32 protein-coding genes and 1 pseudogene (1 of these 33 running past the window's edge) are annotated in these 57,671 nt (G+C 43.9%); 20 read left to right on the plus strand and 13 right to left on the minus strand.

Going from position 1 to position 57,671, the window contains the following annotated elements; translation table 11 throughout:
• The 12 genes from D7D25_RS00005 to D7D25_RS00060 form a co-directional block, all read right to left on the minus strand.
• On the minus strand, nt 1-1,272 hold a 1,272-nt coding region (locus tag D7D25_RS00005; protein ID WP_122967323.1), incomplete at its 3' end, for a trypsin-like peptidase domain-containing protein.
• Nucleotides 1,273-1,454: 182 nt separating this feature from the next.
• A protein-coding gene (gene prfB / locus D7D25_RS00010) for a peptide chain release factor 2 (RefSeq protein ID WP_122966964.1) occupies nt 1,455-2,568 on the minus strand; the annotation gives its coding sequence in 2 pieces (ribosomal slippage) (nt 1,455-2,504 and nt 2,506-2,568; 1,113 coding nt in all).
• Between the two features lie 156 nt (nt 2,569-2,724).
• Entirely contained in the window at nt 2,725-3,705 is a 981-nt protein-coding gene (locus D7D25_RS00015; protein WP_158602495.1) for an NlpC/P60 family protein, read from the minus strand.
• Nucleotides 3,706-3,838: 133 nt separating this feature from the next.
• Nucleotides 3,839-4,444: an HAD family phosphatase gene (locus D7D25_RS00020; protein WP_122966966.1), complete on the minus strand. Its 606-nt coding sequence runs from the start codon at nt 4,442-4,444 to the stop codon at nt 3,839-3,841.
• Nucleotides 4,445-4,574: 130 nt separating this feature from the next.
• A complete protein-coding gene (locus D7D25_RS00025) occupies nt 4,575-5,630 on the minus strand; it encodes a glycoside hydrolase family 5 protein (protein ID WP_122966967.1) in 1,056 nt (351 codons plus the stop codon).
• A gap of 114 nt (nt 5,631-5,744) precedes the next feature.
• Nucleotides 5,745-6,122 carry a hypothetical protein gene (locus D7D25_RS00030; RefSeq protein ID WP_122966968.1) on the minus strand — a complete coding sequence of 126 codons (378 nt, stop codon included), beginning with the start codon at nt 6,120-6,122 and terminating at the stop codon, nt 5,745-5,747.
• 127 nt (nt 6,123-6,249) lie between these two features.
• Nucleotides 6,250-8,460, minus strand: a complete 2,211-nt coding sequence (locus D7D25_RS00035; protein ID WP_122966969.1) for an alpha-galactosidase — start codon at nt 8,458-8,460, stop codon at nt 6,250-6,252.
• 98 nt (nt 8,461-8,558) lie between these two features.
• Nucleotides 8,559-9,545 (minus strand): glycoside hydrolase family 43 protein, encoded by a 987-nt coding sequence (locus tag D7D25_RS00040; protein WP_122966970.1) that lies wholly within the window; start codon nt 9,543-9,545, stop codon nt 8,559-8,561.
• 213 nt (nt 9,546-9,758) lie between these two features.
• Nucleotides 9,759-11,720 (minus strand): RagB/SusD family nutrient uptake outer membrane protein, encoded by a 1,962-nt coding sequence (locus D7D25_RS00045; protein WP_122966971.1) that lies wholly within the window; start codon nt 11,718-11,720, stop codon nt 9,759-9,761.
• A gap of 11 nt (nt 11,721-11,731) precedes the next feature.
• Complete coding sequence (locus D7D25_RS00050; RefSeq protein WP_122966972.1) at nt 11,732-15,136, minus strand: TonB-dependent receptor; 3,405 nt, start codon at nt 15,134-15,136, stop codon at nt 11,732-11,734.
• Between the two features lie 156 nt (nt 15,137-15,292).
• Complete coding sequence (locus D7D25_RS00055) at nt 15,293-16,270, minus strand: FecR family protein (RefSeq protein WP_122966973.1); 978 nt, start codon at nt 16,268-16,270, stop codon at nt 15,293-15,295.
• Nucleotides 16,271-16,368: 98 nt separating this feature from the next.
• Entirely contained in the window at nt 16,369-16,902 is a 534-nt protein-coding gene (locus D7D25_RS00060) for an RNA polymerase sigma-70 factor (protein ID WP_255417106.1), read from the minus strand.
• A gap of 143 nt (nt 16,903-17,045) precedes the next feature.
• Here D7D25_RS00060 and D7D25_RS18205 point away from each other — a divergent pair, with 143 nt between their 5' ends.
• The 17 genes and pseudogenes from D7D25_RS18205 (at nt 17,046) to D7D25_RS00150 (ending at nt 50,507) form a co-directional block, all read left to right on the plus strand.
• Nucleotides 17,046-17,555: a DUF4372 domain-containing protein gene (locus tag D7D25_RS18205; RefSeq protein WP_221407934.1), complete on the plus strand. Its 510-nt coding sequence runs from the start codon at nt 17,046-17,048 to the stop codon at nt 17,553-17,555.
• Nucleotides 17,503-18,105, plus strand: a complete 603-nt coding sequence (locus D7D25_RS18210) for a transposase (RefSeq protein WP_221407935.1) — start codon at nt 17,503-17,505, stop codon at nt 18,103-18,105. The genes D7D25_RS18205 and D7D25_RS18210 overlap by 53 nt, the downstream gene beginning before the upstream one ends.
• Nucleotides 18,106-18,785: 680 nt before the next feature.
• The gene (locus D7D25_RS00070) at nt 18,786-19,646 is read left to right on the plus strand and encodes a sugar phosphate isomerase/epimerase (protein WP_122966975.1); all 861 of its coding nucleotides are present in this window, start codon (nt 18,786-18,788) and stop codon (nt 19,644-19,646) included.
• 123 nt (nt 19,647-19,769) lie between these two features.
• Entirely contained in the window at nt 19,770-21,248 is a 1,479-nt protein-coding gene (locus D7D25_RS00075; protein ID WP_122966976.1) for a DUF4992 family lipoprotein, read from the plus strand.
• Between the two features lie 29 nt (nt 21,249-21,277).
• Entirely contained in the window at nt 21,278-24,607 is a 3,330-nt protein-coding gene (locus D7D25_RS00080) for a TonB-dependent receptor (protein ID WP_122966977.1), read from the plus strand.
• Nucleotides 24,608-24,618: 11 nt separating this feature from the next.
• Nucleotides 24,619-26,754, plus strand: a complete 2,136-nt coding sequence (locus D7D25_RS00085; RefSeq protein WP_122967324.1) for a RagB/SusD family nutrient uptake outer membrane protein — start codon at nt 24,619-24,621, stop codon at nt 26,752-26,754.
• Between the two features lie 249 nt (nt 26,755-27,003).
• Complete coding sequence (locus D7D25_RS00090; RefSeq protein ID WP_122966978.1) at nt 27,004-28,695, plus strand: polysaccharide lyase; 1,692 nt, start codon at nt 27,004-27,006, stop codon at nt 28,693-28,695.
• Nucleotides 28,696-28,785: 90 nt separating this feature from the next.
• Nucleotides 28,786-29,457, plus strand: a complete 672-nt coding sequence (locus D7D25_RS00095) for a DUF3826 domain-containing protein (RefSeq protein WP_122966979.1) — start codon at nt 28,786-28,788, stop codon at nt 29,455-29,457.
• Nucleotides 29,457-30,371: a glycoside hydrolase family 43 protein gene (locus D7D25_RS00100; protein ID WP_122966980.1), complete on the plus strand. Its 915-nt coding sequence runs from the start codon at nt 29,457-29,459 to the stop codon at nt 30,369-30,371. The genes D7D25_RS00095 and D7D25_RS00100 overlap by 1 nt, the downstream gene beginning before the upstream one ends.
• Nucleotides 30,372-30,513: 142 nt before the next feature.
• Nucleotides 30,514-33,840 (plus strand): glycosyl hydrolase family 65 protein, encoded by a 3,327-nt coding sequence (locus tag D7D25_RS00105; RefSeq protein WP_076931336.1) that lies wholly within the window; start codon nt 30,514-30,516, stop codon nt 33,838-33,840.
• A 1-nt stretch (nt 33,841) separates the two neighbouring features.
• Nucleotides 33,842-36,547 carry a glycoside hydrolase family 78 protein gene (locus D7D25_RS00110; protein ID WP_076931335.1) on the plus strand — a complete coding sequence of 902 codons (2,706 nt, stop codon included), beginning with the start codon at nt 33,842-33,844 and terminating at the stop codon, nt 36,545-36,547.
• Between the two features lie 99 nt (nt 36,548-36,646).
• Nucleotides 36,647-39,523: pseudogene (locus D7D25_RS18355) on the plus strand (glycosyl hydrolase family 28 protein); the annotation flags it as partial.
• An 81-nt stretch (nt 39,524-39,604) separates the two neighbouring features.
• Entirely contained in the window at nt 39,605-42,058 is a 2,454-nt protein-coding gene (locus D7D25_RS00125; protein WP_076932270.1) for a glycoside hydrolase N-terminal domain-containing protein, read from the plus strand.
• 248 nt (nt 42,059-42,306) lie between these two features.
• Nucleotides 42,307-43,509: a glycoside hydrolase family 105 protein gene (locus D7D25_RS00135; RefSeq protein ID WP_076931334.1), complete on the plus strand. Its 1,203-nt coding sequence runs from the start codon at nt 42,307-42,309 to the stop codon at nt 43,507-43,509.
• Nucleotides 43,510-43,587: 78 nt separating this feature from the next.
• Complete coding sequence (locus D7D25_RS00140; RefSeq protein ID WP_122966981.1) at nt 43,588-45,042, plus strand: glycoside hydrolase family 140 protein; 1,455 nt, start codon at nt 43,588-43,590, stop codon at nt 45,040-45,042.
• A gap of 13 nt (nt 45,043-45,055) precedes the next feature.
• Nucleotides 45,056-48,850, plus strand: a complete 3,795-nt coding sequence (locus D7D25_RS00145) for a family 78 glycoside hydrolase catalytic domain (protein WP_122966982.1) — start codon at nt 45,056-45,058, stop codon at nt 48,848-48,850.
• A gap of 91 nt (nt 48,851-48,941) precedes the next feature.
• Nucleotides 48,942-50,507 (plus strand): ATP-binding protein, encoded by a 1,566-nt coding sequence (locus D7D25_RS00150; RefSeq protein ID WP_122966983.1) that lies wholly within the window; start codon nt 48,942-48,944, stop codon nt 50,505-50,507.
• Nucleotides 50,508-50,741: 234 nt separating this feature from the next.
• Here D7D25_RS00150 and D7D25_RS00155 read toward each other — a convergent pair whose 3' ends face one another.
• A complete protein-coding gene (locus D7D25_RS00155) occupies nt 50,742-51,155 on the minus strand; it encodes a helix-turn-helix domain-containing protein (RefSeq protein WP_076931331.1) in 414 nt (137 codons plus the stop codon).
• Nucleotides 51,156-52,008: 853 nt separating this feature from the next.
• Here D7D25_RS00155 and D7D25_RS00160 point away from each other — a divergent pair.
• The 3 genes from D7D25_RS00160 to D7D25_RS00170 all read left to right on the plus strand — a co-directional run.
• Nucleotides 52,009-55,032 (plus strand): TonB-dependent receptor, encoded by a 3,024-nt coding sequence (locus tag D7D25_RS00160; RefSeq protein ID WP_083711062.1) that lies wholly within the window; start codon nt 52,009-52,011, stop codon nt 55,030-55,032.
• A gap of 11 nt (nt 55,033-55,043) precedes the next feature.
• Nucleotides 55,044-56,885: a RagB/SusD family nutrient uptake outer membrane protein gene (locus tag D7D25_RS00165; RefSeq protein WP_076932269.1), complete on the plus strand. Its 1,842-nt coding sequence runs from the start codon at nt 55,044-55,046 to the stop codon at nt 56,883-56,885.
• A 298-nt stretch (nt 56,886-57,183) separates the two neighbouring features.
• Nucleotides 57,184-57,671 carry the 5' portion of a TonB-dependent receptor gene (locus tag D7D25_RS00170; protein ID WP_158602496.1) on the plus strand. It continues 2,641 nt past the right edge of the window, so the window shows 488 of its 3,129 coding nt (coding positions 1-488); its start codon is at nt 57,184-57,186; its stop codon lies off the right edge, out of view.

A 57,671-nucleotide genomic window follows, 5' to 3' on the forward strand; every position in this document is an offset into this window, starting at 1 on the left:
CGCCCCTCCGGTAAGGGTGCCCAATACCCTTTTTTCCCTGTCGATGAGTGGCGAACCCGAGGATCCCCCTTCGGTGGATCCGGTATCCCATGCCCCTACTTCCCAAAAGGAGTTGGGTTCAGCCTGGTAATTATTGGGAAGAGCAAACGAACCGAGGTGTAACCGGTCTTCGTCTATGGCCACTTTCTTGACCCCTCCGTTGGGGTGGTGCAGGCCGTGGAACGGTGCTGAAGGAGAAGAGCGGGCATTCCATCCCAGATAATAGGGTTGGTATTCTGCCGGAGGGATCTCTTTCAACCTGAGCAGGGAGATATCATGTCTTTCGCTGATCAGTACCGAATCGGCCGAAGCCATGGTCATCTGTAACGGGCCGCGGATATCAGTATCGCACAACGGTGAATGGTAATTGAAAAAGGCGACGATGCTGCCGGCAACCATGTCATATCTTCTGTTGGCCAGGAAGCTGGGGTTGTAATTGTTATTCAGGCAGTGGGTGGCAGTCAGCAGGTAGGGTGTGCCATCTTCTGCCGTATTGTTTACAAGAGTGCCGGTGCAATAGGTTATCCCGTTGATGATCAGTCCCACCACCCCGCTTCCGGGTTGGATGTCCTCCGGGTAGCAAATCAGGTTGGGATGGCAATCCTGCTGCGGGTCTCCCATCTCAGTGGCCCTGAAGAAGATCCCCAGAAAATCGTGATTTACTTCACCTACCTCGACCTCACCCTTGAATACCGCTTCCAGCGGTTCCTGATATTCCACGATTAATTCATCGCCCCCGACAGGCTGTACGGGAAGCATGTTTAGTTCCGTGTTGTTTTTTTCGGTATATGAACCTAAGATCTCCGACTGGTCAGAGTTATACACGAACAATTGGGCCCCCGGGGGTAACCTGAACTTTGAAAAAAGAATATTCAATGAGTAAGCACCTTTCGAACGAATCCCCACACGCCATACCTTCATATTGCCGGTAACAAAGCAAATACCTGAATTGTCAGGACGGAGGAACGGATGAAATTTGTGGGCAAACTCTAAGCTTTTGAGGTTTGCCCGATCCTGCCGCGACTGCCGTAATGCTGCCGTCACGTTGAATGAGGGCATATCCACGAAAAGATCTGTGGCCGGTTCTATATATCTTGCCCCCATGCCGGCGTGAAGCGGAAGGGGTTTGCCCCCGTAACTGATCTGCCCCGAAACCGTATGGAAGAGGAAACAGAAAACAAATAGAAGACTGCTCTTCAGTATAGGCTGGAAAGAGTAAGGTATACTTCTCATGAATAGGAATTAATTTCAATTTTTTATTTCTTCTTTTGTAATTGAAGAAATAACTGCAAATGTAAGGTTTTTTAAGGAATAGCCGTCATTTCGCGCTAAATTATTTATCTAAGAAAGCGGAGTAAGTGACAGGAATGATATTTAACCGCATGAAGATTTTTTGGGGTTCTTTTCGTCTGGCACTATGCTTCGCCTCCAAATTCCATTAGATAGGCTTTGATAAACTCATCCAGATCACCGTCCATCACACCTGTCACATCTGATGTCTGGTAGTTGGTACGGTGGTCCTTTACACGGCGGTCATCGAATACATAACTGCGGATCTGGGATCCCCATTCGATCTTTTTTTTACCTGCTTCAATGGCTGCCTGCGCCGCACGGCGTTTCTCCAGTTCTATCTCGTAAAGCTGCGACTTAAGCAAACGCAGGGCGTTTTCGCGATTACCCATTTGTGAACGGCTCTCGGTATTCTCAATCACTATTTCCTGTTCTTCGCCCGTGTCAGGATCTTTATACTGGTAGTGCAGGCGCACGCCTGTCTCCACCTTGTTTACATTCTGTCCTCCCGCTCCTGACGAACGGAAAGTGTCCCAACTCAGGTTGGCCGGATTCACTTCTATCTCAATGGAGTCGTCAACCAACGGGACGACAAACACCGAAGCAAACGAAGTCATCCGTTTGCCCTGCGCGTTGAAGGGGGACACGCGTACCAGCCTGTGCACGCCGTTCTCGCTTTTCAGGAATCCGTAAGCCAGATCGCCCTCCACCTGCAGGGTGGCGGTTTTGATGCCGGCATCATCGCCATCCTGCCAGTGGGTGACGAGGGTTTTATAGTTCTTGCTCTCGCACCAGCGCTGATACATGCGGAAGAGCATCGAAGCCCAGTCCTGGCTCTCCGTCCCGCCTGCACCGGCGTTGATCTTTAGTACCGCGCCTAATTGATCCTCCTCACGACGGAGCATGTTTTTCAACTCCAGTTCTTCGATCAGTTGAAGCGCGCGCGTGTAATTGGCGTCCACCTCCTCTTCCGACACAATTCCTTCCTTGGCGAAGTCGAATGCTAACTGTAATTCTTCAGTTGCGGACTTTACCTCCTGGTATGCATTGATCCAGTATTTTAACTCACGCACCACCTTCATCTGTTGTTCAGCCGCTTTGGCGTCATTCCAGAAATCGGGCGATTGGGTGCGTAGTTCCTCCTCTTCTAATTGGATACGCTTTGCATCGACGTCAAAGATACCCCCTCAGCGCGTCCTCGCGCTCCAACACATCTTTTAGTTGGTCTGTCGTTATCATATGATATTTTTTATGTGATACTTTTCTTTGATCTTCGTCAACTTTCCGGCATAAGGAAAGAATTGACTTTGTAAGGAGCGACAAAAATACACAAAAGATACCGAAAATCCATTAAGATAAGGAAATTCAAATGCGGATGGATGGCTTTATGGTATGTTATTCAGGTGAATCAGTATAGACGAGTAAGGTTTCTCCCGCTTTTAATACCGTTTTCAGTTGTGGATTCCATGCTTTCAATTGCTCTACGCTGCATCCGTATATCCGGGAGATGGAGTAGAGTGTTTCACCCATTTCTACTGTATGGCTTTTAGCAGGAGAGGAGATTATAGAATTCTCTTCTTCTCTCAACACCATGTCGCTTTTTGCCCGCCGAAGGGTGTCTTTTCCCTGCCCTTTCCCGCGCGTGGTTGATTGGTGACGCGTGAGGGGCGGATTTTTCTGCGGATCGGTCTGCGCCAGAATAATAGATCCGTTCGCCGAATGATCTTCCCCTTGTCGGGTGGTTGCCGTGGATTCCACTGTTTCGCGGAGAGTTACTTCCGGAATATTGGGTTGTGCCGGTTCTTTATTTGTCGCGACACGTTGTTTTTTACTGGCGGGAGGATTACGTCGTGTCACATAAGATGCATTTTCCTCCAAAACTCTCCCCCCGCGTAAATAGCGGGACGCGTAATATATTTCAGTGGAGGAAGATATGATCACTCCACTGGTGGTGGAAGAATGTATAAATTTAAATTGTCCGTTGGAAAATGCTTCCGTCACTATTCCCACATGTCCGACTCTTCCGTTTCTTCTGTTTCCCTCAAAAAAGACAAGGTCCCCTTTCCTGAGATCTTCCCTTCTGGCGATAGTGGGGATTTGCCTGTCTTGTCCGGCTGAACTGGGATCCAATCTGTATCCGAATTTTCTGAATACAAAGGAGGTGTAACCTGAACAATCGAAAGAGTGAGGCCCTTTTCCGGCAAACCGGTAAGGTTTGCCCAGGTATTGCCTTCCATATTGGATGATATCGTCCTGTAAAGTGGTGGATGTTTTGCTACTGGAGACAGTGGTTCTTCCCGCACCGCAGGAGGACAGGATAATAGTTATGGTTGCAAGGGAAACGGCTTTTAACCAGCCCTTATTCCTGGATGACATAGTAAACACGCTGTAGAGTAACATATATAGACCGCAAAAATAGGTAAAATCGTTGTTGTATCGAGCATACTTCTTATTTTTTAACAACAAAGACCGTGCGGGTGGGAGGAAAGAACAGATCAGGCAAAATATATTACAGGATAGCTCTTGCTTTCAGCACTTCCTCCAGATTTACCCCATCCACCATATGGATCGTTTGGAATCCCAGTTGTTGCGCGGTCTCGATGTTCGTATGATTGTCATCGATGAATAGAGATTCCCCGGCTTGTATTCCATAACGTTCCAGCAAAATACGATAGAGTCGCGGATCGGGCTTTACTGTCTTTTCCGCCCCTGAAACAACCATCCCGTCCAGATCCTTGAAAAAATTGTAGCGTTCCATGGCAATAGGGATCGTTTCAGCCGACCAATTGGTAAGGCCGTATACTTTGTATTTCTCTTTCAGCGGTTTAATCAGTTTTACATTCTCTTCGATGGTACCTCCCAGCATCTCATCCCATCGACCGTAATACATCGCTATTTCTTCACGATACTCAGGATGTTGCTCCTGTAAGACCCTCGTGCCCTCTGCCAGCGAACGGCCCGCATCTTGCAGCACGTTCCATTCATAGCGACATATGTGTCCCAGGAAATGATTCATATCCTCTTCTTTATCGAAGATTTCCCGGTAGAGATAAATGGGATTCCAATCAATCAGTACCCCACCGAAGTCAAAGACAATATTCTTTAATGGTTTCATATGACTAAAATATTTATTTTCAATGGTGTCATATGCAACTCGCTTTTTGATCGTGTTCTTGTGTGAGAACAATTATCATGCTCGTTTCATACGATTAAAACAATTCTCCCGCGCGTTTCAATATTATTCTTTAAATGGGATTTTTAAGCAGGGCGTCTGCCAATTCGGTACGATATGCGCCTGTTTTCGGATCAAAAATACCGAAACTTCCATTCCATTCCCAGTATGCCCAACTGAACCCCTGCTGTTCGATCCAACGCGCCAGATATTGTGTCCAACGGATTCGGGAATCCATGTCGGCTCGTGAAAACGCCCCGAATTCTCCGATATGAACGGGAATATTTTTCTCTTTGGCTATCTGTTTTGCCAACCTGAAATCTTCCTGTATCGCCTTACGCTCCTCTTCCGTATCCCGCCAGGTAGTTCCCAGCCACGCTTCGGACCCTTCCACCCACTCCGCGGCCTGATGGGTGAAATGGAAAGGATGATAATAATGGATAGTAAGGATAAGGTTCGCATCGTCGGGGATGTCGAGCTTTTGTAATGCATTGACTCCGCCCCATTCGGCCACACCCAATAGCACACAGCGCATGGGATTGCTTTCGCGGATCACCTGCAGGGCATCTTTTGAATAATTGTTCCATAGATCGGCAGTCAGATTATCATGCGGTTCATTCATAATCTCGAAGAGCAGGCTGTCGGGATACTCTTTGAAATGATCGGCAATCTGTTGCCATTGCGTCAGGAAACGTTCTTTCTGTCCTGCCGGATCAGCATAGAGCGCATCGTGATGGTGCATGTTGATAATGACATGCAGCTTGTTTCTGAGTGATTCATCCACGACCGATTGTATGGTTTCCATAAACTCGGGATAAATGGTATATGGGCTGGAAGATATACTCCGGTCTTCCCTTTCCCATCGGATGGGGATTCGCACATGGCTGAAGCCGAGGTCGGCTATGCGTCGCAAATCCTGTGGGTCGAACGGCGACTGCCATGAAGGCATTGCTTCGAAGGTATTGCCGATATTCATTCCCCGGGCCAGCCGTTTGTTTATTTCATGGGCTGTCGCCCATGATGGTTCTTTTTCCGAATCGTGATTCTCCGATCCTTTGGAGTCGGCGTGAATACAATTCAGCAGCGCAAATAAAAGCACCGGAAAGAGAAATGTGTAAATCTTTTTCATTTTAGAATTTTATATTGGTATCTCAAAGATATTTTTTTCTATTTGACCCATCTCCTGCGCACAAAAGAGTAAATAAAGAGAATGTAACCCCATTGAGGCAAATTCCCGTTTCCCTCACTGCTTGGATTCTTTTTTACGGGTAAATTCAATCGGCAACTTACCCATGGAGGTGTCGGCCGTTCCTTTCACCTTGTTTTTCTCTTTCCAGATCACTACTTTCACATTTTCCCCCGCATATACAGTCGTTGTCAGTTTCCCGTCAGCTTCTTTCAACTCCTGATTCTTTACATTCAGTTGTGAACCTGTGATATCCGCCACGCACTTATCTTCCACTTGTTTTATGGTTACCTGATAATCTTGGTACCCATACGGCGCGTCGGCCACTTTCGCGGTCCACGTGCCTTGTACGGATTTTGTCAAATCGCTTGAATACAACGTTGTATGCAGGCTTAATAATAATACTGCTGATAATAAAACACCGATTTTTTTCATTTTGTACCTGTTTTTTGTTTAATTAATTGAAAAGCCACGCAATATGCTGTGGCGTAAAGATACAAAATGTAATTTTATAATTTGCATAACCCCATCTTTTTGTCCTTATAATTGTTGATATATATATTTAAAGAACTTCATCCAACAAGAAGACAGCACTATCGAACTGGGTTGAGATATTAATTTCGATACCTGCATTCATTAAAAACTCTCCTTTGAAGACCTTGTCGTTACCCCAAAATGAAGATCTTCCACGATTATTGATTTCCTTTATTCGATAAGATTTATCGGGATGGAGTCCTTGTAAATGAATACGGGGAACAACTCCACGATTATTGATTTCGGTACAAAATGCGAACATTACAGCATTCTTACTATCTTTGCTTACATACATCTGGGCAGCATAATTGTTACCGGGATCGTAAGGCGAAATAAGGCGGTACAAATCCCCTTTTGTGACAAGAGGTCTTACGTATGCCTTATAATCACGAATTGCCTGTTGGGCAAAATCCCAGTCCTCGCCAACGATGTCTTTGGGTTGCAATTCAAGTCCTAACCGACCGGTCATTGCCACGTCAAAACGGAATTTTAACGGAGTAATACGCCCTGTCTGGTGGTTCGGGTTGGTGGAAACGTGGGCCGCGGTGGCTACCGGAGGGTAGATCAGATTGGTGGAATATTGTATATACAAACGTTTGAGCGGATCTGTATTGTCCGATGTCCAGAATTCATCATGATAGGGTAGTGCCCCGTAGTCAACACGCCCACCACCCGAAGCGCATACCTGAAATATAAGGTCGGGATATTTTTCCCTGATTTTCTCATAAATACTGTATAAACCTTTTGTATATTCTATCCAAAAATGGGTTTGTCTTTCTGCGTTTAAATAGGTCGATCCGACTTGTTCAACATGTCTGTTGGCATCCCATTTAATATAGGAAATTCCCTTATTTTCCGTTAAGAGATTATCTACCATTTCCCAGATAAAATCCTGCACTTCAGGATTGGTCAAATCCAACAGTAACTGATTCCTTAATGTTATTTTATCACGTCCCGGACTCTGCACGATCCAATCGGGATGTTTTTCAGCAAGCTCGCTTTTCGGATTAACCATTTCGGGCTCGATCCATATGCCAAATCTTATTCCCTTCCTTTCCGCATAGTTGATCAGGTATTGCAATCCGTTCGGTAGTTTTTTCTTGTTTACCTGCCAATCGCCCAATCCTGCGTTATCGCCGTTACGGGGATATTTATTCCCGAACCATCCGTCATCCAGTACGAACATTTCTACCCCCATACGGGCAGCATCGTCTATCATATCGATAATGGTCTGTTCCGTGAAATTAAAATAGGCTCCTTCCCAACTATTCAACACTACGGGACGCTCTTCGTAACCTTTGTGCAATGCATACGAACGGCTCCAATTATGGAAATTACGTGATATAAGGCCTTGTCCTTCCCTGCTGTATGTATAGATCATTTTAGGAGTCTCATAAGATTCTCCCGTTTCAAGCGTGTAGTCCGATAAATAAGGATTTATGCCGGCCAGAATATTTAAATGGTCTAATTCGTCCAATTCAAACGACAATTTATAATTTCCCGACCATGCCAATGCACCTCCGTAACAAATTCCTGCATTCTCTTCAACGGGATGGTTTAAAGATAGGATGAAAGACGGATTCTCGGTTTGGGTAGTCCGTACTCCTTTTTTCGATTCAATACTCTTTATACCGTATTCGAGTTTCTCCTCCACGCGGTTTATTTCTCCCGCCCATGCCCCGTTAAAATGCGTCAGGTAATAGCTGCCGGCTTTCAGATTAAGGAATGAGGAATATATATTTTTCAGTTGTATACTGCCTTTTTCGTCGTTTTTTATCCTGACCCATTGGGCGATTACGTCTTCTTTATGGTATGACTCAAAATGGAGATATACGTTCAGGTCATACACCCTGTCTTTGAGGCTGATAATTGTATGCGTAATATTTTCATCCTTTTTTATCACCTCTGTGTTCGTATATACCAATTCCGTGATGAGACTGCCATCGGAATGAATCACGCTCAAAGCCGGTTCATTTACATAACCCAGGCCGTTTGTGGGGTAGGTTTCATAACTCAGATCGCGGTTTGTGTCGGCTTTTCCGTAGCTTTTCACATTTGCAAATACGGATTCGTCATTCAATTTTTTTCCGTAGTAACGAAATGTCAATCTACCGGTTTCACTTACCGTGAAGATCAATGCAGTATTGTCTGTGTTTATCGAACAGACTTTATTCTCCTGAGAAAATATAAGTTGAGATGTCAAAAAGAGTATTATAGTATAGATAATTCTATTTTTCATTATGATTAAAACTATTTATTCCTATATAAAATATATCCTGCAGTGATGAACTACAAAATTAAGATAACTATTAAAATTAATTATACTAGTTTTATATGCTAATCAGGTATCATAACTTTTCCATTATTGATGTAAACCTGCTTAATAAGAGGTCTTTCTGTATTACTGTTAGGTGCATGATATGAAATCATCAAACGCCCCTTAACATCGTTAAACAGCATGGCATGGCCTCCATCATCATCATTCAATGGTTCGGCTTCCTGTGTCCATGGACCCAATAAATCCCCTGATTGTGAGGTTGCTTGCCCGATGGCATATTTTCCGTCCTTGCGGAAACTCGACCACAACATAATCAATAGCCCATTGTCCAATGTATGAATGAAAGGTGCATCCGTAACTTTTCCGGTAGTATTTCCCGAAGAAATATCACCAACCCATGGGGCTTCCGATGCTTTAAACAACACTTTGGGTTCGCCTACGGTTTCCGTGAGGTCTTCTTTGAGCTGTTGGGCAACTACCTCCCCGTCTCCTGCTTCGAGCCATTCATGGCAGTATATTATCCATGGGGTTTTATCTTTATCGACATACAGCGCCCCGTCGAGACTCATCCATTCCGATGGTGTAACCGCCCTGTTTACCACAGGAGTAAAAGGACCTTCTGGTTTGTCGGCAACCAAAACGGATGTCCCTCGTTTGATATTCGGTGCGCTTAAAGTGATAAACATGTAATATTTGTGTTGATAGTGATATACGTCGGGTGCCCAGAAATCAGATTTTCCCCAGAAATCACTGCTTGGGTTAAAAGCGATTCCCATATCTTTCCACATGGTCAGGTCTTTACTTTTGTAAACTCTGACTTTTTTATTCCCATTCACATGCATGTAATATACCTGATTTTCCCTGTCCACCAATATGAATGGATCGCGAACATGCATCTCATTTACCCGGAGGTCATAGATCTCCTCCGGTTCGGGTGTCGGCGTAGGATTGTCAGGATTGGGATCTTTCCCGTTCTCACAACCTTGTATAAAGATAGTGTTTGTAAAAAAGAAGAATAAAAGGAACGAATTAAATGCTTTTTTCATTGTTGTATCTTTTTTGTTGATTTTTTATAAGATAATTATGTGATACTCTTTGTTTTGTTTCTAAATAACCTGTCCTTAGAGTAAATAATTATATTTAATTATTGCGGAATATCTTAAATAAGAAGCAAACAGCTTCTCCATATCAGTAGCTTTTAGTAGAGGGTGTATTAAACAAATTCTCATTTTTAGCACACCCTCTAAAATAACCTTTTGTTAATATCCCGGATTTTGTTTTATCCTCGGATTTTCAATCAATACATGCGATGGAAGAGGGAACAGCAGGTTTTTTTCACCAAAATTGTTTCCTACTTGTTGGCCGACTTCAATATATTTATTCATACGTATGAGATCCGGTCTTCTTTTACCTTCATACCAAAATTCCCAACCTCTCTCTTTCAATATCCAATCTCTTAGGCTTTCTTTATCGGGAAAGTCAGACAGTTTGATAAGAAAATCCCCGACACCGCCTGTTACTTGTTCCTTGGCCTCAAATACAATATCATCGATCCAGATGTCATAATTGTTTCCGGTGTTTCCCAATGCAAAGAATATTACGCAATTTCCGTCTTCTCCTGCGGAAGTTGTGTCAAAAGAAACATTTTTAACCTCACCGGCAGTCAAAGGAATAATCTCTGTGTGAGATAACGGTCCTTCGGAACGGAAATCAAGATTCATGTTTTGACTGGATTTAACGTTGAACCTGACTGAATAAGTCCGGTCTTTCTTTACAGGTTGGTTGTCGGCCCGTACCTGAAGAGCCCAAAATTCATTATTGGATCGTATCACGTTTATATGCAACGAATTTTCACCCGATAGCACACTTGTATTATCAATAGCGTAGGTCCATGCTGCACCGTTATTTTCATCATAATTATTCATTGTGAAAAAACCGGCAGCATTCCCATTGATTTCCGTATCAAACTCCTCTTTCAAAATAATTTCAGAGGGAATGGATACTCCGGCTCCAAAGGCACGTTTTCGGATATCATTGATCAGATTGATACTTTGTTCATTAGGGCCGTTCAGTTCATTCAATGCCTCTGCCTTGAACAATAATACTTCGGCATATCTGTCCATTACTTTGTCGTTTCCGGCCCATATTCCGGATGCCTCAGGGTCTATTCCATATTTCAGGGGTAATGCACCAATGTCTCCTGTTTCTCTCAGGTTGGTTATAGATCCGCTTTTTGTCCTGTATTCAACTACAGCCAATTCGCGTCTTTTATCATTTTCGTCAAACGTATCATAAAAATCCCAGGGCATGCGATGTCCGTTCCATCCGTCGACCACATTGCCGTGAGGCGATGCGAAATCCCCGGGCAGAATATTGGCATAAGTATGATTGCCGTAATCGGCCAATGCCTCGGCACGTATGACAAATATCAACTCGCGGTTACCTTCATTCTGTGCTGAGAATATATCCGCATAATTTTCTTCAAGTCTGTAATAATTCAAGCCGATTATCTCATTTGCTATATTCAATGCCTCCTGCCATTCTTTCTTAAACATGTGGTATTTTAGCAAATAGTGTAGAGCAGCCCCTTTGGTTATTCTGCCGTATTGACTCCATTCGACGGGCAGCATATCGGCAGCGGTTCTTAATTCTGTCCTGATGAATTCTTCCACCGATTCTGCCGAGGGTCTTTCAGGCCTATAATCAGGATCTGGATTGATGGCGCGTTCCGCTTCGATGATCATCGGCATGGGTCCGTAGAACCGGTAAAGGTCGAACATGAAAAAGGCGCGTAAAGCTTTGATTTGAGAGATATATTCGTTTTTCACCTCATCACTTAACGCACATTCTTCTATTCGTGCAATGGTATATGTACAGCGTGTGATATTGGGTGCAGTCCAATCGTAAAATCTTATGGCCATTGCTTCCTGGGTTGTCCATGTTCCGTTAAGAAAATTAGTCCAGGCCCATTTTGTAGTCCATTCGTCTGTTACGGCTACATCCATAACAAAAGAACTTCCGTCGGTGAAAAGATAAGGTCCCCATCCTTTTTGCCTGAGTTCGTAGTACAACGCTGTAGTGGCGGCTTCAAGATCCTGGGGAGTTTTGAATGCATCTTCGTTGGTGATGGTCCCATACAGTTGAGGGTTTAAGTCTCCTTCACATGATAAGAAGTGAAACCCTAATAATAAGATAAATATATATTTAATTTTACCTTTCATGATTCTTGGTTTTAAAATTTGATATCCAGACCAAAAGAGAATGTTTTTTGTTGCGGGTAAGAGGCTCTGTCACGTTCTACTTCAGGATCAAAACCCTTATAACCTGTGATTGTGAGCAAATTCTGTCCTGTGAAGAAAACTCGTGCATTCAGTCTATTTGTATTAAAAAGTCTCGTAATGTCATAGCCTAGTGTCAGGTTTTTAAGACGCAAGTACGACGCTTTTTCGAAATGAGGCGCTCCGAATGCATCGTAACTATTGACTTCGCCGCTCGGCATAGTCGTATCCAGATTGTCCGAACCCCAGCGATTTTGGATCTCCCGTAGATAATTATAATTATCCCTTAGCATCTGTGTTCCGTAACTGCCATAGACGCCATGTTCCACATGAGTGGAAGGCCACCTGTATGCTCCGACCGACGCATAAAGGAAAAGATTCAGATCAAATCCCTTGTATTTGAATTCATTGTTAAATCCCATGGTGAACTTGGGAGCATGGGTGCCGATATACACTACGTCAGCCTGGTCAATTTTGCCATCGGGTTTTCCCGTAAGATTGCCCTCTTCGTCCAAACCGTTCACATCTTTGTACTTTTGTTGTCCGGGTAACAGGCCGGGCATATAAGGTGTTTCTTCACCCGGTTGCTTTATTCCGTCGGGGATAAGTGCATACAAGGCCGTGAGAGGTGCGTCCGCTTTTTCATAAGGCCTTAGTATTACTTTCGGGTCTCTTTCTTTCCATCTATCCCGGTAAGAGGTATAGGTAAGGGTTGATCCCCAGTAAAGAGGCCCTTCCAGATTGATCGTATTCAACGTTACTTCAACACCGGAACTGCGCGTTTTCCCTATATTCCAAGGGATATTGCCTATAATGGATGTATGAGGTAATGCCCGGTAACTGAGCAAGTCTTTTATTTCTTTGTAAAATATGTCTATGCTTCCGTTTATTCTGTTGCGGAAAAATCCGTAATCTACTCCAAAATTGGCTTCTGTTGTCGTTTCCCACTTCAGGTTGGGATTCCCAAATTTACCTAAATTTACTCCGCGCTTTTCCCTGTCGCCAAAGTAATAATTCCTACCCTCAAATTGGTAATATTCGGATGCCGCACCATTGCCTATATTCTCATTACCTACTTGTCCCACACTGATTCTCAGTTTAGCATCGGACAACCCATCAATATTGTGGAGAAAGTCTTCATTGATAGCGCGCCAGGCAAAAGCCCCTGACGGGAAAAAAGCATAACGGTTGTTTTTCCCGAAACGGTCGCTGCCGTCGATACGTCCCGTAAATGTAAATAAATATTTATCGGAAAGGGAGTATTGAACACGCCCGAAGTAAGATGCCAGTACGTGTTTTGATTTGGATGAACTCACCACCGGCCTTCTTTCCCCTGCCTGTAATCTATACCATGAAATGGCATCGGAGGTAAATCCCATAGCCCGTGCGTACGCGTCTTCATAATTCATTACCTGATAGGAGTAACCTCCCATCGCGATGAATTTATGTTTGTCGTTTAGTGTTTGTTGGAAGTTGACAACAGCATCGGCTGAGTAATCTTCCCTATATGCCGAGTTGATGTTGGCATCACCTCCGATCTGACTGCCATAACGCGTTGTCATTGGGTAATAGGCTTGCCGGAGTCCGTCTCGGATATCGGTGCCGCCTGATAATTTTATCCAAAGTATATCTTGTATGATATGAAAATTAGTGTAAGCTGTTGCTAAAAAACGTTTTGTCTTTGTCTTATCCTGCATGTCGAGATAAGAAAGCGGATGATTCAACAATGCCTGATTGGGATCTTCTATCCATGCTCCGGTAGAGGGATTCCTTTCGGCTTTGACAAGAGGACTGTAGTTTAAAGCCGATTCGATTATTCCGGCGGCAGCATCGCGTCCACCACCCAATGCTGCATTATTTTCCATAGCATATGAGCCAAGGGCCGATATCCCATAATCCCACCATTTGACTATCTTATGGTCGAGATTATAACGAAGGCTGTACCTGCTGTAACCTGATGTCTTTATAACCCCTTCCTGATCGAAAACGTTGAACGATACAAGCGATTTAACGTCATCATTTCCGTAGGTAATTGTAAGGTTGTGCTGATTGACTTTGCCTGTACGGGTAATCAGGTCATACCAGTTGGTGCCTACTCCGGCAGCGCGGATCTCTTCTTCCGTATATTTAGGATAATAAGGGCTTACGTTGGAAGGATCGGTGTTGCCATAAGGAAATATTGTATTGGCCATCAGATACAGTTCTTTATTATAGCGTTCCTGCTCTCTCATGAATTCACTTCCGTTCAGCAATTCGGGTCTTTTGATGATCTGCTGTATGGAAGTACTCATATTATACTCAACCTGTGTTTGTTTCGTTCCGCGTTTAGTTGTAATAAGGACAACACCATTGGCACCTCTTGCACCATAGATAGCGGTAGCTGAGGCATCTTTCAGTATTTCTATGGAGGCAATGTCGTTCGGATTGATATCGCTAAGAGGGCTGCGGTTTCCCGCACTCCATTGTGTTCCACTACCGGGAGAAATGCCATCGTTCACGATAGGAAAGCCGTCAATAACATAGAGCGGTTGATTTCCTGCTCCTGTCGATGCTGCCCCACGGATAAGTACTTCTATTCCACCTCCGGGTTGGGCGCTTGTTTGTGAAACGGTAAGCCCGGCTGCGCGTCCCATCAGCATTTCGGAGAAATCAGGAGAAGAGGATTTTACCAGATCATCAGGTTTGACGGATACGATGGAGGCATTTATATCACTTCGTCTCATGGTTCCGTATCCAATGACAACAATTTCATCCAGAAGCCTTTCATCCTCTTCCAGGACTATATTTATTGTGTTCATGTTCCCGGTATTCACACGCTTGGTCTTATAGCCTACATAAGAAACAATAAGAGTGGTTTTTTCAGGTACTTTAATCGTAAATTTCCCGTCTATATCGGTAACAGTTCCTCTGGAAGAGTTTACTTCCATGACGGAAACGCCAATGAGTGGTTCGCCTGCATTGTCGGTTATTTTTCCATTGATTTCTTTTTCTTCAACATCCTGCTGCATAGAATGTGATGCTCTATCCGTTTGGGAGACTGACAAAATTATTATTCGTTTGTCTTGTATCCTAAATGTGGTTTTTGTACCTTTGAGCACTTCGGAGAGCACTTTATCGAGAGATTGATCCTTTACTTGAATGGATCTCTTTTGTGTTACATCGATAGTAGAAGCATTGAATGCGATAGTAAGCCCTGTTTGTTTTTCAATTTCTTCAAAAATGTCGGCTATTGTTGCATTGGTCTTTTGAATGTTTACAGGCTGTGTCTGTGCCGAAATAGTCAGGGGTATGGATAAGCATAATAACAAGACAAGATGATAAATGGAAAAAGTTTTCCGTTTTGATATTATTTTTTTCATTATGAGATTTATTTTTAAAATTTGTCGTTAAATACATTTTTTACAATTGCTTTGACGTATATTGGATGTATTTGCGATTTCAAACCGGAAAGTGACCTGCAAGTACAACTTTCCGGTTCTTTTTTTCATGGGCTTTTGTTTTTTGCCTGTTTTTTATTAATAGATATATATATTATCTCCTTCTATCCTGTAGTTGAATTTGTTAATCAATAATTGTATTGTTTTGAATATCTCGTAAAGAGATTCGTCCGGGGCGAATTTTACAGTAAGTTTTTCACCTTTGATTTCTTTATAATTAGCATATATCCTGACATCATATTTGCGTTGAATTTCCTGCATGATATCCTCTATATCTGCATTCTGAAAAGATAAATATCCCTTTTCCCAGGCCAATTCAAGTTCCAGCTTAGCCTGCCGTATGAATGTCTTTCCGGTTTCCCTGTCAAGTACAATCTGCTGCAAAGGTTCAAGGACAAAGTTTTCTTCGGAGTTTTTCATGTCTATTCTTACCTTTCCGTCCACTAAAGTCGTTATGATCTCGCTGTTCTCGACGTAAGAAGAGACATTGAATATAGTTCCCAAAGCTTCTATATTCATATCGTTGGTTTTTACGATAAAGGGTCTTTTTTTGTCATGGCTGACTGTAAATTTAGCTTCTCCGCTTAAAAAAACCTCTCTTCTTTTCGCCGTAAAATTGCGTGGATACACAATAATCGAACCGTAATTCATTGTGACTGAAGAACCGTCAGGTAAATCTATTTTCCGGAGATTGGCATTGGGGGTAAAATATTCGACAAATTCCACGGATTGGTTTTCCGAGTTTTTCACGTACAAATAAGCTGCCAGGCCCGTTATGATAGGAATTAAGAGAACTGCGGCAATACGTATTAATTTAGGAGTTGCTCTCAACCTCTGTTTTCTTTTGTCAACACCAAAACGGACAATCACTTCATTGAATGAGTTCTTTGTTGAAGAATCGGCTATTGACTCGATACCGTTCCACTGTTCAACCAAGGCTTTCTCTTTCTCTGACTCGGATGACGGTGATAATAACCATCGATAGAATTTCTTTTTTGTTTCTGCCGGATGATCACCTTCAAAAAATAATTGTACTATTTGCCTGATTTTTGACATGGATTCTCCCTTCTTTATAAATGATAACTGGAAAAATTTGATTCACACCTAATGAAATAAGATTTTTTTGTTTTTTTAACTAAGGGCTAGGGATAATATTATTGTAGATGAGAGGCAATGATGACAAATAAAAACGGGAAAGCTGTAATTATCTTTTTTATTCTTTTTAAAGCCAAGTTTAAATGATTCTCTACGGTTTTTTTTGAAATATTCAGGTTCTTTGCGATTTCATCGTTAGTAAGACCATCTATTCGACTCATTTCATACACTTTCTTCCTTTGTGGAGGCATTCCGTTAACGGTTAATTCGATAAGTAATTCCAGTTCTTTGGCATCCATCTCTTCTTCAATTGAATAACCTTCCCTTAGTTTAACGTTATCAATAAGGCTTTCTTCTTTATATTTTTGGGTGATATAATCTAAAGCAGCATTACGGGCAATCCTATAAATATATGCATCCCTGTATTCGATATACATGATCTTATCGAAGTTTTCCCATATTTTCACAAATACATCTTGAGTTAATTCCTCAGCTATTGCAGAGGATTTGATAAAGCGGGTTATGAAACATTTTACTTTCGGAAAATATTTGATAAATATATCTTCGTATAGTTTCAGTTTGTTTTCGTTCAAAATTCTTTATAGGTTGATTTATCGTAAACAAAGATATCACTGTTGTCCGATAAAAAAAAATTGAAAGAAGTACGAGGGCAAATTTAAGTTTGCCCGTCGTACTAATAATTGTAGTTTTGTATTCATCACAAAACAAGACTACAATGAACAAAAGTACACATTTCTTCGAACAATCGGTTTTCGGACAGCTCATCTCTATGATCGATACAAGAATAATTTCCCGGAACAGCAAGAAGTATAAAGCGGACCACTACATGAAGCGTTTTACAGCCAAGGATCACTTGGTCAGCATGTTGTTTTGCGTGTTTGCCAAATGCTCCTTGCTACGCGAAGTGGCCGGTTCAATGCTCGGGTTATCAGGCAAGACCGGGCATTTCCAACTAGCGCACATTCCTTACCGGAGCACTTGGTCGGACGCGAACAAGAGCAGGAGCGTGGATTTCTTTGCCGGTGTATACCACGATTTGCTCCAGGATTACCAGCGCGTGATCTCGGACACCCGGTTTAAACAGGTGATGAACAAACAAATCGAGATCTTTGACAGCACGGTTATCAGCCTGTTCCAGGATGTTTTAAAGTGCGTGGGTAGAACTCCTTCCAGTGGCAAGCGCAAGGGGGGGCATCAAAGTACACACCGTGATCAATGTCGATGAAGCCGCACCCAAAATGGTTTGGTTTTCATCCGCCACCACCCATGACCACGTGCTGCTGGGCAAACTCTCTACCAACGACAATGCCATTTACGTCTTTGACAAGGGATACAAAGATTATAAAGGATTCAAACTCTTTTGCGAAAAAGGTGCCGGCTTCGTTACCCGCATCAAGGATAATGCCGTATATAAACTGCGGGAAGGACTCTATTTTGACGAGTGCATTCACAGCGGGGTGCTGGATGACACTATCATTGAAGTGACCGTCAAGGAGGGGAATGGAGTTGAAAGCAAGCTCAGGCTGCGCAAGGTTGTCTTTTATGACAGGAAGTTGAAGTGCGAGTTCGAGTTTCTTTCCAACCTGTTCGAGATGCGTGCCGACTTGGTGGCAGATCGAACTGCTTTACAAGCAGCTGAAAGGCAATTTTCCGCTCAAGTACTTCTTGGGAGACAACGAGAACGCGATAAAAATACAGATATATTGCGTATTGATCGTGAACTTGATACTCACGATTCTCCAAAAGCGACTGGATCGACCTTGGGCGTTCTCTAACCTGGTCTCTTTTTGCAGGATACACCTGTTCAACTACCTGCATCTGATGAAATTCCTGGAAAACCCGGAGAGAGATTGGCGACGGGATGACCAAAAATTGGAGATGCTAACCCTTTTCAACGGGGCTCCCTTTTGAAAATGGATGAAATATAGAAAATAAAGCCTGGTAATAAACCCGCTACAAAAAAATAAAATCAAAATGGGTTTTTATCGGACAGTAATGAAAAGATATCAGATAAACAGACTGTTTTTTGTATGAAAGAGCAAAGAATCCATGATATTTACCGGGCCGATTTCTTGTAATCTTCCATAAACGCCTGTGTTATCCAGTTGGCCAACTTTTACTCGTAAAACAATTTTATAAATGCGTAGATGAATCTTGGTACATAAGGACATAATTGGTTTTAATAGTAAATTCATAACATATTTATTATCATATTAGAAAAATAGATACACGATTGTATGCTGATTGATTGTGATATCAGATGACATGCCTGTATGATTTTTAACTTCATTTTTTTAATTTAAGAATATATATGTGATTACAAAAAAGAGGCTCTGTCGTCATAAGAAAAGCAAGAGAAATATAATATGTTAAAACATTGTAGGTGAAAGTGATAAAAAAGTATGTAAGCAGAGGTGGAAAAATCTCCTACGGATCCTTGTTTATAATATTTGTTATGTTCTTACTGAGTCTGATCTATGTGAATTGTCAATGGGGAGCAAGACCTAATGAGGAGCCGGATCATCCGCGATATAAGATTGGCGTATGCGATTGGATGATATTAAAGCGTCAGAAGATTGGATCGTTAGAATTGACCAGTGAACTCAATGCCGATGGAGTGGAAATAGATATGGGAGGTCTGGGAAATAGGAAACTGTTCGATAATAAATTACGAGATCCTATCTTTGTTGAACAGTTCAAAAATGAGGCAGATAAATATAATCTGGAAATTGCTTCGATTGCCATGTCGGCTTTTTATGCACAATCTTTCGTAGAGAGGGAAAATTACAGGGAACTGTTAGATGACTGTATCCGGACGATGAAAAATATGGATGTGAGAATAGCCTTTTTACCGTTGGGGGTTCAAGGCGATTTAAATAAAAGACCCGATATCAGGCCTGAATTGATTAGGAGATTAAAAGTGGCCGGCGATATGGCGGAACAGGCAGGTGTGGTGATAGGCATTGAGACTTCGTTGGACGCTGCATCGGAAATTAATTTATTAGATGAGATCGGCTCTCCGGCCATTAAGACCTATTATAATTTTCAAAATCCGTTGGAAGCAGGTAGGGATATCTATGAAGAACTGAAATTACTGGGAACAGAAAGAATTTGCCAGATCCATTGTACGGACACCGATGATGTTACGTTGCCTTACAACAAGAGACTGGATATGAAGAAAATTAAATCAGTACTCGATGAAATGGAATGGAGCGGTTGGCTTATTGTAGAGAGGTCCAGAGATAAAAACGAACCGACCAATGTGGTGAAAAATTTTGGGACCAATATCGATTATTTGAAGATGATTTTTCAATAATAAATAGACAAAATTAAATCTTAAGATTAATGAGTGATTACATGTAATAGTGAAATTCGTCATGCTATATAAAACCAATCATGCCGAAAAAGAAAACTTAATATTTTATTTAATAATTTACCAATGAACAAATGTACTTTATTTAAAAGAGAAACATATACGCTAACAGGCGTAGCGATGTTGTTTCTATTCGTCTCTTGTATTGACGGATATCAGGATGATGATGTTTGGTCGGCTGGAGTTGAAAACGTCACTTTAGGATCGCCTGCGGTAGAAGACGTCATTATTACTCCCAGCGCAGATGGTTCTAAACTAACAATTGAATGGCCTGTTGTGATGGGGGCAGGCGGTTATGAATTTTCACTTTATATAGTAGATGATCCGGATAATCCTGTAGTTGTCGGCGAAGAAAAGCAGATTCTGGATGGATGTACCGTGGAACGCGAAATGAGGGAGGATACTTACTATAAAATAGTAATAAGAACACTGGGTAATGAAAAATACAACAACAAAGAAGCCGAAACAGCGACGGAAATTGCTTACAATAATCTACTTCCCGTTACGGCTATTATACCGAACGGGACGAATCTGACGGAATATTTCGCGGCTGATCCTATTCCTGAAAGCTCAACAGAGTTGTGTTATGAACTGGAAGCCGGAGGGAAGTATACCATGGACGGCAACATACCTATCGGAATGACCTCCGTTACTTTTCGTGGCAATAAAGTGAACCATGCAAATTTGACCATAACCAACGGTTCTTTCCTGAACAGCGGTGCAGGATTGGTACTAAAATTCATGGATATCGATTGCTCTTCTTTTGATGGCGATGTTACCAGCAATGCGATTATGCTGATGGATTCGAATTTTGATGAAACAGCAGCAGCCTCATTGTCTTCCAACGGGTACATCGTTATACCTACCACTTCTCCTGTTGCTATTCAGTCGTGTGAAATAAAAGGGTTAAAACAGTATCTGTTTTACGACAACGGAAAGAAATATGCTATTGGAACTTTCCTTATCAAAGATTGTATCATCGGTCAGAATACAAGTACTTTTAATCAGGCAACAATTCGTTTCCGATCTGGTATGGTAAAAGATCTGACTATGATTGGTAGCACATTCTATAACGAAGTCGTTGGGCACAGCAGTAACCGTATTTGTCAGATATCTTCAGGGCATGTGGGCAGCGTGAGACCAACCATGGAAGTTTGGGCAAACGGAAGCATGACCATTACCCATTCAACATTTTACCAGTTCCCTAAAGGAGCACAGTCATTTAATTCAAATGGTGCCATGGGACAAAGTACCGATAAAGTCACCCTCCAGAATTGCATCATTGTTGATTCCGGGGAAGAGGGTGGTTTTGTTAGACGCCTGCGAAGAGGAAATAAGACGGCAATTTTTACCGCTGGAAATAATTCATATTGGTATAATGGCGCATTTCCTTCCGGTGAAATCAGCAGTGGAAGGGACGAAAGCGGTACACACATAGAAACGGATCCGCAGTTAACATATAATGGCAATGGTCAATTCACATTGAATGGAGCGGAACAGATATCCAAACGAGTCGGAGATCCGCGTTGGCTGCCTGTTGAATAAAAAAATCAAAGTTATTAAAAATAAGAAACATGAAAAGATATCTAATCTTCTGTCTATTTTTAGGCATATCACTCGTATTTGCAGTTCCTGTAAATGCACAGCAAATGCGCACAATCAAAGGTACCGTCGTTGATGAGATGGGTGAACCCATTATCGGAGCCACAGTTAGAGTTGAAGAAACAGACAGAGGCACAATAACGGATATTGAGGGACATTTTTTGATTTCTGTTCCGGACAATGGAAAACTGACAATTTCCTACATTGGATACATTCCTCAAACTATTTCTGACTTTGACAATACACATATTGTGTTGCAAGAAGACCGCATGCAACTCGAAGAAGTGGTTGTCGTGGGATATGCTTCCCAAAAGAAAGCACACCTGACCGGATCCATAGCGACCGTAGCTCCGGAGGAAATTTCCGACTTATCTGTCACTAATCTTTCGTCAGCATTAAGAGGTATGATTAGCGGTGTAAGTGTGAGTGAAACAAGCAATAGACCGGGTGAAAGTGCAAGAATTGTCATTCGCAATAGTGACTTGGCAGTGAGTGCTCCGACCAGTAGTGCGGGATTACTTGTACCATTGTACGTCATTGATGACTATATTGCCGACGAAACGGCTTTCAACAATCTCGATGCAAGTATGATCGAGAGTATATCCGTTCTAAAAGATGCCGCGGCGGCTGTATATGGCGCTCGATCCGCTCAAGGTGTTGTTCTTGTGAAAACGAAACGCGGACAAATAGGTAAACCGAAAATTTCGTACGGAGGACAATTTGGTTATACCGATGAATTTTATCGTTCCAAAATGATGGATTCTTATAATTTTGGTCTTACTTGGAACGCCATCCGTGCTGCTGATCCGACAAGTACCTATGATAAGAAAAACGATTTATTCCAGGTCGATGAGTTGGCAGCTATGAGGTCGCTTAACTATGATTTACTTGATCAATATTGGAGTTCGGCCTTAATGCAGCGACATAGTATTAACGTAAGTGGAGGTAGCGAAAATGCCACTTATTTCGGCGGTATATCCTATGTTACACAAGACGGAAATCTTGGTCGTATAGATTATGATCGTTGGAATTACCGTGCCGGTATAGATGTCAAAATCAGCGATTGGATAAAGACTTCGCTGCAGGTGTCCGGGGATTATGGTTCCACTACAAAGGCCTATAGCGTCGTCGGTGGATCGAATGATGAAAAGGATTATGTTAGTCTGTTGACCCGCCCGCGTTATATTCCGGAATATGTAAACGGATTGCCGATCGCTTCTTATGGTATTACGAATGGTCAAATCGAACAGACACAGAGCTATCATTACGATATGGTAGAGAATATTGGTAATTTTACAAAGAATATGCCACAAAACATGACAATCAATTCTTCATTGGAATACGATTTTGGATGGAGTCAGATTTTGAAAGGATTAAAGTTTAAAGTGACATATTCAAAAAGTATCAGCACTACAAAAGACAACCAGTTTGGATCCGATTATACGCTTTACAAATTTGCAGACGGCGGACGTGGAGGAAGCGGTAGTCACCTGTATGTCGACACCCCGGGGTATCCGGTGAGTTTCGAAAACATGACGACAATTCCCGTATCCAACGGGAATCGTATCCGTAGAAACATGAGTCGTGGCGATAATTATCAGATGAACTTCATCGCATCATATGCCCGTATGTTTGGGTTACATAATATAAGTGGTTTATTTACCATCGAAAAAGCTGAAAGTGAGAGAGAATATGTATGGGGGCAAGTAACAGAGCCCTATTCATTTACCAATCTCCAATCAAACGGGGCAAACGGAGATCAGACAACAGGGTTTAGTCGTTCGGAATCAGGTGTGTTATCTTATGTGGGTCGTTTGAATTATGCTTACATCGACCGCTACCTTGCAGAGTTTCTTATTCGTTCCGATGCTTCCACCAAATTCGCTCCTGAAAATTATTGGGGTGTATTCCCGTCCTTGTCTTTAGGTTGGATACTTTCGGAAGAACAATGGTTCAAGGATAATGTGAAATTTACGGATTTTTTTAAAATTCGGGGTTCTTATGGTATTTTAGGTAGGGATAATGTGACGGCTTGGGCATGGTTGCAATACTACGGATCGGAAGCAGTGAAAGGCCCTATCTTCGGTTCTGATCCCGATTTAAACGCAGGAGCTCATTTTCAGCTACCAAATTCGGTGCCGAATCGCAACTCTCACTGGGATAAGAGTTATAAAAGTAATCTCGGGCTGGATATGGCTTTTCTGAAAAGCCGTTTAACAGTTACGTTAGATGGTTACTACGACAGGAATCGCAATGTATTCATGGCAATAACCGATGCGCCTGACTATCCGTCGACGGTGGGTGCTTTAGCATCAGCCTCCAACTATGGCTCAATCGATAATTACGGTATAGAGCTTTCACTGGGTTGGAGAGATCGGATTGGAAAAGATTTTAAATACTATATTAAACTCAACACGGGTTATTCGGACAATAAAATACTCAAAGCGCCGTGGAAGGATGAGGCTACTCGCGAATTGGATGATTTAGTTCCGAATCAACGGGCCGATCGAGGCCTGTGGGGATATTCCAGTATCGGGATGTTCCGGAGTTATCAGGAAATAGCCGAGTATTTTGCAGTAAATAACATCCAGACCTATCTGGGGAAAACCCAGGCCGATATTCATCCGGGTATGTTGATCTACCGGAATGTACGCGGTTCTCAAAAAGCAGACGGAACATATTATGAACCGGGTGACCCTTCTGATCCGGTAGCCAATGTGATCGATAAAAACGACATGGTGAAAATATCGACATACAGCAGCAATCCGTATGGATTTACACTAAATATGGGAGGTGAATGGAAAAATCTTTCGTTCAGCGCACAAATAGGCGCATCTTGGGGAAGCTACACGATGATGCCTTTTGAAGCTATCACAAATAAAAGTATCGTTTCCACTGCTTCCGGTTATAATGTGATGCAATATACCAATTTGCCTTCTTTCTGGTCCGGTAACATGTTTGTTTATCAAGATGTTTACGACGATCAGGGAAATATTGTCGCTTCGCAGAATTTGGATGCAAAATATCCAAACTTGCGCTTTTCAGACGTTAACGGAGTGAATTCAACATTTTGGAAGGTAAACAATGCCACGGTACAATTGCGTAATATCACACTGGCATATACTATCCCTAAAGTATGGGCGAACAGAGTGGGAGTAGAAAGTTGCCGGATCAATATTACTGGACAAAATATGTTGAACTTTTACAACCCTTATCCAGATAAATTCATGAGCCCGATGTCCAGTTACAGTAGGTATCCCACTCTACGGAAAATCACAATGGGAATAAATGTTTCATTCTAAACAATACAATGATGAAAAATATATATTCAATAACTTTTAGTACTTTTTCCTTACTGTGCATTTTAGTCTTGACTGGATGCAGCGACGAATTCCTGAAAGAAAAGACCAATTATAGCAATCTCTCTCCGGAGATATATAACGATTATACGGGTGCAAAATTAAGGGTTGATGATATTTACCTGCGTCTGCTTCCGAGTGTGAACAACGATCCGTCGTACAGATATCCAAGTACTGGCAGGAGTGACCTACACTCTCAATCAACGGAGGAATTCAGTGGGCTATCTAATTTTGTGCATCCTGATGTTGTGATTACGTCTTCGAGCAATCTGATAGACTGGTTCCATGTAAACAAGGCAACCAATGCGGGACCTTGGGGCGAGATTCGTAATTGCAACGATGTGATCGAGGGCATTTCCGGCAGTAAGCTCTCAGATGAACAAAAAGAGGAATTGCTGGGGCAGGTTTACTTTTTTCGTGCATGGCAGTATTACTTACTGGTTAAAACATATGGAGGAGTTCCGATTATAAAGACCGTGCAGATCGCCGACGTGAGTGAAGCAGAAAATTTAGCAGTTCCCCGTTCTACCACCAAAGAGTGTATTGATTTTATTTGTGGAGATTTGGAGTTGGCGGCCAATATGTTGCCTGCACGTTGGGGGAATGATGATTTCGCCCGTATTACCAAGGGTGCGGCTCTGGCTTTGGCCGGACGTGCGCGTTTGCTCTATGCCAGCCCGTTATTTAATCGTACTGATCATGTTGACCGCTGGCAGGAAGCTTATGATGCCAACAAAGCTGCTATAGCCGCCTTGACCGAAGGTAATTTCGGACTGGCATATAAAGACGCGCCGGGTATCAATGCATCCGGATGGGCAAAAATGCTTTACGAGTTCAACAGTGATGAAGCGGTTTTTGTTACGCTTTACAATAAGGTACATGACGACAATGCTGCCCACGAGATATACAGGAACAATCGCCGTGAACAAAGTATACGTCCGGTCAACGCCAATGGTGGAGGTGGTTTGACCCCGACGGCCATGATGGTGGATCTGTTCCCTATGGCAGACGGTAAGAAACCGGGGGAATCTGAGATATATCTTTACGATAATCTGAAATTTTTCATGAATCGCGATCCCCGTTTTTACAGAACCTTTGGTTTTCCCGGCACATACTGGCGGTTTGAAGGAGATCCTACGTCGCTAGGAACTGCATTTCCGTATAAAGGTGAAGAGTATCAGTTATGGAACTATTCTTGGTATGCCCAGGATGAGAAAAAAAATGATATTACACAGAGTGGATATGGGGCAGACGGATTGGGCCTCAGCTACAAAAGTATGTACATACGTAAACGCACTAACGATTTTGACATGACCTCGCCGGAGCCGGTTACACTCTACAGATGGAGTTTGGAGGGGAATAGGCAGGGATCGTTCGGAGAGAGTGCTATACCCTATATGGAGATTCGCTATGCCGAAGTGTTGTTGAATTTAGCTGAAGCAGCTTGTGGAATAGGACAAGGGCAAGAGGCCTTAGAGATACTGAGGGAAATTCGTAGACGTGTAGGATATACGGGCGATTGCGGATTGGACGGATCGTTGGCTGGAGATAGAGGCCGGTTGTTCGGAGCCATTCTTTATGAACGCCAGATTGAATTGGCTTATGAAGGTAAACGCTTCGACGATATGCGCAGATGGCTGTTGTGGGATGGCGGAATAAATATGAATCAAATCAACGGAGCACCAACCACCTGGACGCTTTCGGGATTCGGAGGAAACACCTGCACTTATCTGGGGGTACAACCACTCAATGGGAAACGCCGTGATAATTTTGAACTCACGGCGAAAACAAATGCCAGCGAGAATCAGGGTTCGGATCCGATCGCAAGTTACCGTCCTGCTGCTTTAGATTTAAAGCTGGACTTAAGCAGTCAGACTGACGATTTGGCTCTTTTTTACGAAACGTATCTGACACGTAAAATTCGCCAAGGGGATCAGGAAGGCAGGTATGTTACTTTTAAACCGGAATATTATTTGATCGGTCTCACGGAAAGTGCCCAAAAAGCAAATGTTACTTTATTACAGACTATTGGCTGGACGGACATCAGAAGCGGTGCTACGTATGGAACTTTCGATCCGTTGGCTGAATAATCCGTACCGGATACTTGCTTGTATGTTTTGTGGAACATTTATTGAGTAAAGGAGCGGACTGGAAGGTCACAATGATTGATAGGTGCTATTCGGTAAAACAGGCATTGAAAAAGGTAAAAGAACGTACCAATCCGTAAAAAACAACGCTGTTAAACAGTGATGTCTTTTACGGATTTAGATATTTAATGATTACAAAACTCAGCTATATTTGTCATATTTAAAGTAACAGAAAGATAAAATAATAAGAACATGTACAGTAAAAAATTCTTTCCCGTGTTATCCATATTATTGCTTTGTGGTCCATTTATCAAAGCACAATATCCAAGGATTCCTGAGGAAGTACAGGCAGAAGCAAATCAGATGATGGAGGAGGCACGGCGTCAATCTGATGTAGCGTGGCAAAAGGCCTTACCCGTTATCGAAGAAGAAGCAAGGGCCGGGAGGCCTTATATTCCCTGGGCGGCGCGACCGTCCGATTTGCCGCAGGCCCATATTCCTGCGTTCCCCGGTGCTGAAGGGGGAGGCGCCTATAGTTTTGGAGGCCGGGGTGGAAAGGTGATCACGGTAACGAATCTGAACGACAGTGGTCCTGGTTCGCTCCGGGAAGCGTGCGAACAGGGAGGTGCGCGTATTGTTGTGTTCAATGTATCAGGTATCATCAAACTGAAATCCCCCATCATCGTGAGAGCTCCTTATATTACCATTGCGGGACAAACCGCGCCCGGTGACGGAATCTGCGTGGCAGGTGAGTCTTTCTGGATCAACACCCATGATGTGGTCATACGGCATATGCGTTTCCGCAGAGGAGAAACCTGGATAGGCCGTCGCGACGATGCGATAGGTGGAAATCCGGTCGGCAATATCATGCTGGACCATATTTCCGCCAGTTGGGGATTGGATGAAAACATGTCAATCTACAGGCATATGTGGAATGACAGTACCGGTAAAAGTGATCTAAAGTTGGGTGCCGTGAATATCACTATCCAGAATTCTATCTTCGCAGAAGCTCTTGACACATGGAATCACTCTTTTGGTGCCACGTTGGGAGGTGAAAACTGTTCTTTTATGCGAAACCTGTTTGCCAATAATACAGGACGTAATCCCTCTATCGGATGGAACGGGGTATTTAATTTTGTAAATAATGTGGTCTTTAACTGGATGCACCGCTCTGTAGACGGCGGGGATTATACTGCAAAATACAATATCATCAACAACTATTATAAGCCGGGACCAGTGACACCCACCAGAGGACCTGTCAGCCACAGGATATTGAAACCGGAATCGGGCCGGAGCCAATTATCGCGTAAAGTATATGGAATGGCTTTTGTGAATGGCAATGTAATGGAAGGCAACGAGAGAGTAACCAGGGATAACTGGGACGGAGGAGTGCAGGTCGAAAGCTTTCCGGATGCAGGAGACTATACAAATGAAATAAGAAGGAAGACTCCTTTCGCGATGCCTTCCATGACTATTCTGGATGCCTACGAAGCCTATGACTATGTACTTGAGAATGCCGGCGCCACACTTCCCAAACGGGATGCGGTGGACGAAAGGATCTCAAGGGTGGTAAGAACAGGTGTCATTGAATATGCAGAGAACGTAAGTACCGATGATGTGCCGAAATTTGAACATCGCAGATTGCCGGACGACTCCTATAAACTGGGTATCATCACCGATATAAGTCAGGTGGGTGGTTATCCTGAATATAAGGGTGAGCCTTATCAGGATTCAGACGGTGATGGCATGCCCGACTGGTGGGAAGTAAAGTACGGCTTGAACCCTAACGATCCGTCGGATACCAATGGCGATATCAATGGCGATGGGTATACCAATATCGAGAAATTCATCAATGGTATTAATCCCGAAACAAAAATTGATTGGAGTAACCTTCAGTTCAATTATGATACGCTAAAGGAGAATGGACCCCTCCATCAAGAATAAAATAACACAGAGCAACTGAAGGACTGTAAGCTGCCTTGCATTGTTGCTTGCTGCAGGTACAATAATGTGAAGGATAAACATTTTAAAATTATGACACGATATATTTTCCTGATAGCATTTCTCCTTACCGGATTGATTTCGGTAAATGCGCAAAAAACCAAAACACCTGAGGATATAGAATATCTTGAGGTGTTGAGCAATAGGTCTGATAAAATATTGGATCAGTATGTTCATCTTCCTGAAGGAGAGATCAAAGAAAAAGTACGTGATCTAATGGTGAAACAATATTGGGATCTTAACAAGATACATGATCAGAAAGATCGGAAGATCAAAGAACTGAAACAGTCCGGATTATCGGGTGAAAGGTTGGAAAAAGAGAAAAGCAGGTTAGAAAACAAGGCTGAAAAAAAGCTGCTGAAATTACAGAAGAAGTATCTTAGTAATTTGTCGAAATATTTAAATAACCAGCAGATTGACGGGATCAAAGATGGAATGACCCTTGGTGCTTTCGACCATAACTACCGGGGGTTTACCGAGCTGATACCCACCCTGAAACAGGAAGAAAAAGAGTATATCTATAATCAACTGCTTGAGGCCAGGGATAAGGCTATGAATATGGGGTCGTCGGAAGACAAGCAGGCGGTTTTCAGGCAATATAAGGGCAAGATCAATAACTATCTGTCTCAGCAGGGATACGATCTCGACCAGGAGCGTATTGAATGGAATAAGCGTATCGAAGAAGCCAAAAGAAATAAAATGTAATGAAACATAAACTACTATTGTATTTTGTTGTTGTGATCTTTTCTGCATGCATCGCATCGCAGGATGGGAAAGAGGTTTTTCTGTTTACTTCATTTCATGAACCTGCTGATGAGGGACTCAGGTTTCTTTATAGTGAAGATGGATATAATTGGGAAAGTATAGATGGAGTATGGCTGAAACCATCGTTGGGAAAGCATCAGTTAATGCGTGATCCTTCCATTGTGAAAGGTCCTGACAATTTGTATCATCTGGTTTGGACTACCAGTTGGAAAGGGGATTTAGGATTTGGATATGCACAGTCCGAAGATTTGATCCATTGGTCTGAACCGAAGATGATCTCTGCCATGCAAGATACGACGACCGTCAATGTATGGGCACCTGAAATATTTTATGACGATGTGGATGATCAATATATAATTGTCTGGGCATCTTGTGTTCCCGGTAAATTTGAGAGAGGTATCGAGGATGAGGATAACAACCACAGGCTGTATTATCTGACCACAAAAGATTTTGAAACTTTTTCCGAAACCAAGCTTTTTCTGGATCCGGGATTCAGCGTGATTGATGCGGTGGTCGTTAAAAGGGCTGAAAAGGATTATGTGTTAGTGTTAAAAGACAATACAAGACTTGAAAGAAACCTGAAAATCTCATTTGCGGAATCACCCGTTGGCCCTTATTCCGAGCCGTCTGAGCCGTTCACTGAGAAATTTGTAGAGGGCCCTACCGTGACAAAGGCTGGGGAGGAGTATCTGGTATATTTCGATATGTATCGTAAAAAAAAGTATGGGGCGATGAAAACAACTGATTTTATACATTTTGAGGATGTTACCGATAAAATGCATATCCCGAACGGACATAAACATGGAACGATCATTAAAGTGCCCCTTTCGGTGGTCAATAAGCTAAAAAGTTGATAAAACACACTTCTATATTTGCAGGAAGAAGAGGGCTGTCTCAAATAGTTTTTGAGATAGCTTTTTTATTTCTATTATGAATACAATTTGAGTACAAAACAAACAGTTTTTCGTCTCATGTATGCATTATTTTTTGATTTATATGAAGAATATCCTGCATATTTTAGTTTGTTGCGTGCTGTTTGCATCAGTTTCAATGATATCCGGTGCACAGGACAGAGTATATTATAGCGGGCGGGAGCTTTCGAACCCGGTTTATCATGACGGACAGTTATCACCGGTTGTTGGGGTACACAACATTCAGGTAATGCGGGCAAACAGGGAGTATCCGGATGCTTCCAACGGGTATGGATGGACCTATAACCACCAACCCATGCTGGCTTATTGGAACGGAAAATTTTATTTAGAGTATCTGTCGGATGAAGTAGGTGAGCATATCCCCCCGTCACAGACATTTTTAATGACTTCGGAAGATGGATACAGATGGAGTGATCCGATGGTGTTATTCCCGAGATACAAAGTACCTGACGGATTCACAAAACCCGGCAACCAGATGGTGGCAAAAGGGTTGGAAGCGATCATGCATCAAAGGGTCGGGTTCTATGTATCCAAGTCGGACCGTCTTATCGCCATGGGATACTATGGTATCGCGTTAGATGAAAAAGATGATCCCAACGATGGGAACGGGATCGGCAGAGTGGTCCGTGAAATTAAAAAAGACGGTTCTTTCGGTCCCATCTATTTTATCCGCTATAATCATCAGTTTAACGAAAAAAATACGGACTACCCCTATTTCGAGAGAAGCAAGGACAAAGAATTTGTGAAAGCGTGCAGGGAAATCCTGGAAAATCCGCTCTATATGATGCAATGGGTCGAAGAGTCGGACAGGGATGACCCGTTGATTCCGTTAAAGAAACAATATAAGGCTTTTTCCTATTATCATCTGCCTGACGGCAACGTGGTAGGTTTATGGAAACATGCATTGACTTCCATTAGTAAAGACGGCGGAAAAACCTGGCTGGAACCCGTCGAAAGGGCGAGAGGTTTTATCAACAGTAACGCCAAAATATGGGGGCAGCGGTTGAGTGACGGCACCTATGCCACTGTATATAATCCGGCGGAATTCAGGTGGCCCCTGGCTATTTCTACCAGTACTGACGGGATAGAATACACTACGCTGAACCTTGTACATGGTGAGATCACCCCGATGAGATATGGTGGAAACTATAAGTCCTACGGGCCGCAATATGTCCGGGGGATACAGGAAGGCAACGGTGTCCCGCCCGATGGGGATCTTTGGGTAACCTACAGCATGAACAAAGAGGATATGTGGGTGGCCAGAGTGCCTGTACCTGTAAAAACGGATGCTACCGCCCATGCGAACGATGACCTGGATACCAAAGAAAAGTTATCCGATCTGACAGAGTGGAATATCTATTCTCCGCTATGGGCACCGGTTTCACTGCAGAAAAAAGAGGGGCATACCTGGCTTGCGCTGGAAGATAAAGATCCGTTTGATTATGCGAAGATCGAAAGGAAAATTCCTAAAACCGGGGAATTAAGCGTTTCGTTCAAAGTGATGGCCGCACAAGTGGCCAACGGCACTTTGCAGATTGAATTCATGGATGAGAACGGTATTGCCTGTTCCCGCCTTGAACTGACACCGGAAGGCGTTTTCAGGGTAAAAGGGGGAGCCCGTTTCTCCAACATGATGCAATATGAGTCTGACAGGGAATATACGGTGAGGGCAGATTTATCGGCATCCAATAATGAAATAGTGGTCTATGTGAATGAAAAGAGGGTAGGTGTCAGGAGATTTTTTGCACCGGTTCATTCCATCGAAAGAATCGTGTTCAGGACTGGCGAATTACGCCAGCATCCGACACCTGAGACCCCGGCGGATAACTATGACGACCTGCCCGATGCGGGAGAGCAAGATCCGTTGTCTGCGTTTTATATCAGGAACCTTCGTACGTCCGATATAAGTGGTTATCAGGAAGGCATGATCCTTCGTTACGATCATTTCAGGCACTATGCGGACTACTTCAACCGGATGGAAGAGGAGAATATTGTTCAGGCTATTCCAAACAGTGAATCGAGTGAATGGATGAGAAAAAATATACCGCTGTTTGAATGTCCTCAGGAGAATTTTGAAGAGATGTACTACTATCGCTGGTGGTCCTTGAGAAAACATATCAAAGAGACTCCCATAGGGTACGTCATGACCGAGTTTCTGGTAAACAGGTCGTATGCCGATAAATACAATATGATTGCCTGTGCTTTTGGTCATCACATCTATGAGTCGCGATGGCTTCGCGATCCGCAATATCTTGACCAGTATATCCACGCCTGGTATAGAGGAAATGAAGGAAAGCCGATGGAGAGATTCGGTAATTTCAGTTCGTGGGCGGCAGACGCCCTCTATAACCGTTATCTGGTAGACAAGGATAGCGTATTCCTGCTTGACCTGTTACCCGATCTGGAAAATGAATACCGCAGGTGGGAGACAACTCACCGGTTACCGAATAACCTCTACTGGCAGGGAGATGTACAGGATGGGATGGAGGAGTCGATCAGTGGCGGAAGACGCAAAAAATATGCCCGCCCCACCATCAATAGCTATATGTACGGAAATGCGGATGCTCTCTCGAAGATCACTCTGTTGGCCGGTGAGAAAGAAAAATCCCGGGAATACCAATTGAAAAGGGATACGATAAAAAATCTGGTGGATCAGGTACTCTGGAACGAAGAGCATCAGTTTTTTGAAACACACAGAGGGGATTCTCTGGCCAATGTAAGGGAAGCGATCGGCTATATCCCCTGGTATTTTAATTTGCCGGATGAGGGGAAATATGATGTAGCCTGGGAACAACTTACAGATGAAGAGGGTTTCCTGGCCCCATACGGGTTGACAACAGCCGAACGGCGTCACCCGCTTTTCCGTAAAGCAGGATGCTGTAATTGTGAATGGGACGGAGCAATCTGGCCGTTTGCGACCAGCCAGACCATGACGGCGATGGCCAATTTCATGAATAACTATTCCCAGACCACCGTGAACGACAGTATCTATTATCGTTTGATGGAACTGTACGTGGAATCACAATATCACAGGGGACGACCCTACATAGGTGAATATCAGGATGAAGTGACAGGCTATTGGTTGAAAGGGGATCAGGAGAGGAGCAAATATTACAATCATTCCACCTTTAATGATCTGTTGATTACCGGATTGATCGGGCTTCGTCCCCAGGAAGACAATACCCTTGTTGTAAATCCCCTGTTGCCGGCAGATAAATGGGATTGGTTCTGTCTGGATAATCTGCCATACCACGGTAGGAGTATTACGATCCTATGGGATAAAAACGGAGACCGCTATCATCAGGGAAAAGGTTTCAGGATTTTTGTGGATGGAAAAGAAGCGGGAAGATCGGATCAATTGGAAAAAATAGTTTGTCAGGATGTTTTGTAGTATGAAGGGTAAAATATCATTGCTGTGTATCTGGATTCTCTGTTTGAGTGTAAGACAAGCCGGGGCTTTTGAAGTGGTTCGTCTTACATGCGACAGGATGGAATCACCCGTCACGGTCAGTTCAACCCACCCCCGGTTCGGTTGGCAGATCACTTCCGAAGAGAATGGTACTTATCAGAGCGCTTATGAGATTGAAGTATATGAACTGGTCGATGGTAACGAGAAGCTATTCTGGAGTACCGGAAAAACGATCTCATCAAACAGCCGCTATGTCGCTTATGACGGTAACAGGGTACTGGAACCGATGAAAAAATATCTCTGGCGGGTAAAAGTATGGAATGAGAAAAACCAGCCGTCGGAATGGAGTGAGAAAAATTCTTTTCGCATGGCGCCGGCTTCAGCGTTCCTGAACGCCGAATGGATCGGGTCTGTCTCTCATCAGGATGCCAGACTTCCGAAAGGGAGGAATTTTCACTCAACAGTCATGGGGAGGCCGGAGAACAGATCCCTTTGGGAGCAGGTCAATCCCTTATCCAATAAGAGCATATACCTGCGGCAGACTTTTGAATCCGGCAAAACAGTCGAAGAGGCTATGGCGTATGTCTGCGGACTGGGGTTGTATGAATTTTCATTGAACGGAGAAAAGATAGGTGAAAGCGAATTAGCACCTCTTGTAAGCGATTATGATAAAACAGTGTATTACAACGCCTACGATGTAACCGGATATTTGAAAGAGGGAGCAAATGCGATCGGTATATTATTGGGGAACGGATTTTATAATGTGCAAGGGGGAAGATACCGGAAACTATTGGTGAGCTTCGGACCACCGACGCTTTTTTTCAAGATGATCATCACTTATTCCGATGGAACAACCCGGGAGGTGCAGTCGGACGAAAACTGGAAATACGACTATAGCCCCATCACCTTCAACTGTATTTACGGAGGGGAGGATTATGATGCCACGAGGGAACAGCCGGGATGGAATACGGCTGCATTCAATGATGAAGAATGGAACCCTGTTATTGTCCAGGACGCGCCGAGAGGAAAGTTGAGGGCACAGCAGGCCACTCCTGTAAAGATCATGGAGCGTTTTGGCGTGAAGGAGACCAATAAAATTTCCGACCATCGTTATGTGATGGATATGGGACAGAACCTGTCCGGTTTCCCGGAAATAGTGGTGAACGGACAAAAGGGCGATACCATCCGGCTGACTGTCGGAGAATCGTTGAATGAGGACGGAACAGTAAGCCAGAAACAAACCGGAAGTAAGCATTACTATGAATATGTACTGCGGGGAGAGGGAGATGAATATTGGCGTCCCCGTTTCTCCTATTACGGATTCAGGTATATCCAGGCTGATCTGGCGTCTAAAGAACAACAAACCTCTGCCGGTTTACCGAGACTCAAAGAGATTAACTCCTGCTTTATCTATAATTCGGCAGAAAAAATATCTACATTTGAAAGTTCAAACAGCATCTTCAATAATGCACACAGGATAATCGGCAATGCCGTAAGAAGTAACATGCAGGCTGTGTTTACCGATTGTCCCCACAGGGAGAAATTAGGTTGGCTGGAGCAGGTTCATTTGAACGGACCGGGCCTCTACTATAATTACAACCTGAGAACATTCATCCCCAAGGTGATGCAGGATATCAGGGATGCCCAGCTACCTACGGGGCTGGTTCCCAGTATTGCACCCGAATTTGTGGTGTTTGACGGAGGTTTCAGGGATTCGCCCGAATGGGGAAGTGCGTCGGTCATATTGCCCTGGATGTATTATCTCTATTATGGCGATGATTCTTTGATTGATAATTACTACGATGTAATGAAGAACTATGTGGATTATCTCTCTTCCACCGCTTCCGGACATATTGTATCGCATGGCCTGGGTGATTGGTACGATTATCATGGCGAAAAAGCCGGATTTTCGAAAAATACGCCCGTCCCGTTGGTGGCGACGGCTCACTATTACTGGGATCTTACCCTGCTCAGCAAGGCGGCGGTAATGGTAGGGAAAAATGCGGATGCGACATACTATCATGAATTGTCGGCATCCGTCAAAGAGGGCTTCAACAGGATGTTCTTCGATGAAAAAACAGGCCAGTACGGAACCGGAAGCCAGGCATCGAATGCGATACCCCTTTTCTTTGATATGGTAGACAGGCAAAACAGAGACCGGGTGCTGGCAAACCTGGTAAAAGATATCCGGAAACAGGGAAACCGGTTAACAACCGGTGATGTGGGGAACCGTTACCTGTTCCAGACATTGGCACAGAATGATCTGAATGAGTTGATGTACATCATGAATAATCACGAAGACGTACCGGGTTACGGATTTCAGGTGAAGTTCGGAGCTACCACCCTTACCGAGCAATGGGATCCACGACAGGGTACTTCATGGAATCATTTTATGATGGGACAGATCGATGAATGGTTCTTTGCCTGGCTTGCAGGGATCCAACCCGATACCGATTTTCCCGGATATGAACGGTTCATCGTGCATCCGCAGGTGGTAGGTGACCTGACATCTGTTTCGGCATCTACTGAAACGCTCTATGGAAAGATCAGCGTCGACTGGAAAATAGAAAACAACACATTCCAATTGAACGTAGAGGTGCCTGTGAATACCCGGGCCAGAATAATCCTTCCTGACAAACAATCGCATGATGCGGGAAGCGGAAAATATAGTTATTCTGTAAAACTGTAATCCTAATCTTTATGGTTTCATCTGCAAATCGCTAAATCAATAAATCGGAAAATTGTCTTATGTCCTGGTTCTTGTGTCTTGTGTCTAAATTGTAATCATATGAAGTACTTTCAATTATCTATACTGTTTCTCTTCCTTTTTTCATCACTTTCCTATGCCGACAATGTGAATATGAAATTACTGGGTGCGGACGATAGCGGTGAAAAGTTAAACACTCAATTGATAAATAATACGATAGCTGATTTATCGGCCAAAGGCGGAGGAACGCTCTATTTTCCCGCGGGGAAGTATCTCACAGGCGCCATCAAATTAAAGAGCCACATCACGATAGAGCTGGAGTCAGGCGCTATCCTGCTTTTCTCGGATAATTTCGATGATTACCTGCCTTTTGTCGATATGCGGTACGAGGGAGTAATGATGAAAAGTTTTTCCCCGCTGTTGTATGCCGTAGAAGAGGAGAATATCACGATTAAGGGGAGAGGCACCATCGACGGCCAGGGAAAAAAGTGGTGGGATGAATTCTACCGGGTGATCGTCGATCTTCAGAAAAACGGGATCAAGGACCTGAATAAGTACCAGCCGCTCTGGGATAAAGAAAACAATACGGAAGAGCTCTACAGGCTGACCAATTCAGATTATGTCAATACCCTGAACAGACGGTTTTTCCGTCCGCCGCTTTTCCAGACTATCCGTTGTGAGAATATCCGTATCGAGGGGATCACAATCGTGAATTCCCCCTTCTGGACGATCAACCCGGAGTTTTGTGAAAATATAACCGTTACCGGGATAACGATCAACAATCCCCCTTCACCCAACACGGACGGTATCAATCCTTCTTCCTGTAGAAATGTGCATATCTCCGATTGTCATATCAGCGTCGGGGATGATTGCATCACAATAAAATCGGGACGCGATGAACAGGCGCGTAACCTTGCGATTCCCTGTGAAAATATTACCATCACCAATTGCACGATGCTGTCGGGACATGGTGGAGTGGTGATCGGAAGCGAGGTGAGCGGCGATGTAAGAAAAGTGGTAATATCCAACTGTGTGTTTGACGGAACCGACAGGGGGATCCGCCTGAAATCTACCCGGGGGCGGGGAGGTATCGTGGAGGAGATAAGGGTCAGCAATATTGTGATGAAGAATATTCAGAAAGAAGCCATCATCATGAACCTGATGTATAGCAAAATGGACCCGGAACCGGTTTCGGAAAGAACGCCTGTTTTCAGGAATATCCATATATCCAACCTGACCGGTACGGAAGTGAATAAAGCGATTGAGGTCGTCGGGCTGGAAGAGATGCCGGTTTCCGATATTTCGTTCAGCAATATCAATATCCAATCGAAACAGGGAGCTACTATCGAAAACGCCAAAAATGTCACTTTGAGGGATATCCGAATTGATACTTCCTCGCCGTTCAGGATTGCTCACTCGGAAAATGTGATGATGAATAATGTATGGACAGGAACACCCGATAACGAAAAACCTTTGATCACAGTGCAGGACTCAAAAGATCTCATTATCCAGGGGTGTTTTCCGATGGCCGGAAACAGGTCGTTTCTGCGATTGGATGGTAAAAACGAAGGTGTTGTGTTGATGAATAATTATTTAAAAAGAGTAGGTGAAGTCCTGGATAAAGGAAGTGGAGATAAAAATAATCCGGTTTACCAGACTCAACAGCGGTTTGAAAACAGGTTTGAAAGGCCGTTGAGTGAGGTCCTGGCGGAAATATCCGAACGGTTCAATGTGCGTCTTTCCTACGATATCGATACGATAGGAAAAGTGCTTCCGTATGCCGATTTCAGGATTCGTTCCTATTCAATTGAGGAAACCCTGGAGAATATACTTGCCCCCTTTGATTATAAGTTTGTAAAGCAAAGTGATCGTCATTATAAGTTGAAATCCTACGAATATCACCGCAGGACGCCGGAAGACGGTAAGAAGATGCTTGACTATCTGGCATCGTTGTATCCGGACAGGAAAGCATGGGAAGAACGAAAAAAATGCCTCTATACAGAGGTGAGGGAGAAACTTGGAATAGATGATCTGCTTGTGCAAAGGGTTCATGCAAAACCTATTTTATCGAAAATCAGGAAATATGATGGTTATACGGTGCAGAATTTTGCATTGGAAACACTCCCTGGTCTTTATGTTGCCGGTACAATTTATACCCCTTTATCCAAAGGGAAACATGCATTGATCATTTGTCCCAATGGCCATTTTGCCGATGGCCGTTACCGGAAAGACCAACAGGTGAGGATGGGATCTTTAGCCAGAATGGGGGCTGTCTGTGTCGGATATGACCTCTTTGGATGGGGTGAGTCGGCCCTTCAGGTGGGAAGTGAGGCACATCGTTCCAGTGCGGCGCATGTGATCCAGGCGATGAACGGAATCGCGATTCTTGATTATATGCTCACTCGAAATGATATCGACAGAGAAAGAGTAGGGGTGAATGGCGGTTCCGGTGGCGGATCTCAGGCTGTCCTGCTGTCGGTGCTTGACGATCGCTATACGGCAATGGCGCCGGTAGTAAGTCTGGCTTCCCATTTTGATGGGGGTTGTCCCTGCGAGAGCGGATTGCCGGTTTTCTTAGCGTGTGGAGGTACAAATAATGCCGAGTTGGCTGCTATGTTTGCTCCCCGGCCCCTGCTGATTGTGTCCGATGGGGGAGACTGGACTGCGAGTGTGCCTTCATTGGAGTATCCCTATCTGAAAAATATGTATGCATTGTACGATGATGCTGTGGGGAATGTGGGAAATGTGCATCTGGAGGAGGAAGGGCATGATTTTGGGTTCAATAAACGAAAAGCTGTATATGATTTTTTTGTTTCCCGTTTCTCCCTGGATAGAACGAAGTTGGACGAAGGCCGGATTACTGTGGAACCGCAGGAGGCGTTGAAGAGTTTCGACAAGGATGGTGAGCTGTATCCTGAAAATGCCATTCGCTCTTTTGAGCAATTGCAGAAATATTTTCGATAAAGATGTATATAGGATTCCGGATAAAAGAGATAAAGTCCGGATGACAAATAGAGATAAAAAAAGAGGATGAATAAGATGAAAAAACGGTTTCTTACAGGTTATTTTCTCGGTCTGTTTTTCATGACTTTTTCATTAAGCATGTACGGTCAGGGATATAAGCTATGGTACGACAAACCGGCTGCGGTCTGGACTGAGGCATTGCCGCTCGGTAACGGACGATTGGGGGCAATGGTATATGCCAATCCGGCGATCGACCAGATCCAGTTGAATGAGGAGACGATCTGGGCGGGGCGTCCCAATAGCAATGCGAATCCGGATGCGCTGGAGAATATTCCGAAAATACGTGAACTGATATTTGCCGGTAAATATGTAGAAGCACAGGATTTGGCCAACAAAAAGGTGATGTCCAACACCAATTCGGGAATGCCCTACCAGCCTTTCGGAGACCTGAGGATGTCATTTCCGGGACACGCCAGCTATTCCGATTATTATAGGGAACTGGATCTGGATTCGGCCAAAGCTTCGATGTCCTACAAAGTGGGCGATGTGACTTTTAAAAGGGAATTTATTACCTCTTTCACCGATCAGGTAGTGTTGATCCGGCTGACAGCCGACAGGCCCGGTGCGATCACGTTTAACGCGCACCTTACCTCACCGCACAGAGACGTAAAAATAGCTACCGGTGAGGATTTTGTTTCGTTATCAGGCGTTACGTCTACTCACGAAAGAGTGTCCGGGAGAGTGAGGTTCCACGGCCGGGCATCGGTGGATGCAACTGGCGGCAATGTGCTTTACAGGGATGGGGTGATCTCTGTGGTAGATGCCGATGAAGTGGTACTGTATGTTTCCATAGCTACCAATTTCAACAACTATCAGGATATCACGGCCGATGAAGTACAACGTACGGCGGATTATCTGGAAAAAGCAAAGATTAGGAATTATCAGGAGTCGAAAGAAGCCCATACGGCATATTACCGGAGTTATCTGGACCGTGTAAGCCTCTATTTGGGCGAAGATATATACGCCGACGTTCCTACCGACGAGCGTATCCGGAATTTTAAAGAGACCCACGATGCGCATCTTGTAGCCACCTATTTCCTGTTCGGCCGTTACCTGCTCCTGTCGAGTTCACAGCCGGGCGGACAGCCGGCCAACCTTCAGGGAATATGGAACGATGCGCTTTTCCCTTCGTGGGATAGTAAATATACGACCAATATTAATCTTGAGATGAACTATTGGCCTACGGAAGTCACCAACTTACAGGAATTGAATGAACCGTTGTTCAGGCTCATCAAAGAGGTCTCGGAAACGGGAAAGGAGACAGCTAAAATCATGTATGCCACAGACGGATGGGTCCTTCATCACAACACCGATATCTGGCGCATTACCGGGCCGGTAGACCGGGCTATGTCGGGAATGTGGCCTGCCGGCGGCGCCTGGCTGTGCAGACACTTATGGGAGCATTATCTCTATACCGGTGATGTGGATTTCTTACGTGAAGTATATCCGATCCTGAAAGAGGCAGCTCTTTTCTTCGATCAATTCATGGTGCATGAACCCGAAAATAACTGGTTGGTGGTCGTTCCTTCCAACTCTCCGGAAAATACACATGCCGGCAGCGGGGGAAGAGCTTCCATCGCGGCAGGTTGTACCATGGACAACCAGTTGGTATTCGACTTATGGAATAGTGTGATCACTTCTTCGTCTGTTTTGGATATGGATCATGATTATGCCGCTCATTTAAGACAACGGTTGCCGGAGTTGGCGCCGATGCAGATCGGACGATGGGGACAGCTTCAGGAGTGGATGCATGATTGGGACGACCCGAAAGATACGCACAGGCATGTCTCTCATTTATACGGGTTATTCCCTGGTAATCAGATATCCCCTTATCGTACTCCGGAATTATTCAACGCTGCACGGATATCGCTGATTCACAGGAAAGGGCCTTCCACCGGTTGGTCGATGGGATGGAAAGTGTGCCTGTGGGCACGTTTGCTCGATGGAGAACAGGCCTATCAATTGATTACCGACCAACTGACACTTGTCAGGGAAAATTCCGGGCCGGGCGGTACCTATCCCAATCTCTTCGATGCACACCCGCCCTTCCAGATCGACGGGAATTTTGGTTGTACGGCCGGTATCGCGGAAATGTTGATGCAGAGCTACGATGGGTTTATCTATCTTCTTCCGGCTTTACCGTCGTTGTGGAAAGAGGGACATGTCAAAGGGTTACTCGCCCGTGGCGGATTTGAGATAGATATTATATGGAGAGAAGGAGAGGTGAGTGAGGTTAAGATAATATCAAAGAACGGTGGCAATTGTCGGCTGCGTTCCCGGACAGCCCTGAAAGGAAAAGGATTAAAAAGGGCGAAAGGGATTAATCCGAATGCCTGTTTTGAGACGCCCGATATTCCCGCACCGCTTATTCATTCGGAAACAGAGATTCCCCCCACCGGTATCGCAGATAGCTTTATCTACGACCTGAATACCAAGGCAGGGGAGACTTATTTGGTGTATAAAAAATGAAGAATGAAGAATTAAAAATGAAGAGTGGAAAACTAAGAACTGAAAGTGAAAAATTAAAAACTAAAAACTAAGAGTGAAGAATGAAAAATTTGGGAACAAGTACCTATAATTGTATTATGCCAACTCATTGGTAATTAATAATTAGTAATTGGTAATTGGTAATTAGTAATTGGTAATTAGTAGTTGGTAATTAGTAGTTGGTAATTAGTAGTTGGTAATTAGTAATTTGTAATTAAAAAAAGAGATATATGAAGTTTCTTAAGTGTAATTTATTGATTCTTATTGCTCTGTCCCTGCTATTCGTGTCATGCGAACAACAAAACGAAGAGAAGCCCTGGTCGGAAAAAATGGCCGATTCGGAAATGGTTCGTTTTCCGGAATTATGGATGATTGAAAAAGCGACAAAACCAAGGTGGACTTACACTTTCGGACTGGTCGCCAAATCGATGCTCGAATTGTGGGAAGTATCCGGAGACCAAAAATATTTTGATTATGCCAAACTCTATGCCGACAGTCTGATTACGGATGGGGGACAAATCAAAACATATTCGATGCAATCGTATAATATCGATAATGTCAGTCCCGGAAAGATACTCTTTGACCTGTATGCACAAACCAATGATCCCCGCTATAAACAAGCGATAGACACCCTGTATACCCAGATGCAAACGCATCCCCGTACCTCGGAAGGCGGCTACTGGCATAAACTGAAGTATCCGCACCAGATGTGGCTCGACGGTATCTATATGGCTTCTCCTTTTTTGGTGCAGTATGCGGCTGTTTTCAACGAACCGGCGCTCTATGATGATGTGGTCAACCAGATCACTATGATTGCCCGGCATACCTATGACGAAGAAGCAGGGCTTTTTTATCACGGATGGGATGAATCACGAGAACAATTTTGGGCGGATAAGGAGACAGGTACGTCCCCCGGGTTCTGGTCTCGCAGTATGGGATGGTATGCCGCAGCGTTGGTAGATGTCCTCGATTTCCTTCCCGAAGACCATCAGGGGTGCGATAGCCTGCTTGTTATAGTGAATACCCTTGCATCAGGAATGAAGAAATACCAGGATCCCGCTACGGGTGTGTGGTATCAGGTGACGGACCAGGGAAACAGGGAAGGGAATTATCTGGAATCATCCGGTTCGGCCCTTTTTGTCTATTTCCTGTCCAAAGCGCTGAACAACAACTATATTGACCAAAGCTACAGGGATACCGCAGAAAAAGGATTTGACGGGATCATCCGCAATTTTATCAGGCTGGAAGAAGACGGAACGTACACCATCACTCACTGTTGCGCTGTCGCCGGATTAGGGGGAGATGGAAGGCGCAGGGACGGATCCTTTGAATATTACATCAGTGAACCGGTCATAGAAAACGACCCTAAATCAACCGGCTCCTTTATTTTGGCCGCTATCGAAATGGAGAAATTACAAAAATCAAATAAATAACTCAATTTTCACATGTTTCATATTTAGCTGCCTACATCTTGCTGATAGACTTACGAAACTAAAATAAATAACATCAATATGAACAAATTCAAATCCCTGATAACCATTATTATTGTTGTATGTCTAACGAATAACCTGTCGGCTCAGGAAACCTATATCCCGTGGAAAAACGGGAAGTTGGTGGTGGACGAAGGAAACCGCTATTTGAAACATGAAAACGGTACTCCCTTTTTTTTGTTGGGTGAGACCGGCTGGTATCTACCGGCACGGTTGAACAGGGATGAAGCCGAGTATTATCTGGAGCAGTGCAAACAGAAAGGATACAATGTGGTACAGGTAATGGTCATGAATACCATGCCCGCGATCAATGCATACGGGAAATGGGCGCTGCCGGAAGGATTTAATTTTGAGAATATCGATAAAAAAGGTGAATACGGCTACTGGGACCATATGGATTATATTATAGAGACTGCGGCACGGAAAGGGATCTATATCGGAATGGTCTGTGTGTGGGGTACTCCGGTGCAGCAAGGAAAAATGAGCACGGCAGATGCCAGAAAATATGGGGAATTTTTAGCAAAAAGGTATAAGGATAGTCCTAATATTATTTGGCTTATCGGTGGAGATATCCGGGGAGACGTAAAAACAGAGGTCTGGGATGCACTGGCGAACAGTATCCGGGCTATTGATAAACATCATTTGATGACGTATCATCCTCGTGGCAGGACTATGTCGGGTACCTGGTTCCATAACGAACACTGGCTGGATTTCAATATGTTCCAGTCGGGGCACCGGCGTTACGGCCAGCGCAAAGGTGACGGCGAATATCCTATCGAAGAGAATACCGAAGAAGACAACTGGCGGTTTGTTGAACGCAGCTTTGCTTTGGAACCGCTAAAACCGGTGATCGACGGAGAGCCCATCTATGAAGATATTCCGCATGGATTGCATAATCCCAATGAAGTGAAATGGAACGACGACGATGTGCGTCGTTATGCTTACTGGTCTGTTTTCGCCGGATCGTTCGGACATACCTATGGTCATAATTCCATCATGCAGATGAAGAAAGATGGAATCGGTGGTGCTTACGGAGCCCAGAAGACATGGTATGAAGCATTGAACGACCCTGGAATCAACCAGATGAAATACCTGAAAAACTTAATGCTGACTTTCCCCTATTTTGAAAGGGTGCCCGACCAGACAGTGATCGCAGGTACCAACGGTATCCGTTACGACCGGTTGATAGCCACACGAGGTAATGATTATCTGTTGGTCTATAATTATACCGGACGCCCTATGGAAATAGACCTGACCAAAATATCGGGCAACAGGAAAAAAGTATGGTGGTATAGTCCCAAAGATGGGGCGTTGTCCTATATCGGAGAGTTCGATAATAAGGTCACCGGGTTTAGTGATGACGATGGATACCGTTATGGGAAAGATACGGTATTGATTGCTGTCGATGCCTCTAAAGAGTATATTTCAAGTGATTGGGATAGTCTGCCCGATGCACAGGAGAAACTGAAAAAATAAATCGCACGATATCATGTTGGGAAAGATAAGAATATTTGTGTTGGTTACCCTGCTGGCCTCTTTTACCTATACGGTCTCTGCAGCGGTATCAATAGGTGATATTCAATGCGAATCGCTGCGGAACCCTATAGGAATAGACGCCAGAAATCCACGGTTCAGCTGGCGGATCTTTGCGGAGGGTGAACGGAATGTGATGCAGCGTTCGTACCGGATCTTAGTCGCTTCATCCCAACAAAAACTGGATGAAAACAGCGGTGATATGTGGGATTCGGGGGTCGTCAATTCCGATCAGTCACAATGGATCCGGTACGAAGGAAAACCACTCGAGAGTAACACCTATTATTACTGGAAAGTGCTTGTGACAACCAATACAGGCAATCCGGTGTGGAGCGGTAGTGCCTTCTGGTGTATGGGACTGCTTTCCGAGAATGACTGGAGGGCACGCTGGATCGGTATGGACAGGGGTGCCAAGTGGGATGTTGAATCACAGTTCTCACGCCTTTCGGCACGTTACCTGCGTAAGGAATTCCAGGTGGATAAACCGGTGAAACAGGCTGTTGTCCATATCTCGGGATTAGGGTTATATGAGCTCTTCCTGAATGGCAACAGGGTGGGGAATCAGGTATTGGCGCCGGCTCCTACGGACTACCGGCAGACCCTGTTATACAATAGTTATGATGTGACATCAATGCTTCAGGTGGCAGACAATGCGATCGGGGTAACGCTGGGTAACGGCCGTTATTATACCATGCGGCAAGCATACAAACCCTATAAAATTCCCACTTTCGGATATCCGAAGTTGCGTTTGACGTTTATTATCGATTATACCGACGGGACAAGGGAGGTGATAGGGAGCGATACATCGTGGAAGATGACGGCCGATGGCCCTATCCGAAGTAATAACGAATACGATGGTGAAGAGTATGATGCCCGGAAAGAGTTGACCGGCTGGAATAAGGCAGGATACGACGACTCATACTGGGAGGATGCCGAACGTGTTTCCATACCATACGGGACACTGAGGGCACAAATGATGGAAGGAATGAAAGTGGTCGATACGATCGATCCTCTATCCATTACAGAACTCTCACCGGGAAAGCATATTCTGGATATGGGACAGAATATGGTCGGATGGATCCGCTTTAAGGTACAGGGAAATGCAGGTGATATGGTGAAACTTCGTTTTGCCGAGACTTTGCAGCCCGATGGCAACCTCTATATGGACAACCTGCGTGATGCAAAAGTGACGGATACCTACATCCTGAAGGGAGATGGGATCGAAGAGTGGGCACCGCGGTTTGTCTATCACGGCTTCCGGTATGTCGAGGTGACCGGTTATCCCGGCAAAGTCGACAAAAAGAATTTTACAGGAGAGGTAGTGAATGACGAGATGGTGATCACCGGCTCTTTTGAATCATCCGATCCGGTGATCAATCAGGTCATGAAGAATGCTTTCTGGGGGATACGGGGCAACTATAAAGGGATGCCGGTGGATTGCCCCCAGCGGAATGAACGTCAGCCCTGGCTGGGAGACAGGATCATCGGCGGTCTTGGGGAAAGTTATCTCTTTGAAAACGTCCAGATGTACAGCAAATGGATGGACGACATCCGCGAAGCACAAAGGGAGGATGGATGTATACCGGATGTGGCACCTGCTTTTTGGAATTACTATTCCGACAATGTGACCTGGCCTTCCGCTTTCTTCTTCAATTGCGATATGCTTTATACTCAGTTCGGCAACCAGGAACCGATTGAAAAAAATTATGAGAGCATGCTGAAATGGGTTCGCCATATGAAAGGGGAATACATGACAGAGGACTATCTTATGCCGCGTGATAAGTACGGTGACTGGTGTGTGCCACCTGAATCACCGGAACAGATCCATGCAAGAGATCCGAGGCGCCTTACCGACGGTGCGCTGATCGGTACTGCTTATTATTACCGGATACTCAGATTGATGAAAAAATTCGCCCTCTTACAGGATAAACAGGATGATGCGGCACAATTTGACGCATTGTCCGATAAAGTAAAAGCAGCATTTAACGATAAATTCTTCCGGACTGACAGCCTGTTTTATGGCAACAATACGGCGACAGCCAACCTGTTGCCGCTCGCCTTCGGGATGATCCCCGAAGAGTGGGTCCCTGCCGTAGAGAACCATCTGGTGACAGGCATAATGAAGAATAACAACTATGACTGCCACATTCCTACGGGTGTGATCGGTTCCCAATGGATTTTACGGGAGTTTTCCAAAATGGGAAGGGCCGATATCGCGTTCCGTCTGGCATCCAATGATACTTATCCGAGCTGGGGGTATATGGCAAAACAAGGCGCTACCACCATCTGGGAATTATGGAATGGCGATACGGCACGGCCTGAAATGAATTCTGGTAACCATGTGATGCTGTTGGGTGATTTCATCCCGTTTTGCTACGAAAATATGGCCGGAATAAAATCGGACGATGAGCTGATCGCTTTCAAAAAGATCATCATGAGACCCCATTTTGATATTCAGGACTTATCCTATGTCAATGCTTCTTATAAGACGCCATACGGGGATGTAAAGAGCTACTGGAAAAAAGACCTTGAACGGCTGGAGTGGATCGTTTCCGTTCCGCCCAACAGTACTGCAGTGGTGCATTTCCCGGCAAACAGCTTCAATATCAGGGAAGGAGATGTTGCTTTGAAAACCGGAAACGGGATAAAAGAACTGGGCAGGGACGAAAACGCTATTATATGGGAGATGGGTTCGGGCGATTACAACTTCACTATGGAGCTGGATCCCGGATACGAAAAGTGGAGGAAAGGTATTGTGGAAGAGAAATTCCTCTATGAAACAGCACCCTTTCCCGAGTGCCATGCAGCAACTATCGCCGAGACACCTGAAGGATTGGTGGCCGCTTTCTTCGGAGGGACCAAAGAGCGGAATCCCGATGTCGAAATCTGGGTATCACGGATGGTGAACGGTGAATGGACAGCACCGGAGTCGGTAGCGAACGGCATTATCAGTGATACGTTGAGAAAAGCCTGTTGGAACCCGGTGCTGTTTCAGGTGCCCGGAGAGGAATTATTGCTTTTTTACAAGATAGGTAGTTCCGTGAGCGACTGGACCGGACATCTGATCCGTTCTTTCGATCACGGAAAAACATGGACGGAACCGGAAGAGCTGCCCGAAGGGTTTATCGGGCCGGTCAAAAATAAACCCGTCATGATCGGCAGGAGAATGATCTGTCCTTCCAGTCTGGAAGGCGCTCCCGGTTGGAGGGTCCATTTCGAAATTACCGAAGACAAAGGTAAAACCTGGAGGAAAGTGGGCGCCATCAATGATGGAAAAGCGATCAGGGCAATTCAACCCAGTATCCTGACCTATCAGGATGGCTCTTTGCAAATTCTTGCAAGGACACGTGATGCAGCCTTGGCCGAAGCCTGGTCGAAAGAGGGAGGGGAGACCTGGGGTGAAATGACGCTGTCCGGATTGCCCAATAATAATTCAGGGACCGATGCCGTGACGCTCCGCGACGGACGGCAGTTGCTGGTATATAATCACGTAAAACCTACGGATAGATCAGGGAAAGGGCCCAGAACCCCGTTGAATGTCGCCTTATCGGATGACGGAAAAGCATGGTATGCTTCGCTGATCCTGGAGGATTCCCCGGTCAGCCAATACTCCTATCCTTCTGTTATCCAAGGAGAAGATGGATATGTTCATATTGTCTACACCTGGCGCCGTCAACGCATTAAATATGTGAAAATCGATCCCGCTAAACTGGAACGAACGCCGATTCAAAACGAAGCCTGGCCATATTGAATGTGAGTTTACTCCAAAAAGAAAAAGAATACAAGTCTATTCATGAACTTTAAAGAATAAATTGTAAGTTTGTTCTTTAAATCAATAAAATATGGCAATTCCTGTCAACATAGAAAAACTTGTCTCCGGACGTATTGTTGAAAGTGAACGGATTGAATATAAAAAAGGTTGGAATCCGGCAGCTATATATCGTACGATTTGTGCATTTGCAAATGATTTTGAAAACATAGGGGGCGGATATATTATTGTAGGCGCCGAAGAAGAGAATGGTAGAGCCAAACGCCCGATTACAGGTATACCGACGGAACAATTGGATGCTATCCAAAAAGAAATGATCGGTTACAACAACCTTATACGCCCTTATTATGGTCCTAAAATAGATATTCAGACGCTCGACGAACAAAATCTCCTTGTAATTTGGGTTCCCGCCGGAATGGACCGTCCTTATGAAGTCCCTGAAAATATAAAGGCTAAAGATAAAAAACATCAGTATTATATCCGCAAATATGCAAGTACCGTTCGACCGGGTAAAGTAGAACTGGAAGAATTATTTAACCTGGCAAATCGTATTCCATTCGATGACCGTTCCAATCAACAAGCTACAATAGACGACATTTCCCCTTCCTTGGTCAGGGAGTATCTGGTTACGGTAGAGAGCGAATTACTGGATGAATTCGACAAAGTGCCGTTAGTAGAAATTTATCGTTCAATGGATCTGTTACACGGCTCTGATGAGATGCTTTTTCCCAAGAATATTGCATTGATGATGTTCAATTTCAGGCCGGACAAATTCTTTCCCTATTCCCGTATTGAAATAGTGGAGTTTCCCAAAGGATTAGGCGATCCTACATTTTATGAAAAGCCTGCCATTACGGGCCCCATACACATACAAATCCAAAAGGCATTGGAACAGCTTGAGAATATCGCACTAAAAGAACAGATATATAAACGCCCTGACAAAGCTGAAGCGGAACGTGTATGGAGTTATCCGTTTCGGGCATTGGAGGAGACGGTAGTCAATAGTGTATATCATCGCAGTTATGAGATCAGGGAACCTGTTGAGATCCGTATTCTCCCCGATGCCATTGAAATAATCAACTATGGTGGCCCCGACCGCAGCATAAAGTTGGAAGAAGTTCGGAAAGGTATTATCCGGAACAGGAGATACCGTAATCGTAGAATTGGGGATTTCTTAAAGGAACTGGATATGACCGAGGGAAGAGGAACAGGTATTCCCATTATCCGTAAAGAAATGGCGAAAAACGGTTCTCCCGAACCCTGTTTTGAAACAGACGAGAACTACAACTATTTTATAGTCACTCTTCCAATTCATCCCGCTTTTCGTTCCGATGAGGGTGTAAATGAGGGTGTAAAAATATCGCAACCATCTGATAATAAAATTAATACTATTTATTCCCTCGTTCGTGAGGGTGTAAATGAGGGTGTAAATGAGGGTGTAAGCGAAATAATAGATCTTATTTTGAAGACGACGGGGCTGAACGCTGTGGAAATTGCAGAGAGAACGGGGAAAAGTCTTGCCACAATTGAACGATATCTCCGTATATTAAGAAAAAAAGAGATCATTGAATTCAGGGGAGCCCCGAAAACCGGAGGTTATTTCTTTACTTCAAAAGTAGATGAATTTTTAAATAAATAACGAATACCACTATTATGCCTCGTCCCCGCAAATATACCTTTCATCTGTCCCAACTGGAGGGATTTAAAGAGGCACGTTCGCCAAAATAGAGATGCCGGAATCTTATTTCTTTTCCTGCAACAACTGTTCCAAAAGGGCCATTTTTCTCTCTCCAGTTTGAGCATCCGTTCGTACAGGACAGTTTTTCCCTTACTTAGTTCGAGAATTTGTTCGATTAAATTATACGTTCTGTAATTATTTCTTCTCTCCCAATAACTTTTCCAATAACGCAATCTTTTCCTGCTCTTTTTCCAATAACTTTTCAAAAAGTTCTGCAATCTTATCTATCGGGTTATTGATAATATTATCTCCGGCAATATAATTATAGGCAGAGCCTGAATTATTATCCAGTCTGTTGTTTTCAATAATCACCGTTACCGGATCTTCTTCCAGTTCCTTGATCAATTCGGGGGCTACATTTAATGCTTTGGCTAATTTATCAATCACCTCATCTTCCAACACTTTTTTCTGTTCGAAATTGGAAACGCGTGCCTGGGTGATTCCCATCATATCAGCCAGAACTTCCTGCTTGATTCCTAAAGAGTGACGAATGCGCTTTACTGCGTGCCCGTGATGTGTATTCTTGAAGGTCTGCTCTTTTGTTTCCATTTTTTATCTGTTTTTCCGTGTTATATAGCAAAAATAGTGATTTTCGGTGATATACTTATAATTATATCCGGAAATCGCATAATTATATGTCGATTTTGTTCCGTTATTCACAAAAAATCTTTTTTCCTTTGTCATTGTGTTACTGTTTTTAAGAATAATTATTTGTCATTGACTCTTAAATCAGCTTATGAAGAGCTGATTATATGTTGAAAAAAATTGAATTTGGTAGAGAATGAATTTCTTTATTGTGTAAATATTAAGTAAAAAATCATCATCCTGTTAAAAATTATGCCTATGGGAACATAATAGATTTAAAACGAATTATTATTTTTGTACCGTAAAACCACGGTACGAAGTAATATAGCGCTTTTTTGGCCTTCATAACGAATCCGCTAAATTCTCACACGAGGCTAAAGAATGGAAGCGCCCTTAGCAATAAGGGCGTGGACATTGTCATATTCTCGTGTGAAGGCCCTAGCGGTGCCTGTTATGAGGAATATCGACAATCGTCCGCGCCTCTTTTTTATATCCTCGCATATAAATCGAATAAGATGTCAGAAGCCTGATTACCGGCAGTCTTATTCTTTCATAAACGGAATACCTATTTTTCGCCTGGACGATTGCCCGTTACCGCTCCGGGTTTCAGTTACCTGCAAACTCTCTTCTCTTTCAGCCGACTTTAGCCGGAATACCCGTTTAATTTTTCAATAAACGCCGACAAGGTATTTGCCGTTTGTAGCGGATCAGATTCACCGTCGGCCTGTAAACCCATAATATATTCACCATGATGCTAAAAGACCTTACGGGATACAATATATGATAATTTATTAATCAATCTAAAACAAAATCCAAGATGAAACAAGTAATTTTAAGTTTAGTGAAAAGGATGATGTTTCTCTTCATGTGGTTATTTCCCTTATGTCTGTTTGCCCAAAACATAACCGTTAGGGGTACTGTTACCGATAACAATAACGAACCCCTGATAGGGGTAACCGTTCAGGTACAGGGAACGGCAACCGGAACGATTACCGATATGGATGGGAATTTTGTATTACCGGATGTTCCGTCCAGTGGTATCCTTGAAATCTCCTACGTAGGTATGCAGAGGCAAACTGTTCCGGTTGATGGAAGGACGTTTATAAGTGTGGTGCTGGCGGAAGATACGGAAACGTTGGACGAATTGGTAGTCATTGGTTATGGAACAGTAAGGAAGCGTGACCTCACGGGAGCGGTAACCTCTGTAAGTAATCAGGAAATTGTCATCTCTCCCACCAATAACGTGATGGAAGCCTTAGCGGGTAAGATCCCGGGTATGGATATTATTAAGTCGAGCGGACGGGTTGGAGAAGGAGTAGATATCATATTAAGAGGGTCACGCTCTATCTATGGAGATAATTCGCCTCTGTTTATTATCGACGGGATCCCGGGTAGTTACAGCCAGGTCAATCCTTCCGATATCGAGAGTGTGGACATTCTCAAAGATGCCTCTTCCACGGCAATTTACGGGTCTGCGGGAGCAAACGGGGTGGTCATCATTACCACAAAACGGGGTAAGGAGGGTAAAACCAGGGTGAACCTGGATAGCTACTTCGGTTTTAGCGGTAAACCGGAGTTCTTTCACGGTATGATCGGCGACGAATGGGTGCAGTACCAGAGGGAAGCCTATAGATACCAGAATGGACAGTATCCGGCCGATATGTCTACCTTATTGCCTGATGCAGGCAAACTGGAAGCCTATAATCAGGGGAAATGGATCGACTGGGTGGAGGAAGCTGCCGGTAATACGGCTACAAACCATGTAACCAATCTGTCCATAACAGGTGGAAATGCGAAAACCCGGGTATACTCTTCTATTTCCTATAATCGTGACCAAGGATTACTGAAAAATGAAAACCAGGACCGTTATGTGTTCCGGTTTAATGTCGATCATGAGCTGTTTAATTGGATGAAAACGGGAATCACATCTAACTTGAGTTACTCAGACCGGAACAATGGGGTGAATAATACTTTTACAAGGTCGTTATCGGCATTTCCCCTTGGAGATGCGTACGACGAAAATGGAAATATCATCCATGAATATGCAACGAATGAATTTTCACCCCTTGGAGACTTCATCCCTTATCAATTCGAAAATAATAACAAGAATACGTATATTCATGTAACCGGAAATGTGGAAATAGTGCCGGTTGCCGGTGTAAGCCTGAAAACAGTCTTAAGCGGGACATTGAACAATGGAAGAACCGGCCAGTTCTGGGGAAACCAGGCCAACGCCAATCGGCCTACTTACGCGGGGTCACCGCATGCTTCCATTACAAACAATTATGGCAGAAGTTATACATGGGAAAATATACTCTCCTATAATAATACCTTTGCCGATAAACATACTGTCGGAGCAACTTTGGTTACTTCATGGAGTCACAGTCAGAATGAATTCAATATGGCTGCAAGCAGTGGGCAGCAATTAGAATCCTGGTCATACTGGCGCTTGATGTCAGGAACAGCTCCTCATGTAGAGTCAGGTTTTGACCAAACGCAGAAAATGTCTTATGCTATACGAGTAAATTATTCATTACTGGGTAAATATCTGTTAACCTTTTCAAATCGATGGGATGGTGTCTCCTGGTTATCTGCCGGTCATAAGTGGGATAGTTTTCCGGCAGCGGCGGTCGCGTGGCGTATTTCGGATGAGGAATTCATGGGGTCCATCGATTGGCTGACCAACTTAAAGTTGAGGGTAGGTTATGGAGTTACCGGAAACTCTGGAGGAATAGGCGCCTATGGTTCGACTACGAATGTGTATGCTTATTCCAGTGCCGGTATATCAATAGACGGACAAATAGTACCTTTTACTCAATATACGGGAACATACGGCAATCCCAGTCTCGGATGGGAAAAATCAAAGAACTGGAATCTCGGGTTCGATTTCGGATTTTCTAACAGAGTGAACGGTACCCTGGATCTCTTTCAAACAAAAACAACGGGACTCCTATTTAGACGCACTATGCCTATTACAGATGGAATTACCGGATGGGGAGCGCCTCTTTCCAGTTGGGAAAATATTGCCGAAACCAGTAATAGAGGATTCGAACTGGCCATCAACTCGCACAATATAGAAACAAGAGATTTCAGGTGGAACACAGACCTGACTTTTACATGGAGCGAGGAAAAAATCGAATCTCTACCTTCCGGTGATCTGATCGCGGAAAGTTTGTTTGAAGGGTATCCTATACGTTCATTGTATAACTATAAATACCTTGGCATATGGGGAAGTGATACTCCTGCTGAAACCCTGGAAATATACGGTGTAAAACCGGGCTGGATTAGAATTGAGACTGTGGAAAATGATGGCGATGGAGGAGAGCATAAATATAGTGAGAATGACCGACAGATTTTAGGCCATTTGAATCCGGATTATATTGTCGGTTTAAATAACAGTTTTCAATACAAAGATTTTGATTTCACTGTTTTTGCCATGGCGAGATACGGTCAGACAATCGAGAGTGATTTGATCGGATGGTATACGGCAAAGGCCAATACCTCAACAAATCAGCCTCGCGGGATAGATTACTGGACCGAAAGTAACCAGAGTGCTTACTTTCCGGTTCCCGGCAGTGGCGATGAGCAAACTGTCATGTCGGCCTTGAGATTCCGGGACGGCTCTTTTATTAAGATCAAAAATATCACATTGGGATATAGCTTACCCAAAAGTGTTATCCAAAAAACGTTCTTTGAAAACTGTCGTTTTTATGTAACTGCCTATAACCCGTTTGTATATGTAAAAGATAAACAACTGAGAGGAACAGATCCGGAGACGAACGGCTCGGATTCATTCCCTTTGTATAAACAGTATGTTTTCGGAATAAATATTAATTTCTAATGATGACAAAGATGAGATCTACAATAAAAAATATATTACTTGGAGCTGTATTGCTCGCTGTAACGATGAAATTCCAATCCTGTTCTCTGGATGAGTATAATCCGGGAGGATTTACAATGGAGGCAATGTCTGCCACAGAGGAAGGTTATCAGACACTGGTCAATCAGTGCTATTTCGCAATGCAGCGGTATTTCTATGGAACTGATAGCTGGATGGCGCTTACCGAAGGGAATACGGACCTGTGGACATATCAACGCAATATGTCAACCAGCTGGACCCAGTGGTTTTGGTTTTTTGCCGGAGCCGCTCCCAATACAACCTATACAAACAATTGGTGGAACGGAACCTATGATGGGATCGGCTCATGTAATACGGCCATTTACTATGCCGACAGGGTGCCTTTTAAAACCGAAGAAGAGCGCAACGCCAAACTTGCCGAGGCGCGTTTCTTGAGAGCCATTTACTATTTTAATGCTGTAGAACAGTTTGGCGCTGTTACGATGATAACTGAGCCGGCACAGTCCATTAATTTTAAACCCGAAAGGACCGATCCATTGACTATCTATGAAGAGATAATCATTCCCGACCTGTTGTTTGCTTTGGAATGGTTGGGAAAAGGAACTGATGCCACTACGACTATTCCTACAAAGAAGGCTGCACTCGGTTTCCTGGCTAAAGCGTATCTGCAAACGGTACAATACGATGATTCCAAAAAATATGCTGCAGATGCATTACGTTATGCGAAGATGTTGATTGATGATGCAGAAGCAGGAGGTGCGCAGTACAATGCCTATATGTATCCCAGTTACGAAGATGTATTTAAAGAAGCTAACAACTGGAATAATAAAGAGGCACTTTGGAAACATCGCTGGTATGCCGGTGCCGACGGACATGGGTCGAGTAACGGAAATTACCGGTTGAACAGGAATAATGAATATTTCGGTTGTAATCTGTTCCAATTTGGTGCCTTCACCGATACGCAGGAGTACCGTATTTCCTACGAAGGGAATCAATCCGGGCAGTTTATGCCGACACAACATCTCCTGAGCCTGTTTATGCAGGATGATGATACGCTGGATCCGAGATTTAATATTGTGTTTACTACAGAGTGGGATGCAAATACCCGGTATATATGGGACGAATCCACTGTACACCGGTTTGATCGTAAAGAGAGTGTTACCGGATCAGTGATCGAGGTGGGTGACCCTGGAGTCCGGTTTCTTATGCCGCAGGATCCTGGCTATACAACTGAATCCGCCAATAAACTGAGCCGGGACTATCTGGTGGTTGATTATAAGGATGTCTATAATGATACAGAGAAAAGAGTAAAAGCGAATTATGCATACCAGAATCCGTCGGGAGATTATACATCCGACGGATCCTCTGAGAATCCGTTCAATTATTTCTATCCGTCACTCAATAAGCATAACAGCAGCAATTTCTATGTGGCAAATGCCAGTCAAAGAAGAAACGGGAACCTCAACGCTACTTTTATGATGCGTATGGGCGAAGTATATCTGATTGCGGCAGAGGCCGATATCTATGCGAATGGTGGAGCCAATGCAGCCCAGTATATTAACAAAGTACGTGCCCGGGCGGGTGCGCAACCCTTAAGCGGAGCAGTTACGGTGCGTACGGTGCTGGATGAAAGAGGCCGTGAATTATGCGGCGAATATTCCAGACATTATGACCTAAAACGTACAGGTATGTTTAAGGATAATAGCTATTTACAGAGTACGCACCCCGATTTGGCTGTATTCTTTAAACCCGAATATGCTTTACGTCCCATACCTACCGCATTTATCCAGGCATTGGAAGGTGGCGGAAGTTATTATCAGAACCCCGGGTATTAAGCGATGGCTACTGAAAGTAGCAAGATTTATATAATTAAAGAGGAGGGTGCCCAGATTGGTACCCTCAACTATTTGTCCCCTATCTGATTCCTTAAGGTTGAAATTTACTATTCTTGCCAGATGATGGTTAAATAAAATTTCTGGTAATTAACAATGTTAAAGTGAGGGAATTTTAAGTACATAAGTACTAAGTATGAAGTCTCTATTTTGAGATGTCTAACTTTATGTTATTAACTGAAATGCTATGATTATGTTAAAGAATGTGTCTTTAAGTCGGTATCAGCGCGTAAAGCTTTCAATGGGTAAAGTTTTGGTTATTAGCGTTGTTACTTTTATGGTCGGGATGATCTGTCCCGCTTTGCTATTGGGAAACAGTATTTCCGATAATTTATCTGACAGCTTTGGAGTAAATCAGGCTTTACAGGTTAGAGGGAATATAGTAGATGAGACAGGAGAACCGTTAATCGGTGTCTCCATACTCATAGAAGGAACTTCGCAGGGAACAGTATCAGATATCGATGGGAATTTCGTAATGAACCTTCAATCAGCGGGTGTTTTACAGATAACGTATGTGGGTTATAAAACACAGCACATAGCAGTCAACCAGAGCAATGACAATCTGAGGATTGTGATGGAACCGGAGATCAGCACCCTGGATGAAGTGGTGGCTATTGGCTATGGTACCGCAAGAAAAAGAGATTTGACAGGAGCGGTGTCATCCGTAAAAACATCGGATATTGTGCAGATACCCACGTCCAATGCCATGGATGCTATCCAGGGTAGAGT

The organism is Proteiniphilum sp. X52 (assembly GCF_003712195.1).
In the GTDB taxonomy this organism is placed as follows: Bacteria; Bacteroidota; Bacteroidia; order Bacteroidales; family Dysgonomonadaceae; genus Proteiniphilum.

Excerpts from the sequence above, each read along its gene's own strand:
- D7D25_RS00015 (WP_158602495.1), bottom strand. The coding sequence starts at position 3,705 with ATGTCATCCAGGAATAAGGGCTGGTTAAAAGCCGTTTCCCTTGCAACC.
- D7D25_RS00020 (WP_122966966.1), bottom strand. The coding sequence starts at position 4,444 with ATGAAACCATTAAAGAATATTGTCTTTGACTTCGGTGGGGTACTGATT.
- D7D25_RS00025 (WP_122966967.1), bottom strand. The coding sequence starts at position 5,630 with ATGAAAAAGATTTACACATTTCTCTTTCCGGTGCTTTTATTTGCGCTG.
- D7D25_RS00030 (WP_122966968.1), bottom strand. The coding sequence starts at position 6,122 with ATGAAAAAAATCGGTGTTTTATTATCAGCAGTATTATTATTAAGCCTG.
- D7D25_RS00035 (WP_122966969.1), bottom strand. The coding sequence starts at position 8,460 with ATGAAAAATAGAATTATCTATACTATAATACTCTTTTTGACATCTCAA.
- D7D25_RS00040 (WP_122966970.1), bottom strand. The coding sequence starts at position 9,545 with ATGAAAAAAGCATTTAATTCGTTCCTTTTATTCTTCTTTTTTACAAAC.
- D7D25_RS00045 (WP_122966971.1), bottom strand. The coding sequence starts at position 11,720 with ATGAAAGGTAAAATTAAATATATATTTATCTTATTATTAGGGTTTCAC.
- D7D25_RS00050 (WP_122966972.1), bottom strand. The coding sequence starts at position 15,136 with ATGAAAAAAATAATATCAAAACGGAAAACTTTTTCCATTTATCATCTT.
- D7D25_RS00055 (WP_122966973.1), bottom strand. The coding sequence starts at position 16,270 with ATGTCAAAAATCAGGCAAATAGTACAATTATTTTTTGAAGGTGATCAT.
- D7D25_RS18205 (WP_221407934.1), top strand. The coding sequence starts at position 17,046 with ATGAACAAAAGTACACATTTCTTCGAACAATCGGTTTTCGGACAGCTC.
- D7D25_RS00070 (WP_122966975.1), top strand. The coding sequence starts at position 18,786 with ATGTTCTTACTGAGTCTGATCTATGTGAATTGTCAATGGGGAGCAAGA.
- D7D25_RS00075 (WP_122966976.1), top strand. The coding sequence starts at position 19,770 with ATGAACAAATGTACTTTATTTAAAAGAGAAACATATACGCTAACAGGC.
- D7D25_RS00080 (WP_122966977.1), top strand. The coding sequence starts at position 21,278 with ATGAAAAGATATCTAATCTTCTGTCTATTTTTAGGCATATCACTCGTA.
- D7D25_RS00085 (WP_122967324.1), top strand. The coding sequence starts at position 24,619 with ATGAAAAATATATATTCAATAACTTTTAGTACTTTTTCCTTACTGTGC.
- D7D25_RS00090 (WP_122966978.1), top strand. The coding sequence starts at position 27,004 with ATGTACAGTAAAAAATTCTTTCCCGTGTTATCCATATTATTGCTTTGT.
- D7D25_RS00095 (WP_122966979.1), top strand. The coding sequence starts at position 28,786 with ATGACACGATATATTTTCCTGATAGCATTTCTCCTTACCGGATTGATT.
- D7D25_RS00100 (WP_122966980.1), top strand. The coding sequence starts at position 29,457 with ATGAAACATAAACTACTATTGTATTTTGTTGTTGTGATCTTTTCTGCA.
- D7D25_RS00105 (WP_076931336.1), top strand. The coding sequence starts at position 30,514 with ATGAAGAATATCCTGCATATTTTAGTTTGTTGCGTGCTGTTTGCATCA.
- D7D25_RS00110 (WP_076931335.1), top strand. The coding sequence starts at position 33,842 with ATGAAGGGTAAAATATCATTGCTGTGTATCTGGATTCTCTGTTTGAGT.
- D7D25_RS00125 (WP_076932270.1), top strand. The coding sequence starts at position 39,605 with ATGAAAAAACGGTTTCTTACAGGTTATTTTCTCGGTCTGTTTTTCATG.
- D7D25_RS00135 (WP_076931334.1), top strand. The coding sequence starts at position 42,307 with ATGAAGTTTCTTAAGTGTAATTTATTGATTCTTATTGCTCTGTCCCTG.
- D7D25_RS00140 (WP_122966981.1), top strand. The coding sequence starts at position 43,588 with ATGAACAAATTCAAATCCCTGATAACCATTATTATTGTTGTATGTCTA.
- D7D25_RS00145 (WP_122966982.1), top strand. The coding sequence starts at position 45,056 with ATGTTGGGAAAGATAAGAATATTTGTGTTGGTTACCCTGCTGGCCTCT.
- D7D25_RS00150 (WP_122966983.1), top strand. The coding sequence starts at position 48,942 with ATGGCAATTCCTGTCAACATAGAAAAACTTGTCTCCGGACGTATTGTT.
- D7D25_RS00155 (WP_076931331.1), bottom strand. The coding sequence starts at position 51,155 with ATGGAAACAAAAGAGCAGACCTTCAAGAATACACATCACGGGCACGCA.
- D7D25_RS00160 (WP_083711062.1), top strand. The coding sequence starts at position 52,009 with ATGAAACAAGTAATTTTAAGTTTAGTGAAAAGGATGATGTTTCTCTTC.
- D7D25_RS00165 (WP_076932269.1), top strand. The coding sequence starts at position 55,044 with ATGAGATCTACAATAAAAAATATATTACTTGGAGCTGTATTGCTCGCT.